This is a genomic window from Streptomyces sp. NPDC056883 (genome assembly GCF_042788835.1).
In the GTDB taxonomy this organism is placed as follows: domain Bacteria; phylum Actinomycetota; class Actinomycetes; order Streptomycetales; family Streptomycetaceae; genus Streptomyces; species Streptomyces stoeckheimensis.
In genome coordinates, this window is sequence record NZ_JBHUBS010000019.1 from 7,863 (window position 1) to 64,452 (window position 56,590).

At 70.9% G+C, this 56,590-nt stretch carries 51 protein-coding genes; 18 read left to right on the forward strand and 33 right to left on the reverse strand.

Features of this window, described 5'->3' with window-relative positions; translation table 11 throughout:
• Positions 1–181: 181 nt before the first annotated feature.
• Positions 182–1,054 carry a winged helix-turn-helix transcriptional regulator gene (locus ACFRU2_RS33510; RefSeq protein ID WP_382979561.1) on the forward strand — a complete coding sequence of 291 codons (873 nt, stop codon included), beginning with the start codon at positions 182–184 and terminating at the stop codon, positions 1,052–1,054.
• Positions 1,055–1,096: 42 nt separating this feature from the next.
• Here ACFRU2_RS33510 and ACFRU2_RS33515 read toward each other — a convergent pair whose 3' ends face one another.
• The gene (locus tag ACFRU2_RS33515) at positions 1,097–1,645 is read right to left on the reverse strand and encodes a TetR/AcrR family transcriptional regulator (RefSeq protein WP_382979562.1); all 549 of its coding nucleotides are present in this window, start codon (positions 1,643–1,645) and stop codon (positions 1,097–1,099) included.
• 212 nt (positions 1,646–1,857) lie between these two features.
• Between ACFRU2_RS33515 and ACFRU2_RS33520 the strand changes: the two genes are divergently transcribed.
• Complete coding sequence (locus ACFRU2_RS33520; protein WP_382979564.1) at positions 1,858–3,522, forward strand: hypothetical protein; 1,665 nt, start codon at positions 1,858–1,860, stop codon at positions 3,520–3,522.
• A 43-nt stretch (positions 3,523–3,565) separates the two neighbouring features.
• Here the strand turns inward: ACFRU2_RS33520 and ACFRU2_RS33525 are convergent, their stop codons facing one another.
• Positions 3,566–3,889, reverse strand: coding sequence for a DMT family transporter (locus ACFRU2_RS33525; protein ID WP_382979567.1), 324 nt, complete (start codon positions 3,887–3,889; stop codon positions 3,566–3,568).
• Positions 3,890–4,042: 153 nt separating this feature from the next.
• Here ACFRU2_RS33525 and ACFRU2_RS33530 point away from each other — a divergent pair, with 153 nt between their 5' ends.
• Positions 4,043–4,948, forward strand: coding sequence for a hypothetical protein (locus tag ACFRU2_RS33530; RefSeq protein WP_382979569.1), 906 nt, complete (start codon positions 4,043–4,045; stop codon positions 4,946–4,948).
• On the opposite strand, the gene ACFRU2_RS33535 is transcribed toward ACFRU2_RS33530, so the two are convergent.
• From ACFRU2_RS33535 to ACFRU2_RS33585, 11 genes are all read right to left on the reverse strand, one after another.
• A complete protein-coding gene (locus ACFRU2_RS33535; protein WP_382979571.1) occupies positions 4,935–6,314 on the reverse strand; it encodes a DUF3616 domain-containing protein in 1,380 nt (459 codons plus the stop codon). The genes ACFRU2_RS33530 and ACFRU2_RS33535 overlap by 14 nt on opposite strands.
• Entirely contained in the window at positions 6,311–7,696 is a 1,386-nt protein-coding gene (locus tag ACFRU2_RS33540) for a DUF3616 domain-containing protein (protein ID WP_382979573.1), read from the reverse strand. Before ACFRU2_RS33540 ends, ACFRU2_RS33535 begins: the two co-directional genes overlap by 4 nt.
• A gap of 201 nt (positions 7,697–7,897) precedes the next feature.
• Positions 7,898–8,242: a metal-sulfur cluster assembly factor gene (locus ACFRU2_RS33545; RefSeq protein WP_030009139.1), complete on the reverse strand. Its 345-nt coding sequence runs from the start codon at positions 8,240–8,242 to the stop codon at positions 7,898–7,900.
• Positions 8,239–8,700, reverse strand: a complete 462-nt coding sequence (gene sufU / locus ACFRU2_RS33550) for a Fe-S cluster assembly sulfur transfer protein SufU (protein WP_250742305.1) — start codon at positions 8,698–8,700, stop codon at positions 8,239–8,241. Before sufU ends, ACFRU2_RS33545 begins: the two co-directional genes overlap by 4 nt.
• Positions 8,701–8,729: 29 nt before the next feature.
• Complete coding sequence (locus tag ACFRU2_RS33555; RefSeq protein ID WP_382979575.1) at positions 8,730–9,986, reverse strand: cysteine desulfurase; 1,257 nt, start codon at positions 9,984–9,986, stop codon at positions 8,730–8,732.
• On the reverse strand, positions 9,983–10,750 hold the full coding sequence (sufC, locus tag ACFRU2_RS33560) for a Fe-S cluster assembly ATPase SufC (RefSeq protein ID WP_382979577.1): 768 nt from the start codon (positions 10,748–10,750) through the stop codon (positions 9,983–9,985). The genes ACFRU2_RS33555 and sufC overlap by 4 nt, the downstream gene beginning before the upstream one ends.
• Positions 10,751–10,757: 7 nt before the next feature.
• Positions 10,758–11,075, reverse strand: a complete 318-nt coding sequence (locus ACFRU2_RS33565; protein WP_250742308.1) for a bifunctional 3-phenylpropionate/cinnamic acid dioxygenase ferredoxin subunit — start codon at positions 11,073–11,075, stop codon at positions 10,758–10,760.
• On the reverse strand, positions 11,075–12,253 hold the full coding sequence (sufD, locus tag ACFRU2_RS33570) for a Fe-S cluster assembly protein SufD (protein ID WP_382741772.1): 1,179 nt from the start codon (positions 12,251–12,253) through the stop codon (positions 11,075–11,077). Before sufD ends, ACFRU2_RS33565 begins: the two co-directional genes overlap by 1 nt.
• Positions 12,254–12,312: 59 nt before the next feature.
• Positions 12,313–13,728 carry a Fe-S cluster assembly protein SufB gene (gene sufB / locus ACFRU2_RS33575; protein WP_382979579.1) on the reverse strand — a complete coding sequence of 472 codons (1,416 nt, stop codon included), beginning with the start codon at positions 13,726–13,728 and terminating at the stop codon, positions 12,313–12,315.
• The gene (locus ACFRU2_RS33580; RefSeq protein ID WP_375953899.1) at positions 13,725–14,504 is read right to left on the reverse strand and encodes a helix-turn-helix transcriptional regulator; all 780 of its coding nucleotides are present in this window, start codon (positions 14,502–14,504) and stop codon (positions 13,725–13,727) included. Before ACFRU2_RS33580 ends, sufB begins: the two co-directional genes overlap by 4 nt.
• Before the next feature lie 101 nt (positions 14,505–14,605).
• Positions 14,606–15,397, reverse strand: a complete 792-nt coding sequence (locus tag ACFRU2_RS33585) for a formate/nitrite transporter family protein (protein ID WP_382979582.1) — start codon at positions 15,395–15,397, stop codon at positions 14,606–14,608.
• Positions 15,398–15,530: 133 nt separating this feature from the next.
• On the opposite strand from ACFRU2_RS33585, the gene ACFRU2_RS33590 reads away from it, so the two are divergent.
• The 4 genes from ACFRU2_RS33590 to ACFRU2_RS33605 all read left to right on the forward strand — a co-directional run bounded on the left by ACFRU2_RS33590 (position 15,531) and on the right by ACFRU2_RS33605 (position 19,523).
• Complete coding sequence (locus ACFRU2_RS33590; protein WP_382979584.1) at positions 15,531–16,457, forward strand: ABC transporter ATP-binding protein; 927 nt, start codon at positions 15,531–15,533, stop codon at positions 16,455–16,457.
• Positions 16,458–16,545: 88 nt separating this feature from the next.
• Positions 16,546–17,313, forward strand: a complete 768-nt coding sequence (locus ACFRU2_RS33595; protein ID WP_382979586.1) for an ABC transporter permease — start codon at positions 16,546–16,548, stop codon at positions 17,311–17,313.
• Between the two features lie 79 nt (positions 17,314–17,392).
• The gene (locus ACFRU2_RS33600) at positions 17,393–18,529 is read left to right on the forward strand and encodes a hypothetical protein (protein WP_382979587.1); all 1,137 of its coding nucleotides are present in this window, start codon (positions 17,393–17,395) and stop codon (positions 18,527–18,529) included.
• Positions 18,530–18,554: 25 nt separating this feature from the next.
• Positions 18,555–19,523, forward strand: coding sequence for a heme A synthase (locus ACFRU2_RS33605; protein WP_382979770.1), 969 nt, complete (start codon positions 18,555–18,557; stop codon positions 19,521–19,523).
• 33 nt (positions 19,524–19,556) lie between these two features.
• Here ACFRU2_RS33605 and ACFRU2_RS33610 read toward each other — a convergent pair whose 3' ends face one another.
• From ACFRU2_RS33610 to ACFRU2_RS33620, 3 genes are all read right to left on the reverse strand, one after another.
• Positions 19,557–20,666 (reverse strand): amidohydrolase, encoded by a 1,110-nt coding sequence (locus ACFRU2_RS33610; RefSeq protein WP_382979589.1) that lies wholly within the window; start codon positions 20,664–20,666, stop codon positions 19,557–19,559.
• Between the two features lie 141 nt (positions 20,667–20,807).
• Positions 20,808–21,158, reverse strand: a complete 351-nt coding sequence (locus ACFRU2_RS33615; RefSeq protein ID WP_382979591.1) for a hypothetical protein — start codon at positions 21,156–21,158, stop codon at positions 20,808–20,810.
• Positions 21,159–21,249: 91 nt separating this feature from the next.
• Positions 21,250–22,197, reverse strand: coding sequence for a heme o synthase (locus tag ACFRU2_RS33620; protein ID WP_382979773.1), 948 nt, complete (start codon positions 22,195–22,197; stop codon positions 21,250–21,252).
• A 268-nt stretch (positions 22,198–22,465) separates the two neighbouring features.
• Between ACFRU2_RS33620 and tkt the strand changes: the two genes are divergently transcribed.
• From tkt to pgl, 5 genes are all read left to right on the forward strand, one after another.
• Entirely contained in the window at positions 22,466–24,553 is a 2,088-nt protein-coding gene (tkt, locus tag ACFRU2_RS33625) for a transketolase (RefSeq protein WP_382979593.1), read from the forward strand.
• A gap of 35 nt (positions 24,554–24,588) precedes the next feature.
• Complete coding sequence (gene tal, locus ACFRU2_RS33630; protein WP_382979596.1) at positions 24,589–25,707, forward strand: transaldolase; 1,119 nt, start codon at positions 24,589–24,591, stop codon at positions 25,705–25,707.
• A gap of 5 nt (positions 25,708–25,712) precedes the next feature.
• A complete protein-coding gene (gene zwf / locus ACFRU2_RS33635; protein ID WP_250742320.1) occupies positions 25,713–27,242 on the forward strand; it encodes a glucose-6-phosphate dehydrogenase in 1,530 nt (509 codons plus the stop codon).
• On the forward strand, positions 27,239–28,285 hold the full coding sequence (gene opcA / locus ACFRU2_RS33640; protein ID WP_382979599.1) for a glucose-6-phosphate dehydrogenase assembly protein OpcA: 1,047 nt from the start codon (positions 27,239–27,241) through the stop codon (positions 28,283–28,285). The genes zwf and opcA overlap by 4 nt, the downstream gene beginning before the upstream one ends.
• Positions 28,286–28,541: 256 nt before the next feature.
• Positions 28,542–29,324, forward strand: coding sequence for a 6-phosphogluconolactonase (gene pgl, locus ACFRU2_RS33645; RefSeq protein WP_382979776.1), 783 nt, complete (start codon positions 28,542–28,544; stop codon positions 29,322–29,324).
• A 79-nt stretch (positions 29,325–29,403) separates the two neighbouring features.
• Here the strand turns inward: pgl and pgi are convergent, their stop codons facing one another.
• The 13 genes from pgi to ACFRU2_RS33710 all read right to left on the reverse strand — a co-directional run bounded on the left by pgi (position 29,404) and on the right by ACFRU2_RS33710 (position 45,217).
• Entirely contained in the window at positions 29,404–31,056 is a 1,653-nt protein-coding gene (gene pgi, locus ACFRU2_RS33650) for a glucose-6-phosphate isomerase (protein WP_382979779.1), read from the reverse strand.
• A 164-nt stretch (positions 31,057–31,220) separates the two neighbouring features.
• Entirely contained in the window at positions 31,221–31,556 is a 336-nt protein-coding gene (locus ACFRU2_RS33655) for an RNA polymerase-binding protein RbpA (RefSeq protein WP_007263454.1), read from the reverse strand.
• Between the two features lie 178 nt (positions 31,557–31,734).
• Positions 31,735–31,965 carry a preprotein translocase subunit SecG gene (gene secG / locus ACFRU2_RS33660; protein ID WP_327309495.1) on the reverse strand — a complete coding sequence of 77 codons (231 nt, stop codon included), beginning with the start codon at positions 31,963–31,965 and terminating at the stop codon, positions 31,735–31,737.
• 149 nt (positions 31,966–32,114) lie between these two features.
• Complete coding sequence (tpiA, locus tag ACFRU2_RS33665) at positions 32,115–32,903, reverse strand: triose-phosphate isomerase (RefSeq protein ID WP_243338366.1); 789 nt, start codon at positions 32,901–32,903, stop codon at positions 32,115–32,117.
• Positions 32,904–32,909: 6 nt separating this feature from the next.
• On the reverse strand, positions 32,910–34,121 hold the full coding sequence (locus ACFRU2_RS33670) for a phosphoglycerate kinase (RefSeq protein ID WP_382979602.1): 1,212 nt from the start codon (positions 34,119–34,121) through the stop codon (positions 32,910–32,912).
• A gap of 140 nt (positions 34,122–34,261) precedes the next feature.
• The gene (gene gap, locus ACFRU2_RS33675) at positions 34,262–35,266 is read right to left on the reverse strand and encodes a type I glyceraldehyde-3-phosphate dehydrogenase (RefSeq protein ID WP_266876904.1); all 1,005 of its coding nucleotides are present in this window, start codon (positions 35,264–35,266) and stop codon (positions 34,262–34,264) included.
• A 208-nt stretch (positions 35,267–35,474) separates the two neighbouring features.
• A complete protein-coding gene (locus ACFRU2_RS33680) occupies positions 35,475–38,432 on the reverse strand; it encodes a M14 family zinc carboxypeptidase (RefSeq protein ID WP_382979604.1) in 2,958 nt (985 codons plus the stop codon).
• A gap of 140 nt (positions 38,433–38,572) precedes the next feature.
• A complete protein-coding gene (gene whiA, locus ACFRU2_RS33685) occupies positions 38,573–39,574 on the reverse strand; it encodes a DNA-binding protein WhiA (protein WP_112449750.1) in 1,002 nt (333 codons plus the stop codon).
• Positions 39,565–40,629, reverse strand: coding sequence for a uridine diphosphate-N-acetylglucosamine-binding protein YvcK (gene yvcK, locus ACFRU2_RS33690; RefSeq protein ID WP_382979606.1), 1,065 nt, complete (start codon positions 40,627–40,629; stop codon positions 39,565–39,567). The genes whiA and yvcK overlap by 10 nt, the downstream gene beginning before the upstream one ends.
• Positions 40,626–41,621 carry an RNase adapter RapZ gene (gene rapZ / locus ACFRU2_RS33695; protein ID WP_250742326.1) on the reverse strand — a complete coding sequence of 332 codons (996 nt, stop codon included), beginning with the start codon at positions 41,619–41,621 and terminating at the stop codon, positions 40,626–40,628. The genes yvcK and rapZ overlap by 4 nt, the downstream gene beginning before the upstream one ends.
• On the reverse strand, positions 41,618–43,669 hold the full coding sequence (uvrC, locus tag ACFRU2_RS33700; protein ID WP_382979609.1) for an excinuclease ABC subunit UvrC: 2,052 nt from the start codon (positions 43,667–43,669) through the stop codon (positions 41,618–41,620). The genes rapZ and uvrC overlap by 4 nt, the downstream gene beginning before the upstream one ends.
• Before the next feature lie 86 nt (positions 43,670–43,755).
• Complete coding sequence (locus ACFRU2_RS33705) at positions 43,756–44,568, reverse strand: hypothetical protein (RefSeq protein ID WP_382979611.1); 813 nt, start codon at positions 44,566–44,568, stop codon at positions 43,756–43,758.
• A gap of 4 nt (positions 44,569–44,572) precedes the next feature.
• Complete coding sequence (locus tag ACFRU2_RS33710; RefSeq protein WP_382979613.1) at positions 44,573–45,217, reverse strand: papain-like cysteine protease family protein; 645 nt, start codon at positions 45,215–45,217, stop codon at positions 44,573–44,575.
• Positions 45,218–45,456: 239 nt separating this feature from the next.
• Here ACFRU2_RS33710 and ACFRU2_RS33715 point away from each other — a divergent pair, with 239 nt between their 5' ends.
• A complete protein-coding gene (locus ACFRU2_RS33715) occupies positions 45,457–46,455 on the forward strand; it encodes a hypothetical protein (RefSeq protein ID WP_382979615.1) in 999 nt (332 codons plus the stop codon).
• A gap of 13 nt (positions 46,456–46,468) precedes the next feature.
• On the opposite strand, the gene ACFRU2_RS33720 is transcribed toward ACFRU2_RS33715, so the two are convergent.
• Positions 46,469–46,900 (reverse strand): Rieske (2Fe-2S) protein, encoded by a 432-nt coding sequence (locus ACFRU2_RS33720; RefSeq protein ID WP_351439099.1) that lies wholly within the window; start codon positions 46,898–46,900, stop codon positions 46,469–46,471.
• A gap of 75 nt (positions 46,901–46,975) precedes the next feature.
• Here ACFRU2_RS33720 and ACFRU2_RS33725 point away from each other — a divergent pair, with 75 nt between their 5' ends.
• The gene (locus ACFRU2_RS33725) at positions 46,976–47,875 is read left to right on the forward strand and encodes a carbohydrate kinase (protein WP_382979617.1); all 900 of its coding nucleotides are present in this window, start codon (positions 46,976–46,978) and stop codon (positions 47,873–47,875) included.
• Here the strand turns inward: ACFRU2_RS33725 and ACFRU2_RS33730 are convergent.
• Entirely contained in the window at positions 47,850–48,455 is a 606-nt protein-coding gene (locus ACFRU2_RS33730) for a TetR/AcrR family transcriptional regulator (RefSeq protein ID WP_382979619.1), read from the reverse strand. The two genes, ACFRU2_RS33725 and ACFRU2_RS33730, sit on opposite strands and share 26 nt — an antisense overlap.
• A gap of 111 nt (positions 48,456–48,566) precedes the next feature.
• Here ACFRU2_RS33730 and ACFRU2_RS33735 point away from each other — a divergent pair, with 111 nt between their 5' ends.
• Complete coding sequence (locus ACFRU2_RS33735; protein WP_382979621.1) at positions 48,567–49,217, forward strand: NAD(P)-dependent oxidoreductase; 651 nt, start codon at positions 48,567–48,569, stop codon at positions 49,215–49,217.
• Between the two features lie 75 nt (positions 49,218–49,292).
• Here ACFRU2_RS33735 and uvrA read toward each other — a convergent pair whose 3' ends face one another.
• Positions 49,293–52,280 (reverse strand): excinuclease ABC subunit UvrA, encoded by a 2,988-nt coding sequence (uvrA, locus tag ACFRU2_RS33740; RefSeq protein ID WP_382979623.1) that lies wholly within the window; start codon positions 52,278–52,280, stop codon positions 49,293–49,295.
• Between the two features lie 187 nt (positions 52,281–52,467).
• Here uvrA and ACFRU2_RS33745 point away from each other — a divergent pair, with 187 nt between their 5' ends.
• From ACFRU2_RS33745 to ACFRU2_RS33755, 3 genes are all read left to right on the forward strand, one after another.
• Positions 52,468–53,163, forward strand: a complete 696-nt coding sequence (locus tag ACFRU2_RS33745) for a maleylpyruvate isomerase family mycothiol-dependent enzyme (protein WP_382979625.1) — start codon at positions 52,468–52,470, stop codon at positions 53,161–53,163.
• A 9-nt stretch (positions 53,164–53,172) separates the two neighbouring features.
• Positions 53,173–53,829, forward strand: a complete 657-nt coding sequence (locus ACFRU2_RS33750) for an MBL fold metallo-hydrolase (RefSeq protein WP_382979627.1) — start codon at positions 53,173–53,175, stop codon at positions 53,827–53,829.
• 206 nt (positions 53,830–54,035) lie between these two features.
• Positions 54,036–55,352, forward strand: a complete 1,317-nt coding sequence (locus ACFRU2_RS33755; protein WP_382979782.1) for an MFS transporter — start codon at positions 54,036–54,038, stop codon at positions 55,350–55,352.
• 12 nt (positions 55,353–55,364) lie between these two features.
• On the opposite strand, the gene ACFRU2_RS33760 is transcribed toward ACFRU2_RS33755, so the two are convergent.
• On the reverse strand, positions 55,365–56,588 hold the full coding sequence (locus tag ACFRU2_RS33760; RefSeq protein ID WP_382979628.1) for a serine hydrolase domain-containing protein: 1,224 nt from the start codon (positions 56,586–56,588) through the stop codon (positions 55,365–55,367).
• Positions 56,589–56,590: the final 2 nt, after the last annotated feature.

Sequence of the window (56,590 nt, forward strand, 5' to 3'; positions counted from 1 at the left end):
CTTAGGTCCCCAAAAGAAAACGCCGAAGAGACCGGAAACTTCTCCCCCCCAACCTGTGCCGGCCAGACTCAGACCCCCGCCCCTGGCCCCAGCCGGAGCCGGTGGCGGCCTGAGTGAGTTCCCTTTAGGAACGGACTATGTCAGCATGACAACCTCGGGTCAACGGACATAAGGAGTGCCCATGGCCCAGCGCACGCACCTCGACGACGCGGACTGCTCCATCGCCCAGGCCCTCGACGTCGTGGGCGACTGGTGGACGCTGCTGATCGTGCGCGACGCGGCGCGCGGCGTGCACCGGTTCGACGAGTTCCAGCGCGAACTGGGCATGTCCCGGAAGGTCCTGACGGAACGGCTGAAGCTCCTCGTCGAGGCGGACGTGCTCACCCGCGAGCCGTACCAGGACCGCCCGGTGCGCTACGCATACCGGCTGACCCCGCGCGGGCGCGGGCTGCTGCCGGTGCTGGTCGCCCTCCAGGACTGGGGGGACACCTGGATCCTGGGAGAGGGAGAGATGACGGCGACGACGCACGAGACCTCGCGCGAGGCGGTACGGGTCCACGCCCTGCGGGGCACCCGGCTGCCCGAGCTGATGCTGCCGGACCGTTTCGGCGAGCTCCGCGACCCGGTGGCGGACACGCCGTTCACCGTCCTGTACTGCTTCCCGGGCGCGTTCGCCCGGTCCGAGTCCTACCCGCCGGGGTGGGCCGGGATCCCCGGGGCGCGGGGTTGCACCCTCGAATCGTGCACCTACCGGGACCAGCTCGCGGAGTTCACGGCGGCGGGTGCCACGGTGCACGGGGTGTCGACCCAGCGGCCGGACGAACAGCGGGAGTTCGCGGAGGCCGAGGGGCTCCGGTTCCCCCTCCTCTCCGACGCGGAGCTCGGACTCGTGACGGCGCTGCGGCTGCCGACGTTCCGGGCCGGGGGCATCAGCCGGCTGAAGCGCCTGACGCTGGTCGTGGACCGCGACCGGACCGTCCGCGAGGTCTTCTACCCGGTCCGGGACATCGAGGCGAGCGTGGCCGCCGCCCTCGCGGCGGTCCGCGGCGCGTAGCCCCGGGGCCGGCCGCGGCCGGGGCCGCCGGCGAGGCCTTCGTCAGGCCCGCAGCACCCGCCGCAGGATCTCGCAGGCGTACGCCTCGTCGTACTCCGCCCCCGTCAGCAGCACCTCCAGGCTGATCCCGTCCATCACGGCGACCAGCGCCCGGGCCGTCGCCGGGTCCACCCGGTCCGACAGCGCCGCGGAGACGGCCTCGCACCATTCGGCCGCCACGGGCCGCAGTGCGGGGCGGCGCAGGGCGGCCAGGTAGAGCTCGTACTCCAGCTCCGCCCGCGACCGGTCCGCACCGAGGAACTCGCCCAGCAGGACGGCCAGGGCGCCCGCCAGGTCGGCATCCGGATCGGCCAGCGCCGCGGAGTCCGCCACCGCCCGGGCGAAGCCCTCGCTGGCCTGGCGCAGCGCCGCGACCAGCAGGTCGTCCAGGGTCTTGAAGTGGTACGTCGTGGACCCGAGCGGTACGTCGGCCTCCGCGGCCACGCTGCGGTGACTGAGCCCCGCGATGCCGCGGGCGCCCACCACCCGGATCGCCGCGGCGATGATCCGCTCCCGCCGGTCCGGGTCGTAGCGGCGCACCGAGCCGGCCATCAGCGGACGGCTCCCGTCACGGCGGCGGCGGGCACGGGCACGGCGGCTGCGGGTGACGGACGAAGCATGCGTACGACAGTACACAGGCCCGCCGCACGCACCGCCGGACGCACGCGAGGCAACTCGTCCAAGTCCCCGTACAACCCTTTGCCCGGCCGGCGGGTCTCAACTCCGAATCCTGCTAGCCCAGTCGAGTTCCCGGAGGAAGACAAATGAGGAAGCGCAGCCTGGCGGCTCTGTGCACGGCCACGGCGCTCGGGGTCGTCCTCGCGATTCCCACGGCCGCCCTGGCGGCGGACCCGCACCCGTCCGGCTTCAAGGCCTGGACCGACAGCACGCGGATCTACCTGGACTTCGGCGGATCCAAGCTGCCGCAGCACCTCAAGGTGAACCTGCGCAAGGCCGGCAGCGCCACCCCGGTGGCGACGATCACCTCGTTCGAGCCCACGCCGGACGAGGACCCGTGCAGCCCGTCCTGCCAGGACGACACCGACCCCGAGACCGGCATCCGCTCCGCGCCCCTGCGGCTGGCGGACCTGGGCGTGTACAGCGTGGACGTCCTGTACGACGGCACCGAGGGCGAACCGGTCGTGCACAAGGACAAGGCCACCCTCGCGTACGGCCTGATCCCCCGGGTCACCGCCCTCCGGGTGGTCGGGACGCCCGACGTCGAGCACCGGACGGTCACCATCAAGGCCGACGCGGTGGGCCTCGACCCCCGCAACGACACCGAGCAGCCGCTTCCCAACGGCAAGCTGATGCTGGACACGGCGGCGGGCTCCACCCCGGTGCTCACCGACGCCGCGGGGCACGTCGAGACGCCGTTCACCTTCACCGGCTCCGAGGAGGACGACCCGGTGACGGGCGGGACGGGCGTCCAGGTGACCCTCCGGCCGGAGAAGGAGGGGGCGAACAGCCCGCTCGGCCAGACCCGCACGGTCCAGACCTCCCAGGGCCCGAGCTCCAGGATCACCCTGGACGCCGCCACGGTGAAGGCCCCGGACGGCTCCAAGGCCCCGGTGGGCGGCCGGCTCACCTTCAAGGGCGCCGACGGTACCTGGAAGCCGGCGCCCGCGGGCACCTGGGTCCAGTCCAGGGACGGGGGCTGGGCGAAGACCGGCGCGGACGGCCGGTTCGCCACACAGGTCCTGGTGGACGGCAGGATCTCCGGGCTGGTCACCCTCACCGGATCGGCCTGGCTGGCTCCCAGCTACGCGACCGTGGCCGTGGATCCCTCCACCAGCGCCGGTTTCCACGGGGGCCTGACCGCCACGCTCACCGCGGACCGGAAGGTCTCCCTCACCGGCAAGCTGTCCGCGTACGACCTCCCGGCGGCCTCCAAGCTGAAGGTCCTGGTCGAGTTCCAGCCCAACGGCTCGTCGGAGTGGATCACCAAGGCGACCCGGTACAGCGCCGCCCCGGCCGGTGACAGCACGCGCGCCGTCACGGCGGCGGGGCTGCCCTACCCGGGGCCCGGCGGCTGGCGGCTGCGGTACGTCGCCGCCTCCGGGATCCCCGCCGGGCCCGACGCCCGCAGGTTCCTGGCCCGGGTGAACACGGCGATCCCGGAGTTCAACGCCGCCCCGGAGCCGGTCAAGGCCGGAAAGCCGATCGGCATCACCGGCAAGCTCACCCACACCCGGTACTACAACGAGACCACCTGGAGCGGATACGGCGGCCAGCCCGTCCGCATCTACTTCCGCGCGACCGGCGCGACCGCGTGGACGCTGGCGGGCACCACCACGACGGCGGCCGACGGCACGTTCAAGACCTTCTTCACCGCCGCCAAGGACGGAGCCTGGCAGGCCCGTTACGACCAGGCCACGTACGACCACTTCAACGCCACGAGCCGCGAGGACCTCGTCGACGTGCAGTGAGCAACGGCACCCGCTGATGCCCCGCCGGTCTTCCGGCGGGGCATCAGTGCGTCGTCCCGCCGAGGTTCAGCAGCACGACCCCGGCGATCACCAGCGCGATTCCGCCGATCTTCGCGGCCGTCGCGGCCTCCCCCATGAAGATCATGCCGATCGCGGCGATCGCGGCCGTGCCGACACCGGCCCAGATCGCGTACGCCGTCCCGACCGACATCGACTTCAGCGTCTGCGCGAGCAGGGTGAAGGCGATGACGTACCCCACCAGCGTGATCAGCGAGGGCCACAGCTTGGTGAAGCCCTCGCTGAACTTCATGGCGGTGGTCCCGGCGACCTCGGCGACTATGGCGGCGGCAAGCAGGAGATAGGGCATACGTACGACCGTACACAACGATGCGTACACCCGTACATACACAAACCGCGGACACCCGTGCAGCGGGGTGCGGTCATTTCCGCGCGGCTACGGGACTTCCCGCGCGTCCGCGGTTACGGTGTGCGCCCTCGACCCGGACGGGAGGAGATCCACATGGACGGGCAGTGGACCCACTGGGGCGGCGGCTGGCTGGCGCCGCGGCCGCCCAGGCCGGGCGTGATATCCCTGCGGCCCCTGAGCTCCGGCGACATACTCGGCGGCGCCTGCGCCGCCCTCGCCCGGTACTGGGTGCCGCTGGTCGGCGCCATGCTCCTCGGTCAGCTCGCCGCGCTGCTGCTGCTCGCCGCGACCGCCCTGGCCGCCCTCGCGCTGCACGTCCGGCCCGTCGACGCCCTGGTTCCCGCCGCGGCCCTGGCGGCCCTGTTGACCTGCGCCCTGGCCTCCGCCCTGGCGGGCGCCGTCCTCCGCCCGGCGGTCCTCGGCCGCCCCGCCACCGCCCGTACGCTGCTGCGCGCCGCCCGCCCCCGCTTCGGGGCCGTCCTCGGCACCCAGCTCCTGGTGCTCGGCGCCGTGGCCGGACCGGGCGCCGCCGTCCTGGCCGCCGGGCTGCCCCCGCTGGTGGCGGCGGCCACCCTGCCGGCCGCATTCGGACTCGGGGTGCTGTGCGCGCTCGCGCCCACGGTCGCCGCCTGCGAGGGCCGCGGCCCGCTCGGCGCCCTGCGCCGCTCGGCCCGCCTGGTGCGGGGGGCCTGGTGGCGCACGCTCGGGCTCACCGGCCTCGCCGCCGGGCTCGCGCTCGCAGCGGCGTACGCCGTCCAGCTGCCCTTCGCCTTCGCCGGGGCGCTCAGCCTGATCCCGGCGGTGGACGGCGGCTTCGTGCACGCGATCCTCACGGCGCTCGGCGCGATGGTCGCCCAGACGCTGCTGCTCTGCTTCCCGCAGCTCACCGCCGGCCTGCTCTACACGGACCTGCGGATCCGCCGCGAGGATCTCGCGGCGGATCTCAGCAGGCAGCTCACCAGCCGCTCCGCGCAATCCGGGGAGTTCAGTTCAGCGTGAACCAGGCCGCGCGGGACTTCTTCCACTCCGGGTGGGTGAGGTCCTTGGCCTCGGTGCCGTCCCCGTACAGGTCGGCGGAGCCGCTGTCGGTGATCAGCTGCACCCGCGCGCCCGCGACCGACAGGTCGGGGACCGCCACGATGGCCTCCCAGCCGCCCGGGTCGGTGGTCGGCAGGTCGGCCCGCTTGACCGGGGCGTGGCCCGCGATCCCGTCCCACTGGTAGAGGGCGTACGGGTCGGAGTTGTCGTCCGCCGCCCAGGAGCCGGCCAGGATCAGGTACTGGTCGGCGGCGTTCTTGCGGATGTCGCGGATCGCCAGCCCGCCGAGGTCGAGCTCGATGCCCGCGCCGAAGGTGGCCTTGGTGCCGCTGGAGAGCACCTTGTCGAAGTTGGTCACCGGCACGACCAGCGCCTTGCCGCCGGGCACCGCCGGGGCCAGCGGGGCGCGGAAGCCCAGGTAGGCGGTGGTGGTGGAACCCGGGGCGAACTCCAGCCCCTCCACGTTGAACCCGTCGATCTGCTTCGGCGCCTCACCGGCGGCCGTACCGGCGGCGAAGCCGTAGCGGTTCCCGTTCGCCGTGTCCCAGGCCACCAGGTCGTCGCGGAGCTTCTTGTACGAACGCCCGTACGCGAGCTGCGCGGTGGATCCGGAGCCGGTCAGCGTGGTGGTGAACACCGTGTTGCGGGGCGCCTTGTACTCGCCGTCCTTGTTGTTGCCGAGCGAGCCCGTCCAGTAGATGGTGTTGCCGATCAGGGTCGCGCCCTCGATGTCCACCTCCTTGGTGACACCGAGCTGCGAGCTGAAGTCCCAGGTCCGGACCGGGGCCGCCGAGTTGGCGCGGTCGTACAGGCGCAGCACGTTGCTCTCGTCGTCGGCCACGACCGTGTAGCCGCCGCCGACGTCCACGGCGGCCGAGGAGTCGGAGGCACCGGTGAAGTAGCGCGCGTCGGCCGGGTTCTGCACCGCGGAGGAGGCCGCGTAGTACAGGGTCTTGGTGGCGGTTTTGCCGCCCAGCCCGGTCACCTTGACGGTGAGGTTGGTGTAGCCGCGGCCGCGGGCGGCGACCGCCAGCTTGCGGACCGCGCCCGCCCCGGTGACGTTCACGTCGCCGGTCCCGGCGACCGTGGCCTTGCTGGAGGCCGAGGCGCTGACGGTGAGCGCGGAGACGTCCGCGCCGCTCTGCGCCACGGTCACGTCCACCGTCGGGTCACCCGTCGCGCCGACGGCGCCGGACAGGTAGGAGGCGGACAGCGAGATGGTGGGCGTGCCGTACGTGACCGCCTGCGCGGGCATCGTCGTGGCGGCGAGGAGCAGCGCGGCGATGCCGGCGGCGCCGAGGTACGTCTTCTTCGTCTGCGTCTTCATCGAGTTCCCCCACGAATCGGGCCGAGCATGAACCATCCGGACCGGGACTTCTTCCACTCCGGGTGGTCGAGGTCCTTGGCCTCGGTGCCGTCGCCGTACAGGTCGGCGGAGCCGCTGTCGGTGATCAGCTGGACGCGGGCGCCGGGCACCCGCAGGTCGGGTACGGAGACCACGGCTTCCCAGCCGCCCGGGTCGGTGGTCGGCAGGTCCGCCCTCTTCACCGGGGCGTGGGCCGGGACTCCGTCCCACTGGTAGAGGGCGTACGGGTCGGAGTTGTCGTCCGCCGCCCAGGAGCCGGCCAGGATCAGGTACTGGTCGGCGGCGTTCTTGCGGATGTCGCGGATCGCGAGGCCTCCGAGGTCCATCTCGACCGGCTCGCCGAAGACCGGCTTGGCCGCGCCGGCCACGACCTGGTCGATGTTGGTGACGGGCACGACCAGCGCCTTGCCGCCGGGCACCGCCGGGGCGAGCGGGGCGCGGAAGCCCAGGTAGGCGGTGGTGGTGGAACCCGGGGCGAACTCCAGGCCCTCCACGTTGAACCCGTCGATGCTCTTCGGGATCTTGCCGGCCGCCGTGCCCGCCGCGAAGCCGAAGCGGTTCCCGTTGGCCGTGTCCCAGGCGATCAGGTCCTCGCGCAGGCCCTTGTAGGCGGAGCCGAAGACGACCTCGGTGTCGGCGCCCGTGCCGGTGAGCCGGGTGGTGAAGACGGTGTTGCGCTCGGCCTTGTACTTGCCGTCCTTGTTGTTGCCGAGCGAGCCCGTCCAGTAGACGGTGTCGCCGACGCGGGCGGCGGCCTCGATGTCGGCTTCCTTCTTGATGCCGAGCGCCGGGCCGAGGTCCCAGGTCTTCACGGGGGCGCCCGAGCGGGAACGGTCGTAGAGGCGCAGCACGTTGGTCTCGTCGTCGGCCACCAGCGCGTAGCCGCCGCCGACGTCCACGGCGGCCGAGGAATCGGCGGAGCCCGTGAGGTAGCGGGTGGAGAAGGCGCTGGTGCCCACCCGCGCCGAAGCGGCGTAGGAGAGGGTGGCCGTGGCCGTCTTGCCGCCGCGGCCGGTCACCCGGAGCGTCAGGTCGGTGTAGCCCTGGGCCCGCGGGCGGACGGTCAGCTCGCGGTCGCCGTGGCCGGTCCGTTCGATGCGGACGTCGCCGGGCCCGGCGACGTCCGGGTTGCTGGAGGAGAGGACGTCGACCTTGAGGAAGGCGGCGGGTATCCCCTGCTGCGCGATGTCCACGGTGACGCCCGGGTCGCCGATCGCGCCGACGGCACCGGAGAGGTGGCCGGCGGAGAGCGCGATGGTCGGTTCGGCGGCGGCTTCCTGCGCGGCGTGGGCGGGCGCGGCCAGTCCTGCGGCGAGCAGGGCGGCGGCCCCGGCGGCTCCCACGGCACCGAGGCGGTGTGCCGGTGAAGGGCGAACGGTCAACGGAGGTCCTCTCGTCTGCGCCGTCACGTTGTGACGGGCCGTCGAGAAGATTCGGCCACCGTGGCCAACTCCCGGTGCACGCCGACCGTCCTCCGGGAAAACAGACGACCCCCGGCACACCCGTGCCGGGGGTCGTTCGTTCACTCTGCTGTCGGACCTCGGTCAGACGTTGAACCCGAGCGCGCGCAGCTGCTCGCGGCCGTCGTCCGTGATCTTGTCCGGGCCCCACGGCGGCATCCAGACCCAGTTGATGCGCAGTTCGCTGACGATGCCGTCCGTGGCCGACTTCGCCTGGTCCTCGATGACGTCCGTCAGCGGGCAGGCCGCCGAGGTGAGGGTCATGTCGAGGGTCGCGATGTTCGCGTCGTCGATGTGGATGCCGTAGATCAGGCCCAGGTTGACGACGTCGATGCCCAGCTCGGGGTCGACCACGTCGTAGAGGGCCTCGCGGACCTCTTCCTCGGTGGCCGGCTTGATGGACGCCTCGGGCGTCGCGTTCTCGGTCATGCCGTCTTCCTCTCGGCGTCGCCCAGTGCCTGGGCGGTCGCGTCCTTCCACGCCATCCAGCTCAGCAGAGCACACTTCACCCGGGCCGGGTACTTGGAGACGCCGGCGAACGCGACCGCGTCCTCCAGCACCTCCTCCATGGCCTCGTCGGGCTCCAGCTTGCCCTTGGACTGCATCAGCTCCAGGAAGACTTCCTGGATCTTCCGCGCCTCGCCCAGCTCCTTGCCGACGAGCAGCTCGTTCAGTATCGACGCGCCGGCCTGGCTGATGGAGCAGCCCTGGCCCTCGTACGAGATGTCCGTGAGGGTCTCGCCGTCGTACTTCACGCGCAGGGTGATCTCGTCACCGCACGTCGGGTTGACGTGGTGCACCTCGGCGTCGCCGTCGCGCAGGCCTCGCCCGCGCGGGTGCTTGTAGTGGTCCAGGATCAGTTCCTGGTACATCGATTCCAGCTTCACTGCGCCCTCGTCGCCCTCGTCGCTTCGTCTTATCCGAAGAAGTTCCGTACGTGCTCCAGCCCGTCGATCAGTGCGTCGACGTCGGCCGGAGAGGAGTACAGATAGAAAGACGCTCGCGTCGTCGCCGGAATTCCGTACCGGAGGCAGACCGGGCGGGCGCAGTGGTGTCCCACGCGGACCGCGATGCCCTGCTCGTCCAGTACCTGGCCGACGTCGTGCGGGTGGATGTCACCGAGCACGAAGGAGATCGCTGCGCCGCGGTCCTCGGCCGTGGTCGGGCCGATGATGCGCAGGTCCGGGACCTCCGCGAGGCGCTTGATCGCGTACTCGGTGATCGCGTGCTCGTGCGCGGCGATCTTGTCCATGCCGATCGCGGTCAGGTAGTCCACGGCCGCGCCGAGGCCGACGGCCTGGGCGATCGGGGGCGTACCGGCCTCGAACTTGTGGGGCGCCGGGGCGTAGGTCGAGGAGTGCATCGAGACGGTTTCGATCATCTCGCCGCCGCCCAGGAAGGGCGGCAGGTCCTCGAGCAGCTCCTGGCGGCCCCAGAGGACGCCGATGCCGGTCGGAGCGCACATCTTGTGACCGGTGAAGGCCACGAAGTCGGCGCCGAGCGCCTGCACGTCGAGCGGCATGTGCGGTGCGGCCTGCGAGGCGTCGATCAGCACCAGCGCGCCGACCTCCTGCGCGCGCCGGACGATCGCCTCGGTCGGGTTGACCGTGCCCATGATGTTGGAGACCAGCGTGAAGGAGACGATCTTCGTCTTCTCCGTGATGACCTCTTCGATGTTGGACAGGTCGAGCCGGCCGTCGTCGGTGAGGCCAAACCACTTCAGCTTCGCACCGGTGCGCTGCGAGAGCAGCTGCCACGGCACGATGTTGGAGTGGTGCTCCATCTCCGTGATGGCGATCTCGGTGTCGCGGTCGACCCGGTAGGGCTCGTCCGCCCAGCCGAGCATGTTCGCGACCAGGTTGAGCGACTCCGAGGCGTTCTTGGTGAAGATCACCTCGTTGCGGCTCGGAGCGTTGATGAAGGCGGCGACCTTGTCGCGGGCGCCCTCGTACAGCGCCGTGGCCTCCTCGGCGAGCACGTGCACGCCGCGGTGGACGTTGGCGTTGTGCTGCTCGTAGTACTCGTTCAGCGCGTCGAGCACCTGGCGCGGCTTCTGCGAAGTCGCCGCGTTGTCCAGATAAACGATCTTCTTCCCGTCGTGGACCACACGATCCAGAAGGGGGAAGTCCTTGCGGATCGCCTCGATGTCGAGGAGGCCAGGCAACTGTGTCACGCGCTCGCGCCACCCTTCGTGCTGTACGACTCGTAGCCTTCGGCCTCCAGCTTGTCGGCGAGCTCGGCGCCACCGGACTCGACGATGCGGCCCTCGGAGAAGACGTGGACGAAGTCGGGCTTGATGTAGCGGAGGATCCGCGTGTAGTGCGTGATCAGCAGGGTGCCGACCTCGCCCGTGTCGCGGACGCGGTTGACGCCCTCGGAGACCTGGCGCAGGGCGTCCACGTCGAGGCCGGAGTCGGTCTCGTCGAGGATCGCGATCTTCGGCTTCAGGAGCTCCAGCTGGAGGATCTCGTGGCGCTTCTTCTCACCGCCGGAGAAGCCCTCGTTGACGTTGCGCTCGGCGAAGGCCGGGTCCATCTGGAGCTGCTCCATCGCGGACTTGACCTCCTTCACCCAGGTACGCAGCTTCGGCGCCTCGCCGCGGATGGCGGTGGCCGAGGTGCGCAGGAAGTTGGAGACCGAGACACCGGGGATCTCGACCGGGTACTGCATGGCGAGGAAGACGCCGGCGCGGGCGCGCTCGTCGACGGACATCTCCAGGACGTCTTCGCCGTCGAGGGTCACGGTGCCGCTGGTGATGGTGTACTTCGGGTGACCGGCGAGCGCGTACGCGAGGGTGGACTTGCCGGAGCCGTTCGGACCCATGATGGCGTGCGTCTCACCCTGCTTGATGGTGAGGTTGACGCCCTTGAGGATCTCGCGGGCGCCGTTCTCGGCCTCGACGGAGACGTGCAGGTCGTGGATTTCAAGCGTTGCCATGGATACCTCAGGACTCCTGGGTGAGGGAGACGAGCACGTCGTCCCCTTCGATCTTTACGGGGTATACGGGTACGGGGCGCGTCGCGGGCAGACCGGACGGCTTGCCGGTGCGCAGGTCGAAGGCAGAGCCGTGCAGCCAGCACTCGATCATGCAGTCTTCGACCTCGCCCTCCGAGAGGGAGACGTTCGCGTGCGAGCAGATGTCGTTGATCGCGAACACCTCCCCCTCGGCGCGGACGATGGACACCGGCGTGCCGTCGAGTTCGACCCGCTTGGGGGCGTTCTCCTCCAGCTCGCTCAGCGCACAGGCCTTGACGTAGGTCATCAGACGGACGCCTGCAGCTCGGTTTCGATCTTCGCGAGCAGCCGCTCCTCGATGTCGGGGACACCGATCTGCTGCACGAGCTCGCCGAAGAAGCCGCGCACGACCAGGCGGCGGGCCTCGTCGGCCGGGATGCCTCGGGCCTGGAGGTAGAAGAGCTGCTCGTCGTCGAAACGACCGGTGGCGGAGGCGTGGCCGGCGCCGACGATCTCGCCGGTCTCGATCTCCAGGTTCGGCACCGAGTCGACCCGCGCGCCGTCCGTGAGGACGAGGTTGCGGTTCATCTCGTAGGTGTCGGTGCCCTCGGCGGTCTTCTCGATGAGCACGTCACCGATCCAGACGGCGTGGGCGTCCTGGCCCTGGAGCGCGCCCTTGTAGACCACGTTCGACTTGCAGTGCGGGGCCTTGTGGTCGACCAGGAGGCGGTGCTCCTGGTGCTGACCGGCGTCCGTGAAGTACAGGCCGAAGAGCTCGGCCTCGCCGCCGGGACCGGCGTAGTTCACGCGCGGGTGCAGGCGTACGACGTCACCGCCGAAGGTGACCACGATCGACTTGAAGGTCGCGTCGCGGCCGACCAGGGCGTTGTGCTGGGAGCAGTGGACGGCGGTGTCGTCCCAGTCCTGCACGGAGACCACGGTGAGCTTGGCGCCGTCGCCGACGAGGAAGTCGACGTTGGCGGCGCGCACGCCGTCACCGGTGTGGTCGATGACGATGACGGCCTCGGCGAAGGCCTGCACGTCGAAGACGGTGTGACCGAAGGTGGTGCCACCCTCGCCGTGCAGCGTGACGCGCACGGGCTCGGTGAGGACCGCCTCCTTGGGCACGGTCACGACCGTGGCCTTGGCGAAGGACGAGAACGCCTGGGCGGCGATCCGGTCCACCGGGGTGCCGGCCTTGCCGATGCGCGCGTCGCCGCGCTCCACGGACTCGATCGTGACCACGTCGGGCGCGTCGATCTGGGCCTTCATGGTGCCGTTGGCGACCGCGGTGCCGTCGTGCAGGCCCTTGAGGCGGGCGAGCGGCGTGAAGCGCCACTCCTCCTCGCGCCCGTTGGGCACGGGGAAGTCCGCCACGTCGAAGGACGGGGGGGCACTCATCCGGGTGGCGACGGTGGACTCGGCGGCCACCGCGATCGCGCCGGCGGTGGTGGAACCCGCCGGAATGTTCTGAGCCTCAGCCATGGCTGTCGTGTTGCTCTCTTCCTTAAAGAATCTGCTGCGGGACGTCGGGCGGGCCGGGACTAACCGACCGAGCCTTCCATCTGCAGCTCGATCAGCCGGTTCAGCTCCAGCGCGTACTCCATCGGCAGCTCACGGGCGATCGGCTCGACGAAGCCGCGCACGATCATCGCCATGGCCTCGAACTCCGTCAGACCGCGGCTCATCAGGTAGAAGAGCTGGTCGTCGGAGACCTTGGAGACGGTCGCCTCGTGGCCCATCGACACGTCGTCCTCGCGGACGTCCACGTAGGGGTAGGTGTCCGAGCGGGAGATGGTGTCGACCAGGAGCGCGTCGCACAGCACGTTGGACTTGGAGCCGTGGGCGCCTTCGCCGATCTCGACCAGACCGCGGTACGAGGTGCGGCCGCCACCACGGGCCACCGACTTCGAGACGATGTTGGAGGAGGTGTTCGGCGCCATGTGGACCATCTTGGAGCCGGCGTCCTGGTGCTGACCCTCGCCCGCGAAGGCGATGGAGAGGGTCTCGCCCTTGGCGTGCTCGCCCATCAGGTAGACGGCCGGGTACTTCATGGTGACCTTGGAACCGATGTTGCCGTCGATCCACTCCATGGTCGCGCCCTCGTACGCCACGGCGCGCTTGGTGACCAGGTTGTAGACGTTGTTCGACCAGTTCTGGATCGTCGTGTAGCGGCAGCGGCCGCCCTTCTTCACGATGATCTCGACCACGGCGCTGTGCAGCGAGTCCGAGGAGTAGATCGGGGCGGTGCAGCCCTCGACGTAGTGGACGTAGGCGTCCTCGTCGACGATGATCAGCGTCCGCTCGAACTGGCCCATGTTCTCCGTGTTGATACGGAAGTAGGCCTGGAGCGGGATGTCGACCTTGACGCCCTTGGGGACGTAGATGAACGAGCCGCCCGACCACACGGCGGTGTTCAGCGAGGCGAACTTGTTGTCGCCGACCGGGATGACCGTGCCGAAGTACTCCTGGAAGAGCTCCGGGTGCTCCTTGAGCGCGGTGTCCGTGTCGAGGAAGATGACGCCCTGCTCCTCCAGGTCCTCACGGATCTGGTGGTAGACGACCTCGGACTCGTACTGGGCCGCGACACCGGCGACGAGGCGCTGCTTCTCCGCCTCCGGGATGCCGAGCTTGTCGTACGTGTTCTTGATGTCCTCCGGCAGGTCCTCCCAGGAAGCGGCCTGCTTCTCGGTGGAACGCACGAAGTACTTGATGTTGTCGAAGTCGATGCCCGAGAGGTCGGAACCCCAGTTGGGCATGGGCTTCTTGCCGAACAGCTTGAGGCCCTTGAGGCGGAGGTTCAGCATCCACTCCGGCTCGGACTTCTTCGCCGAGATGTCGCGGACGACCTCTTCGGACAGGCCCCGCTTGGCGACCGCACCGGCCGCGTCGGAGTCGGCCCATCCGTATTCGTAGGTGCCCAGGCCATCGAGCTCAGGGTGAGCAGTCTCCGTGGTCATGCGGGGTTCCTCCCGGCCGTACTTGCAGATACTGATGTGTCGGTCTGTGTGGCGTCTGTGGCACCGACGCCGTTCCCACTGCGTGGAATGAACGTCGTGCACACCCCGTCGCCGTGGGCGATCGTGGCGAGACGCTGCACATGCGTCCCGAGCAATCGGGAGAAGACCTCGGTCTCCGCCTCGCAAAGCTGCGGGAACTGCTCGGCGACGTGTGCGACCGGGCAGTGGTGCTGGCAGAGCTGTTCACCGCTGTGCGGACCGGGAGCGCTCTTCGCCGTAGCAGCGTACCCGTCTCCGGTCAACGCCCTGGCAAGGGCCTCGGTGCGCTCCGCCGGGTCGGCCGCTTCCACGGCTTCGCGGTAGGTCTCGGCCTGCGCCGTGAGCCTGGCCTTCGCGAAGGCGGCCACGGCCGCCTCGCCCTGCTCCCCGCCCCCGGCGACCTGCGCGATCCAGCGCATGGCGTCGGCGGCGAGCGAGTCGTAGGACTGGTCGAAGGCGTCACGACCGCAGTCGGTCAGCGCGAAGACCTTGGCGGGCCGGCCTCGGGTCCGCGCACCGTACACGCGCTGCTCACGGGGTTCGACCACGTCGTCGGCGACGAGCGTGTCGAGGTGGCGGCGAACGGCGGCCTGGGTGAGGCCGAGGCGCTGGGCGAGGTCGGCGACGGTGGAGGGACCGTGGTCCAGGATCGACCGCGCGACCCGGTTGCGGGTTGACCGCTCCCCGGTCGCGAGTTCGCCCTGGGGGGCCTCGCTCATCCGTTCGCCGTATTTCACAACGCCATTGTTGCGTAATTAGTCGCGCCCCGACAAGCCGTGATGGAGGCCACCTCTGGTGGCCTCCATCACTAAGGGTTACCTTATTTATCCACGGAGCGTTATACGGAAGTCGACGCTCCGCTCTCGCGCAGGGCCCCGCCGGTGAACCAATAAACGGCCCCCACCAGCAATCCCCCGCCCACGACGTTCCCCGGCACGGTGAACATCAGATTCCGGAAAAGATCACCGAATCCGGCTGAGCCATCCAGGATCGCGAGGCTGAAAACAGCCATGTTCGCTACACAGTGTTCGAATCCGACGGCGACGAAAACGGCCACCGGCAGCCACAGGACGAAAATCTTGGCGGCATCGCCGCGGGCCCGGGTGAACATCCAGATGGCCAGGCAGACCAGCATGTTGCAGAGCACCGCGCGCCAGAACAGCTGTCCGCCGCTCAGCGCCATCTTCCCGTGCACCATCTCGGTGAGCATGGACCGCGCCGAGGGCGAGGAAGCCACCCCCGAGGCGTGCACCATGGCCCCGAAGGTGAAGGCTCCGACCAGGTTCCCGGCCAGCGAGAGCGTCCAGGACAGGATCAGGTCCCTGGGACCGGTCCGCCCGGACAGCGCGCCGACCAGCATGACCATCACATTGCTGGTGAAGAGCTGGGCGCCGGCGAACATCACGATGGTCAGGGCGATCGGGAAGACCGCACCCTCCAGCAGTTTCACGGCCGGCGAACCCTTGGCCACGAACGGCGAGATCGCGACCAGGAGCAGCACCTCGCCGACGGCGATGTAGGCGCCGGCGAGCATCGCCGAGACGAAGTAGCGCGGCGGATGCCCGAGGTCATGGGCCTTGTGCTCGGCCTGCCCCGAGGTGGCTTCGACGTTCTGAGCGATGCTGTTCACCATTCGACGTTAGGCTCCGGCCCCGCTCCCGAACGGACGAAAAAGTCACGAATGCGCAGGTCCGTGACCCCTCGGGGGCGGGACCTACGACCCCGCCCCGGGCACCTCCCACGGCTCCGTAGACTCATTCCCCATGAGCAACGACCCCGCCGTGGAAATCCGCGGACTGGTGAAGCGGTACGGCCCCAAAACCGCGGTGGACGGCCTGGACCTCACCGTCCGGAGGGCCTCGGTCACCGCAGTCCTTGGTCCCAACGGCGCGGGCAAAACGACCACTGTGGAAACCTGCGAGGGCTACCGCCGCCCCGACGCCGGCTCCGTCCGCGTCCTCGGCCTCGACCCCGTCGCACAGGCCGAGTCCCTGCGCCCGCGCATCGGCGTGATGCTGCAGTCCGGCGGCGTCTACTCCGGCGCCCGGGCCGTCGAGATGCTGCGCCACATGGCCAAGCTCTACGCCGACCCCCTGGACGTCCCCACCCTGGTGGAACGCCTCGGCCTCGGCGGCTGCGGCCGCACCGCCTACCGCCGGCTCTCCGGCGGCCAGCAGCAGCGCCTGGCCCTCGCCATGGCCGTCGTCGGCCGCCCCGAGCTGGTCTTCCTGGACGAGCCGACCGCCGGCCTCGACCCGCAGGCCCGCCGCGCGACCTGGGACCTCGTACGGGAACTGCGCGCCGACGGGGTCTCGGTCGTGCTCACCACCCACCACATGGACGAGGCCGAGCAGCTCGCGGACGAGGTCGCCATCGTCGACGCCGGCAAGGTCATCGCCCACGGCACCCCCGAGGCACTGTGCCGCGGCGGCGCCGAGAACACCCTGCGCTTCACCGGCCGCCCCTCCCTCGATCTCGCCTCGCTGCTCAAGGCCCTGCCCGACGGCACCCAGGCCGCCGAGCTCCTCCCCGGCGTCTACCGGGTCACCGGCGACGTCGACCCCCAGCTGCTGGCCACCGTCACCTCCTGGTGCGCCCAGCACGGGGTGATGCCCGACAGCCTCTCGGTGGAGCGGCACACCCTCGAAGACGTATTTCTGGAGCTCACCGGTAAGGAGCTGCGTTCATGACGCCGATCGACACCGACCCTCGCCGGGGGTCCGGGGGTCGTCCCCCGGGAAGGCACAGCCTGGAGCTCACCGGTAAGGAGCTGCGCGCATGAGCGCCGGTACGTTCACCCCCCGCCCGGGGGCCGCGCCCGTGTCCCGCATGATCCTGGCGCAGACCGCGCTGGAGACCCGGATGCTGCTGCGCAACGGGGAGCAGCTCCTGCTGACCGTGATCATCCCGGCGCTGCTGCTCGTACTGTTCTCGGCGGTCGACATCATCGATGTCGGTTCGGGCGAGTCCGTGGACTTCCTCGCCCCCGGGATCCTGGCGCTGGCCGTGATGTCCACCGCCTTCACCGGCCAGGCCATCGCCACCGGCTTCGACCGGCGCTACGGGGTCCTCAAGCGGCTCGGGGCCTCCCCGCTGCCGCGCTGGGCGCTGATGGCCGCGAAGACGCTGTCCGTACTGGTCACCGAGGTGCTGCAGATCGCCCTGCTGACGGTGATCGCCTTCGCCCTGGGCTGGTCCCCGCGGGGCAACCCGCTGTCCGTCGCCGCGCTGATCCTGCTCGGCACCGCAGCCTTCTCCGGGCTCGGCCTGCTGATGGCCGGCACCCTCAGGGCGGAGGCCACCCTGGCCGCCGCCAACCTCGTCTTCCTGCTGCTCCTGGTCGGCGGCGGGGTGGTCGTGCCGATGGACAAGTTCCCCGGCGCGGTCCAGTCCGTCCTCGGCCTGCTCCCCATCTCCGCCCTCTCCGACGGGCTGCGCGAGGTACTCCAGCACGGGGCCGCGCTGCCCTGGGGCGACGCGGCCATCCTGGCCGTCTGGGCGGTACTCGGTCTGGGGGCCGCGGCGCGCTGGTTCCGCTGGGAGTGAATCCCTTCCCCCGAGCGTTGCCCCGGCAGGAGGATGGTCGCCTCCACAGGGGAGCGCACCACAGACGCCGGGGGGCGGCATGGCGCAGCGGGAGGCCGTTCTGCGGCTGGACGAACAGTGGGCACGGATCCGGTCGGGCGCGGCGCACGCGGAGCCCGCGGAGGCCGATGCCCTGCTGGCCGAGCTGATCGGAGCCCTGCGCGAGCCGGCCCGCACCGACGCCGAGTGCGCGGCCCGGCTGGGTCTGCGCCTCGGTGACCTGGCGGCCCGGCGGTTCGCCGACGGGGACCGGGCCGGGGCCCTGGCCGCCATCGAGGAGGGGCTGCGGTTCTCGCAGCAGGCGGCCGGGCACGCAGCCGAGTACGCCCGCTGGTACGCCCGGGGCCTGATCAACCAGGGGGTCTGGCTGTCCTGGCCCCTCAGCGACGGGGAGCGGCTGCCGAAGCACCCCCTGGGCGCCGGCTCCGAGAGCGGCCCGAGCGCCATGGAGCGGGCCGCCGGCGAGCGGGCCCGGGACCTGACGCTCGGCGCGGTGGAGGTCTGGGCGGCCCTGGACCAGGAGGATCCGGTCAATCAGCGGGGCCTCGCGCAGGCGAAGGTGTTCCTCGGCGACCGGCTCGCGGAGCTGGGCCTGGCCGAGGAGTCCGTGGCCTGGGCCGTCGACGCGGAGGGCTCCTTCCGGCGGCTGCTGCTGGCCGATCCCGGCTCCGACGAGTCGCAGGAGGCCGAGGAGGCCCTGGACCACATCGGCCGCCAGCTCGAACTGCGGCTGCGCTTCCTGTCCTTCGCTTCCCTGTCCGGCCTGCGCACGCGCGGGCTGCTGCCCGAACGGCTGCTGCCCCAGGCCGTGGTGGCCGCCCGCATCCAGGGCGTGCCCGAGGCGGAGATCGCCGCCCGGCTGGGCCTGGAGGCCGACCAGGTCCACACGATGCTGGAGGTGACCCCCTGGGTCGCGGTGTGGCGCGTCGAGGTCCGCGGCTCCGACGGACTGTGGAACGTACGGTCACATCCCTGGCACAGCGGGGCGGAAGTGAGGAACAGGACGGCCGAGGAGGTAGGGGCCGAATTGGTACGCGGCTTCGCGGCTTCGGCCGACTACCCGGGCGAGGGCGCGCATTGGCGGGTCCGCGTGTGGTGGCATGCGGAGGGCGACCCCGCCGGGGCCCGGTTCCGCCTGGTCTTCGGCCCCGACGGAGTGGTCGCCACCCCCTCGTGAAACTTTGCACAAGTGTCCGCGTACGATAAACGCCGTGTTGACCCCCCTCGCATATCTCGCCCGCCGCTGGACGCCGTCACCCCGGACCGTCCAGCGGGCCGCGCTCGCAGCGGTGCTCATGAGCGTCGTCATCGTCGTCACCGGCGGTGCGGTGCGGCTGACCGGATCCGGTCTCGGCTGCGACACCTGGCCCAAGTGCACCGACGACAGCCTGATCGTGACCCAGGAGCAGGGCTTCCACGGCGCCATCGAGTTCGGCAACCGCATGCTGACGTACGTGCTCTGCGCGGCCGTTGGCTGGGCGATCACCGCAGCCCGCTGCGCCACGCCGTGGCGGCGCTCGCTGACCCGGCTCGGCTGGCTCCAGTTCGCCATCGTGATGGGCAACGCGGTCCTCGGCGGCATCACCGTCCTGACGGGCCTCAACCCCTACAGCGTGGCCGGGCACTTCATGCTCGCCACCTCGCTGATCACCGTGACGACGATCACCTGGCAGCGCACCCGCGAGGGTGACGGCCCGGCCCGGCCGCGCGTGCCCGCTCCGGTGCGCAAGCTCTCCTGGGCGCTGCTCGCGGCCACCGTGGTGCTGATCGCGGCGGGCACGGTGGTCACCGGTTCCGGACCGCACGCCGGCGACAGCAGCGAGATCAGGCGGATGCCGTTCGACTGGTCGGCCACCGCCCACGTCCACGCGGTCTCCGCCTGGGTGGTGTGCGCGCTCGCCGTGGCGATGTGGCTGGTGCTGCGCGTGGTCGACGCCCCCGTGGACACCCGGGCGCGCGCCCGGGACCTGCTGATCGTGCTGCTCGCCCAGGGCGCCATCGGCTACGTCCAGTACTTCACCGACGTGCCCGAGGCCCTCGTGGCGGCCCACATGCTCGGCTCCTGCCTGGTGTGGATCTCGGTGGTCCGGGTGGCGCTGAGCCTGCGCGAGCGTCCGTCCGAGCAGTCCGGGATCCCGGCGCAGAACGACGCCCGGCTCGCCGCGGTCTGACCCGGTGGGCGTCCTCCGGGCGCCCTCCGGGGGTCAGCCCCGCTCGTCCAGCCGGTAGACCCGCCGGGCGTTGCCCGCCGCGACCATCGCCGCCACCCGCTCCGCGTCCCGCCAGGACCAGGAGCCGTCGGCGACCCAGCCGCCGAGCACCCGGCCGAGCGATTCACGGAAGACCAGCGCGCCCACCGCGTGCAGTTCGGGCAGTTGCCGTCCGCCGCCGGAGAACATCAGCTTTCCGAAGGGCGCGGTCTCCAGGCATTCCGCCAGCACGGCGGCCGCCCGCGCCCCCGTGGACCCCAGCGCCGCGCCGAGGTCGGCGTGGACGTGCGGGAACGCCGCGGCCAGCCGCGCGGCCTGCCGGTGGTGGGGGTAGCCGCCGATCAGGACCAGCCGCGCCCCCAGGCCCTCGGTCGCCCGTACGAACCCGGTCAGCCGCTCCGGCGACCCCGGCTCCCCGCCCGGGTGCAGCTGGAGCGGCAGCCCCGAGGACACCGCGCTCCACGCCAGGTGCCGCAGGAGTACGGGGTCCCGTACGGCCCCGCCCTTGGCGCGCCCGGCCAGCCAGCGCCCGGCCGCGCCCCGCACTTCGCCCGGACCGGGCGGCTCGGGCGCTGCTTCGAGTGCCGCCGTCCAGGCGCGGCCCCCCTCCCCGGCTCCGCAGGTGAAGGCCACGGCCCCGGCGGCGGCGTGGTGGACCGCACCCGCGAGGTTGGCCAGGAAGGCGGCCACGGTCCCGGAGGTGTCCGCCGCCTGCTCGGCCAGCAGCTCCGGCCGCACCAGCTCGAAGGCCTCGCCGCCGCCCGCCAGGGCCAGTTCCTTGGGCCCGGTGAGGTCCCCGGGCAGCCCGGTGTCGACGAGCCGGGCGCCGACCCCGCAGCCGCGCAGCAGTCGGCGGGCCGACTCGGCGGCGCCCAGCTCGCGCCGCCGGGCGAGGTAGCGGACCGGGGCGCAGTGCGGTTCGAGGCCGAGCAGCGGCGGACACCAGCGGCGCACGGCGAAGCCGGTCTGGGTGTCGAAGAAGGTGGTGCCGGCGGCGGGCGGGCCGACGGAGGGGATCAGCTGGGCCTCGAAGGTGGCGAGGCCGAGCTCCGTGCGGAGCACTCCCTGGCAGTACTGGTCCACCAGGGGCGGCGTTTCGATCATCCGGGCATCCCGTTGCGGACGTGAGGAAGGGGCTTCCACACGTCCTAACGGGTGAGCGGGGTGTGAGGTGTTGCTCGCGCTGTTGACCGAGCGGGTGACGCGGAAACGATCAAGCCAATGATCAAGCCAAGATCGACCGGGTCAGGCCGCGGGATTCGCGGTTCCGCCGAGCTGCATGCCGGCCATCCGGGACCACTCGTACGGCCCCGTCCGCACCCGCGCGGCGAACTCTCCGTCGAACTCCTCGTGGAGGGTCAGCCCGGCCTTCTCGGTCGCGAGCCGCGCGGTGTCGTACGCCGGGGCGACCAGGTCGCCCCACTCGCCGTCGGTGCCCACGAGGACGATCCGGGTGCCCGCCTGGCCGATGTGCGCGAGGTGGCCCTCGGCGCCGCCGTGCTGCTTGGCGAACGCGCCGATCTGCTTGGCCAGCTTCGCGGCGGTACGGTCCTGCTTCTTGTCCGCCGTGGCGGCGGTCTCCTCGGTGTCTGCCATGAAGGGCATGCTACCGGCCGGTAACGGGCGGAGGAAGGTTCACCGGCGAAGGATCACCGTGCGGGATCGGCGGTGAGGGGTCGGTGAGCGGTCAGCGGAGGAAGGGATCCACCGCGACGGCGACGAACAGCAGCGACACGTAGGTGATCGACCAGTGGAACAGTCGCATCTCCTTGAGCTTCGCGCCCGTCACGCCCGACTTGGCGCGCGCGTTGAGCCCGTGCGCCTCCCACAGCCACCAGCCGCCGGCCACCAGGGCGACCGAGGTGTAGAACCAGCCGGTGTACCCCAGCGGGGTCAGCAGCAGCGAGACCGCCACCATCACCCAGCTGTAGAGGACGATCTGCTTGGCCACGACCTTGTTGCCCGCCACGACCGGCAGCATCGGCACGCCGACCCGCGCGTAGTCGTCCTTCACCTTCATCGACAGCGGCCAGTAGTGCGGCGGCGTCCAGAAGAAGATGACGAGGAAGAGGATGACGGCGGCCCAGGAGACCTCGTTCTTCACGGCCGACCAGCCGATGAGCACCGGCATGCAGCCGGCGATGCCGCCCCAGACGATGTTCTGCGAGGTGCGCCGCTTCAACAGCATCGTGTAGACGACGACATAGAAGAGGAGTGCGCCGAGCGCGAGCGCGGCCGACAGCCAGTTGATCAGCAGCCCGAAGAACAGGGTGGACCCGATCCCGAGGGTGATGCCGAAGACCAGGCACTCCCGGGGGCTGACCATGCCGGTCACCAGCGGGCGTCCCGAGGTCCGGTCCATCAGCGCGTCGATGTCGCGGTCGATGTACATGTTCAGCGCGTTGGCGCCGCCCGCGGACAGGTAACCGCCGAAGCAGGTGGCGAGGACCAGCCACAGCGAAGGCACGCCCTGCTCGGCGAGGAACATCACCGGCACGGTCGTGATGAGCAGAAGCTCGATGATCCGCGGCTTGGTCAGTGCCACGAAAGCCATGGCCCGGGCCCCGAACGGCCGGTGGTTGGGGCTCGTCCCGAGCACCCCCGCTGGACGGGATTCGACGGCCGTCACGCACACCCCTGACAGAGAATCCAGCAAGCTCCGACGTGAACCTTTTAAACATGAAGGTCCCGTAAAGGCTTGCGCGTACCACGCCACTCTAGACGTAGCCATTGGCTCGTCCCGCGCGGGGGTCGCCCCGTGTTGGTCCGATCGGCGCTGAGACGTCACGCGTGGACCGCGGGTACTCGAATAGCTGCACGCTGTGGCGGGGGTAGGCTCGGAATCGCGCCGGTGCACCGTTCGTCACCGGGACTAGACATGTGGAGAGGAGCCCTGACCCACGGTGAGCACCAAGCCGACGACCACAGAGCTCGACTGGACCGAACTGGACCAGCGTGCTGTCGACACCGCCCGGATCCTGGCCGCCGACGCGGTACAGAAGGTCGGTAACGGCCACCCCGGTACGGCGATGAGCCTGGCCCCCGCCGCGTACACCCTCTTCCAGAAGGTGATGCGGCACGACCCGGCGGACCCGGAGTGGGTCGGCCGCGACCGTTTCGTGCTCTCCGCGGGTCACTCCTCGCTGACCCTCTACACCCAGCTGTACCTCGGCGGGTTCGGGCTCGAGCTGGACGACCTGAAGGCCTTCCGCACCTGGGGTTCGAAGACCCCGGGCCACCCGGAGTACGGCCACACCGCGGGCGTCGAGACCACCACCGGCCCGCTGGGCCAGGGCATCGCCAACGCGGTGGGCATGGCCATGGCCGCCCGCTACGAGCGCGGCCTGTTCGACCCCGAGGCCCCCACGGGCGCCTCCCCGTTCGACCACATGGTCTACGCGATCGCGGGCGACGGCTGCCTCCAGGAGGGCATCTCCCACGAGGCGTCCGCGCTGGCCGGCCACCAGAAGCTCGGCAACCTGGTGCTGCTGTGGGACGACAACCACATCTCCATCGAGGGCGACACGGAGACGGCCGTCTCCGAGGACACCCTGAAGCGCTACGAGGCGTACGGCTGGCACGTCCAGCGCGTCGCGCAGCAGGAGAACGGCGACCTCGACCCGAAGGCGCTGTTCGCCGCCCTGCAGGCCGCCAAGGCCGAGACGGAGCGCCCCTCCTTCATCGCGGCCCGCTCGATCATCGCCTGGCCGGCCCCGCACGCCCAGGGCACCGAGGCCTCGCACGGCTCGGCCCTCGGCAACGACGAGGTCGCCGCCACCAAGCGCGTGCTCGGCTTCGACCCGGAGCAGACCTTCGAGGTCTCCGACGAGGTCATCGCGCACACCCGCGCCCTCGGCGACCGCGGCCGCGAGGCCCGCGCCGCGTGGGAGAAGGAGTTCTCCGCCTGGCGCACCGCCAACCCGGAGCGCGCCGCCGAGTTCGACCGCATCAACGCCAACGAGCTGCCCGCGGGCTGGGAGGACAAGCTCCCCGTCTTCGAGGCCGGCAAGGGCGTCGCCACCCGCGCCGCCTCCGGCAAGGTGCTCGAGGCGCTCGGCGCGGTCATCCCGGAGCTGTGGGGCGGCTCGGCCGACCTGGCCGGCTCCAACAACACCACCATCGACAAGAACTCCTCGTTCCTGCCGGTGGGCAACCCGCTGCCGGAGGCCGACCCGTACGGCCGCACCATCCACTTCGGCATCCGCGAGCACGCCATGGCCGCGGCCATGAACGGCATCGCCCTGCACGGCCACACCCGCATCTACGGCGGCACCTTCCTGGTGTTCTCCGACTACATGCGCAACGCCGTGCGCCTGTCCGCGCTGATGCACGTGCCCGTCACCTACGTGTGGACTCACGACTCCATCGGCCTCGGCGAGGACGGCCCGACCCACCAGCCGGTCGAGCACGTCGCCTCGCTGCGCGCCATCCCGGGCCTGAACGTGGTCCGCCCGGCCGACGCGAACGAGACCGCCGTCGCCTGGCGCGAGATCCTCAAGCGCCACACCAAGGTCTTCGGCAAGGGCGCCCCGCACGGTCTGGCGCTGACCCGCCAGGGCGTGCCGACCTACGAGCGCAACGAGGACGCCGCCAAGGGCGGGTACGTGCTGTTCGAGGCCGAGGGTGGCGACGCACAGGTCGTCCTCATCGGCACCGGCTCCGAGGTCCAGCTCGCCGTCGCCGCGCGCGAGGCGCTGCAGGCCGAGGGCGTCCCGGCCCGGGTCGTCTCGATGCCCTCCGTCGAGTGGTTCGAGGAGCAGTCCCAGGAGTACAAGGACAGCGTCCTGCCGCCTTCGGTCAAGGCGCGTGTCGCGGTCGAGGCCGGCATCGGCCTGACCTGGCACCGCTACGTCGGAGACGCGGGCCGGATCGTCTCGCTGGAGCACTTCGGTGCCTCGGCCGACGGCGCCGTCCTGTACCGCGAGTTCGGTCTCACCGCCGAAGCCGTGACCGCCGCCGCACGCGAGTCGCTCGCCGCCGCCGCGCGCTGACTCCCGCACCCAGACCAGTAGGAGATGCAATTCCCATGACAGACGCACTGAAGCGCCTTTCCGACGAGGGCGTGGCGATCTGGCTGGACGACCTGTCCCGCAAGCGGATCACGTCCGGCAACCTGGCCGAGCTCATCGACCAGCAGCACGTGGTCGGTGTCACCACCAACCCGGCGATCTTCCAGAAGGCGATCAGCGGCGGCGAGGGGTACGGGCAGCAGCTCGCCGACCTGGCCGCCCGCAAGGTCACCGTCGAAGAGGCGATCCGCATGATCACCACGGCGGACGTCCGCGACGCCGCCGACATCCTGCGCCCGGTCTACGACGCCACCGAGGGCCAGGACGGCCGGGTCTCGATCGAGGTCGACCCCCGTCTGGCCCACAACACCCCGGCGACCATCGCCGAGGCCAAGCAGCTCGCGTGGCTGGTGGACCGTCCGAACACGCTCATCAAGATCCCGGCGACCAAGGCCGGCCTGCCGGCGATCACCGAGGTCATCGGCAAGGGCATCAGCGTCAACGTCACGCTGATCTTCTCGCTGGAGCGCTACCGCGAGGTCATGGACGCGTACCTGGCGGGCCTGGAGAAGGCGAAGGCCGCGGGCCTGGACCTCTCCAAGATCCACTCGGTCGCCTCCTTCTTCGTGTCCCGCGTGGACTCCGAGATCGACAAGCGCCTGGACTCCGTCGGCACCGACGAGGCCAAGGCCCTCAAGGGCAAGGCGGCGCTCGCGAACGCCCGTCTGGCCTACGAGGCCTTCGAAGAGGTCTTCTCCACCGAGCGCTGGGCCGCCCTGGACAAGGCGCACGCCAACAAGCAGCGTCCGCTCTGGGCCTCGACCGGCGTCAAGGACCCGGCGTACAAGGACACCCTGTACGTGGTGGACCTGGTCGCCCCCGGCACCGTGAACACCATGCCCGAGGGCACCCTCGAGGCCACCGCCGACCACGGCGTGGTCGAGGGCGACACGATCTCCGGCACGTACGAGCAGTCGCGCGCCGAGCTCGCCGCGGTCGCGAAGCTGGGCATTTCGTACGACGATGTGGTGCAGCTGCTCGAAGAAGAGGGCGTCGAGAAGTTCGCGGTGTCCTGGAACGACCTGCTGAAGTCGACCGAGGCGGAGCTTGAGCGCCTCGCCCCCACGGAGGCCTGAACACTTTGTCTGTAAACGGAGCGAACCCGCTTCGTGACGCACAGGACCGGCGGCTCCCGCGCATCGCGGGGCCGTCCGGCCTGGTCATTTTCGGCGTTACGGGTGACCTGTCGCGCAAGAAGCTGATGCCTGCCGTCTACGACCTCGCCAACCGCGGGCTGCTCCCGCCGGGCTTCTCCCTGATCGGCTTCGCCCGACGTGAGTGGCAGGACGAGGACTTCGCGCAGGAGGTTCACGACGCGGTCAAGCAGCACGCGCGCACCCCCTTCCGCGAAGAGGTCTGGCAGCAGCTGGTGCAGGGCTGCCGCTTCGTCCAGGGCGACTTCGACGACGACCAGGCGTTCGAGACGCTGAAGTCGACGATCGAGGAGCTGGACAAGGCGCAGGGCACCGGCGGCAACTTCGCCTTCTACCTGTCCGTCCCGCCGAAGTTCTTCCCCAAGGTCGTCGCCCAGCTCAAGAAGCACGGGCTGGCGGACCAGAAGGAGGGCTCCTGGCGGCGCGCGGTCATCGAGAAGCCGTTCGGGCACGACCTGACCAGTGCACAGGAGCTCAACCAGCTCGTGCACGACGTCTTCCCGCCCAACGAGGTCTTCCGGATCGACCACTACCTGGGCAAGGAGACCGTCCAGAACATCCTGGCGCTCCGCTTCGCCAACACGATGTTCGAGCCGATCTGGAACCGGTCGTACGTGGACCACGTGCAGATCACCATGGCCGAGGACATCGGCATCGGCGGCCGGGCCGGCTACTACGACGGCATCGGCGCGGCCCGCGACGTCATCCAGAACCACCTGCTCCAGCTCCTGGCGCTGACCGCGATGGAGGAGCCCGGCTCCTTCCACCCCAAGGCGCTGGTGGCCGAGAAGCTCAAGGTGCTGACCGCCGTGGAGCTGCCCGAGGACCTGGGCAAGCACACCGTGCGCGGCCAGTACTCGGCGGCGTGGCAGGGCGGCGAGAAGGTCGTCGGGTACCTCGAAGAGGACGGCATCGACCCCAAGTCGAAGACCGACACCTACGCGGCCATCCGCCTGGAGATCAACAACCGCCGCTGGGCGGGCGTCCCGTTCTACCTGCGGACGGGCAAGCGCCTGGGCCGCCGGGTGACCGAGATCGCGGTCGTCTTCAAGCGGGCCCCGTACCTTCCGTTCGAGTCGGGCGCTACCGAGGAGCTGGGGCAGAACGCCCTGGTCATCCGGGTCCAGCCGGACGAGGGCGTCACGGTGCGCTTCGGTTCCAAGGTTCCGGGCACCTCCATGGAGGTCCGGGACGTGACGATGGACTTCGCCTACGGCGAGTCCTTCACGGAGTCGAGCCCCGAGGCCTACGAGCGGCTGATCCTCGACGTGCTGCTGGGTGACGCGAACCTGTTCCCGCGCCACCAGGAGGTCGAGCTGTCCTGGAACATCCTCGACCCGATCGAGCGGTACTGGGACACGCACGGCAAGCCCGCGCAGTACCCGTCGGGCACCTGGGGGCCGGTCGAGGCGGACGAGATGCTCGCACGAGACGGACGGAGCTGGCGCCGGCCATGAAGATCGATCTCACGGAGACCAACTCCAGCAAGATCAACGCCTCGTTGGTGCAGGCGCGCCGGGACATCGGCACGCCTGCCATCGGGATGGTGCTCACGCTGGTGATCGTGACCGACGAGGAGAACGCGTACGACGCGCTCAAGTCGGCGAACGACGCGTCCCGCGAACACCCTTCGCGGATCGTCGTCGTCATCAAGCGGGTCAGCCGCTCGCCGCGCAGCCGCCAGGGCGCCCGTCTCGACGCGGAAGTCCGCGTCGGGACGGACTCGGGCAGCGGTGAAACGGTTGTGCTGCGCCTGCACGGCGAACTGGTCGACCACGCCCAGTCGGTGGTTCTCCCGCTCCTCCTCCCGGACGCGCCCGTCGTCGTCTGGTGGCCGGAGGGTGCTCCGCAGGACCTGGCGGGGGACCCCCTGGGGGCCCTCGGTCAGCGCCGGATCACGGACACCTACTCTTGCGAGCACCCGATCGAGGCGCTCGGCAGCCGGGCGGCCGCGTACGCGCCCGGGGACACGGACCTGTCCTGGACCCGGATCACCCCGTGGCGCTCCATGCTGGCGGCGGCGCTCGACCAGCAGGTCCACTCGGTGTCCTCGGCCACGGTCGAGGGCGAGGACGACAACCCGAGCTGCGAGCTGCTGGCGATGTGGCTCGCGGACCGGCTCCAGGTCCCCGTCAAGCGCACCTCCTCGGCGGGCCCCGGGCTCACCGCGGTGCGTCTGGAAACCAAGGACGGCGAGATCGTCCTGGACCGGGCGGACGGGGCACTGGCCACGCTGTGCATGCCGGGGCAGCCCGACCGTGCGGTGGCGCTGAAGCGCCGCGACACGTCCGAGCTGCTGGCGGAGGAACTCCGCCGCCTGGACCCGGACAACACCTACGAGGCCTCGCTGAAGTTCGGCGTGGCCCGCCTGGCCCCGGTGTCCGCACCCGCCCCGGCGAAGCCGGCTTCCGCCAAGGCGGAGACCCCGGCCAAGGCGGAGGCCCCGGCCTCCAAGCCGACTCCGGCCAAGGCCCAGGCGAAGAAGGCCGCAGCGAAGTAACGGCCCCGCTGCGCGGAGCAGTCCCCTACCCGCCCTTCGCCCGTTCCCCGGGGCTCCGCCCCGGACCCCGCGCCTCAAACGCCGGCGAGGCTGGATGATGCCGCGCCGCGGCAATTCCAGCCCGTCCGGCGTTTGAGGACCGGGTCCGGGCAGCGCCCGGTTTCGGGAAGGGGCGGGGTGGGGGAAGCCCCGCGCAGCGGCGTCCGCACCCGCACCACACGACTCCGAACTACCGACAAGGCGGCAGCACATGGGTATGACGACTCCCCAGGTCGTCGTCCACCGGGACAAGGAGCTGATGGCCCAGGCCGCGGCCGCCCGGCTGATCACGAAGATCGTGGACGCACAGGCGGCCCGCGGCACCGCGTCCGTGGTCCTCACCGGCGGCCGCAACGGCAACGGCCTCCTCGCCGCGCTGGCCACGGCCCCGGCCCGCGACGCCATCGACTGGTCTCGGATCGACCTGTGGTGGGGGGACGAGCGCTACGTGCCCGCCGACGACCCCGAACGCAACCACGTACAGGCCCGTGAGGCCCTGCTGGACGCCGTCCCGGTGGACCCCGCCCGGGTCCATGCCATGCCCGCCTCCGACGGCCCCTACGGGGACGACGTGGACGCGGCGGCCGCCTCCTACGCGGAGGAGCTCCGCAAGGCCTCCCGCCCCGAGGACCACGGCCCGGTCCCCCGCTTCGACGTCCTGATGCTGGGCGTGGGCCCGGACACGCACGTGGCCTCGCTCTTCCCCGAGCACCCGGCGTCCCGCGAGAGCGAGCGCACCGTCGTCGGCGTCCACGGCGCGCCCAAGCCGCCGCCGACCCGCGTCTCGCTCACCCTCCCGGCGATCCGGGCGGCCCGCGAGGTCTGGCTGCTGGCGGCCGGCGAGGACAAGGCCGGAGCGGTGGCGATCGCGCTGGGCGGAGCGGGCGAGGTCCAGGCGCCGGCAGCCGCCGCGTACGGCCGCTCCCGCACCCTGTGGCTCCTCGACCGCGCGGCGGCCGCGAAGCTCCCGCCGGCGATGTACCCGCCGGCCTCGGCCTGATCCCGTAGAACCCCCAGAACACGACAGGGCCCGCCCTCCACGAGGAGAGCGGGCCCTGTCTGCGTGTGACGGCTTACCGTCAGCGGCCCCGCAGCGAGCGGTACTCGGACACCAGTGCGCGCGTCGACGCGTCCAGGCCCGGTACCTCCGTGCCGTCGGTGAGCGCCGGCTCGATCCGCTTGGCCAGCACCTTCCCGAGCTCCACGCCCCACTGGTCGAAGGAGTCGATGTTCCACACCGCGCCCTGGACGAACACCTTGTGCTCGTAGAGCGCGATCAGCTGGCCCAGGACCGCCGGAGTGAGCTCGGTCGCCAGGATCGTCGTCGTCGGGTGGTTGCCCGCGAAGGTCTTGTGCGGGACCAGCGGTTCGGCGACGCCCTCCGCCCGGACCTCGTCCGCCGTCTTGCCGAAGGCCAGCGCCTGCGTCTGCGCGAAGAAGTTCGCCATCAGCAGGTCGTGCTGGGCCGCCAGCGCCGGCGCCAGTTCGCCCACCGGCCGCGCGAAGCCGATGAAGTCCGCCGGGATCACCTTGGTGCCCTGGTGGATCAACTGGTAGTAGGCGTGCTGGCCGTTGGTGCCGGGCGTGCCCCACACCACCGGCCCGGTCTGCCAGTCCACCGGGTTGCCCTGGCGGTCCACCGACTTGCCGTTGGACTCCATGTCCAGCTGCTGCAAGTACGCGGTGAACCGGGAGAGGTAGTGGCTGTACGGGAGCACCGCGTGCGACTGCGCGTCGAAGAAGGCCCCGTACCAGATCCCCAACAGGCCCAGCAGCAGCGGGGCGTTCTCCTCGGCGGGCGCCGTGCGGAAGTGCTCGTCCATGGCGTGGAATCCGCCGAGCAGGTCCCGGAACGCGTCCGGACCGATCGCGATCATCAGGGACAGCCCGATCGCGGAGTCGAAGGAGTAGCGCCCGCCGACCCAGTCCCAGAACTCGAACATGTTGGCCGTGTCGATGCCGAACGCGGCGACCTTCTCCTCGTTGGTGGAGAGCGCCACGAAGTGCCGTGCCACGGCCGCCTCGTCGCCGCCGACACCCGCGAGCAGCCATTCCCGCGCCGAGGTGGCGTTGGTGATGGTCTCGATCGTCGTGAAGGTCTTCGACGCGATGATGAACAGCGTCTCGGCCGGATCCAGGTCCCGTACGGCCTCGTGCAGGTCGGCGCCGTCCACGTTGGAGACGAAACGGACCGTCAGGCCGCGGTCCGAGAAGGCGCGCAGCGCCTCGTACGCCATCGCCGGACCGAGGTCGGAGCCGCCGATGCCCACGTTGACGACGTTCTTGATGCGCTTGCCGGTGGAGCCGGTCCACTCCCCCGACCGGACCCGGTCGGCGAAGGCCGCCATCTTGTCGAGGACCGCGTGGACGCCGGGAACCACGTTCTCCCCGTCCACCTCGACGACCGCGTCGGCCGGTGCGCGCAGCGCGGTGTGCAGCACCGCCCGGTCCTCGGTCGTGTTGATCTTCTCGCCGCGGAACATGGCCTCGCGCAGCTCGGCCACGCCGGTCGCCGCGGCCAGTTCGCGCAGCAGTGTCAGCGTCTCGTCGTTCACGAGGTGCTTCGAGTAGTCGATGTGCAGGTCTCCGACCCGCAAGGTGTAGCCGGTGCCCCGGCCCGGATCCGCCGCGAACAGCTCCCGCAGATGCGTCTGCCCCAGCTCGTCCCGGTGCTTGCCGAGTGCGGCCCACTCAGGCATCCGGTTGAGCTTCATACGGCTGTCTGCGTTCATCTCGGACATCAACCCACTTCCTGTCCTGTCGTGCCCCGCCGGTTCCAACCTAAGGGATGGGAAGGGGCACAACCGACACAAAGCGGCCCGGCCCGCAGGAGAGAAGACTCCTGCGGGCCGGGCCGGATGCCGTGTTGTTCGGTCTGTCGTTCGGTGGGAACGCGTCAGATCTCGCCGCGCAGTTTGGCGAGCGCCTCGGCGAGGATCGCCTCGCCGTCCGCGTCGGTCCGTCGCTCCCGTACGTACGCCAGGTGCGTCTTGTACGGCTCGGTGCGCGGCGGTGCGGGAGGGTTGTCCCGGTCCTGGCCGGCCGGGAACCCGCAGCGCGGGCAGTCCCAGGTGTCCGGCACCTGCGCGTCGCTGGCGAAGCTCGGCTGCGTCTCGTGCCCGTTCGAGCACCAGAAGGAGATGCGCAGGCGGGGCGCGGACTCGCCGCGCTCGGCCTCACCCATCGGCCCCGCTCCGACCCGACTACCACGGATCGCGTTGCCACTTGCCACGGTCGTAACTCCCTGCGTGATGGTGCCGCGAAACGTGAGTGGATTCCGTCGCGGGCGCCCAAGTCTACGTAAGGCCCAACGCCCGTCCAGGAGTGGAGTTACCCATTCCAGACAAGAACGCCGGACCTCATGATAGGCCGGGGAGAGCCGACCGGACCGGCGGAATGGCCAGAACGGTTCAGCTGCTCGTCTTCATGAGCAGACCGAGTGCGACGATGCACGCGAACCAGAGCAGACCGATCACCACGGTGATGCGGTCGAGGTTGCGCTCCGCGACCGAGGAGCCGCCGACCGACGACTGCATACCGCCGCCGAACATGTCGGAAAGACCGCCGCCCTTGCCCTTGTGCATCAGCACGAGCAGCATCAGCAGGGCGCTGAAGACGACCAAGGCGATCTCGAACCCCATAATCACGGCTGATTCCTACTTTCTGGACTTACTGGCTTTCCGGCTTTCCCGCAGTGCCGATGACGAGCGCGGGGGCCGGCAGCTGCTTCAGCTGGCCGGCCCCCGCAAGGGTACGACGGATCCGCCCTACCGCATACTCACGATGAGCGTCACTGGTCGCGGAAACGGACGATCTTGACGAACTCGTCCGCGTCCAGCGCCGCGCCGCCGATCAGGGCGCCGTCGACGTCGGGCTGGGCCATGATCGCGGCGATGTTGCCGGACTTGACCGAGCCGCCGTACTGGATGCGGACCTTGTCGGCCAGCTCCTGCGAGTACAGCTCCGCGAGACGGCCGCGGATGGCACCGCAGACCTCCTGCGCGTCCTCGGGGGTGGCGACTTCGCCGGTCCCGATGGCCCAGACGGGCTCGTACGCGATCACGATGGACTCGACCTGCTCGGCCGGGATGTCCTTGAGGCCGCCGTCGAGCTGGTTCAGCGTGTACTGCACCTGCTGGCCGGCCTTGCGGATGTCCAGGCCCTCGCCGACGCACAGGATCGGCGTGATGCCGTGCTTGTAGGCGGCCTTGACCTTGGCGTTGCAGATCTCGTCGCTCTCGCCGTGGTACTGGCGGCGCTCGCTGTGGCCGACGGCCACGAACGTGCACTTCAGCTTCGAGAGCATCGGGCCGGAGATCTCGCCGGTGTAGGCGCCCGAGTCGTGGGCCGAGATGTCCTGGGCGCCGTACTTGATCTTCAGCTTGTCGCCGTCGACCAGGGTCTGGACCGAACGGAGGTCGACGAAGGGCGGCAGGACCGCGACCTCGACGAAGTCGTAGTCCTTGTCGGCCAGGGCGAAGGCGAGCTTCTGGACGTGGGCGATGGCCTCGAGGTGGTTGAGGTTCATCTTCCAGTTGCCCGCCATCAGCGGGGTACGGCCGGCGGTGTTCTCAGTCATCAGGGTTCAGACCTCCAGTGCGGCGAGGCCGGGGAGCGTCTTGCCCTCGAGGTACTCGAGGGAGGCGCCGCCACCGGTCGAAATGTGGCCGAAAGCGTTCTCGTCGAAGCCGAGCGTGCGCACGGCGGCGGCCGAGTCGCCACCGCCGACGACGGTGAAGGCGCTGCTGTCGACGAGGGCCTGCGCGATGGCGCGGGTGCCGCCGGCGTAGTCGGGGTGCTCGAAGACGCCCACGGGACCGTTCCAGAACACGGTCTCCGCGTCGGCGATCTTCGAGGCGTACAGCTCGCGGGTCTTGGGACCGATGTCCAGACCCTCCTGGTCGGCGGGGATCTTGTCCGCGTCCACGGTGATGAAGTCGGCCGGGGCCTTGGTCTTCAGGTCCGGGAAGTCCTTGGAGGCGAGGATGTCGACCGGGAGGACCAGCTCGACACCGTTCTTCTCGGCGCGCGCCATGTACTCCTTGACGACCTCCACCTGGTCCTTCTGGAGCAGGGAGATGCCGACCTCGTAGCCCTTGGCGTAGAGGAAGGTGTACGCCATGCCGCCGCCGATGAGGAGGCGGTCGGCCTTGCCGAGCAGCTCGTCGATGACGGCGAGCTTGTCGGAGACCTTGGCGCCGCCGAGGATGACCACGTACGGGCGCTTGACCTCGGCGGTCAGCTTCTTCAGGACGCCGACCTCGGTGGCGATGAGGCCGCCGGCCGCGTGCGGGAGGCGCGCGGGGAGGTCGAAGACCGAGGCGTGCTTGCGGTGGACAGCGCCGAAGCCGTCGCCGACGTAGACGTCGGCCAGCTCGGCGAGCTGGTCCGCGAAGGCGCCGCGCTCGGCGTCGTCCTTCGCGGTCTCACCGGCGTTGAAGCGCAGGTTCTCGATGACGGCGACCTGGCCGTCGGCGAGGGCGGCGACGGTCTCCTTGGCGGAGGCGCCGACGGTGTCGGTGGCGAACGCGACGTCCGCGCCGAGCAGCTCGCCGAGGCGGGCGGCGGCGGGCGCCAGCGAGAAGGCCGGGTCCGGGGCGCCCTTGGGGCGGCCCAGGTGCGAGGCCACGATCACGCGGGCGCCGGCTTCGGCGAGCTTCGCGATGGTCGGCTGCACGGCGCGGATGCGGCCGTCGTCGGTGATCTCACCGTTCGAGAGGGGGACGTTCAGGTCGGCGCGTACGAAGACACGCTTGCCGGAAACGCCCTCGGCGAGAAGTTCGTCGATCGTCTTCATGCTGATTTCTACTCCTTTTCCCAGCCCAGGACTCTACCCGTGCGGGACGAGAGGGGTACGAGGCAAGCAACAGGGCCCGTACAGCGCTTCATCGCGCTGCCCGAGCCCCGGTGCTCACATCGTGGTGCCTGCTGTGGTGCTTAGAGCTGACCGCCGACGAACACGGTCAGGTCGACGAGGCGGTTGGAGTAGCCCCACTCGTTGTCGTACCACCCGATGACCTTGACGCTCTTGCCCTGGACCATCGTCAGGGAGGAGTCGAAGGTGCAGGAGTACGGCCAGTTCACGATGTCGGAAGAGACGATCGCGTCCTCGGTGTAGTCCAGGATGCCCTTGAGCTGGCCCTGAGAAGCCTTCTGGAAGGCCGAGTTGACCTCGTCCTTGGTGACCTCGCGCTCGAGCTCGATGACCAGGTCGGTCACGGAACCCGTGGGGACCGGCACGCGCATCGCGATGCCGTCGAGCTTGCCCGCCAGCTCCGGGATGACCAGCGCGGTGGCCTTGGCGGCACCGGTGGTGGTCGGGATGATGTTCTCGGCCGCAGCGCGCGCCCGGCGCAGGTCCGAGTGCGGGAAGTCCAGGATGCGCTGGTCGTTCGTGTACGCGTGGACCGTCGTCATCATGCCCTTGACGATGCCGAAGTTCTCGAGGAGGACCTTGGCCATCGGCGCCACGCAGTTGGTGGTGCAGGAGGCGTTGGAAATGACGTGGTGGTTGGCCGCGTCGTACTTCTCCTGGTTGACGCCCATCACGATCGTGATGTCCTCGTCCTTGGCCGGAGCCGAGATGAGGACCTTCTTCGCGCCGGCCGCGATGTGCTTGGCGGCGTCGGCCTTCTTCGTGAAGATGCCGGTCGACTCGATGACGATGTCGGCGCCCAGCTCGCCCCAGGGAAGGTTCGCGGGGTCGCGCTCGGCAAAGGTCTTGAAGGTGTTGCCACCGACGGTGATGGTGTCGGCCGTGTGGCTGACCTCGGCCTCGAGACGGCCCAGGATCGTGTCGTACTTGAGGAGGTGAACCAAGGTTGCGTTGTCAGTCAGGTCGTTGACACCGACGATCTCGATGTCCGCTCCCTGCTTCAGAAGCGCCCGGAAGTAGTTGCGGCCAATTCGGCCAAAACCATTGATGCCTACGCGGATCGTCACGAACCGATCTCCTCGTTGGTGCGCCGGCCTGTCCGCCAGCGAGCTGTATGGGATGTCCCCGACCGCTTACGACACTACCTCTCCGTGAGCTTTTGAGTGACATCGACGGTCCCCTGACACGCCCCGAAGCCCCGCACTCTCGGACGAGTACGGGACCTCGGGGACCTTGGGCCCGGTCACTCACGGTGAGGGCGGTCGGGGCCTCTGATCAGTGGTTCAGCGAGCGGAGCGCCTTACCGACGAGTACGGCGCGGTCGGCCGCGGCCGGCAGGTGCTCCAGACCGAAGCCCAGGAGCACCGTGTCACGCGTAGTGACGGAGGCGTAGGACTTGAACAGCTCGCCCGACCGGGACCAATCGCCCGGAACATCAGGGCTTCCGGCAGGTGCGCCCTGGGCGGTCCAGACGCCGAGCGAGGACTCGAAGCCCTCGACCGCCTGGTCGGTGCCGCCGATCGACACGCGGGCCTCGTCCGCGAAGACTCCGCGGCCGCCCGAGCCCGGGTCGGTGATGTAGGCGAGGGAGACCTCGACGGTCTTGCCCGCGTACATGCTCAGGTCGAAGGAGACCTGCTTCCAGCCGCCCGAGGCACCGGTGAAGGAGTTCCACTGGCCGCTGGTGCCCGCGGGGGTGCAGCCGCCGGCGTCGAGGGTGAGGTAGCGGCGCAGGAACGGGTGACCGTTGATGAAGAACCCGGCCCCGCACTCCTCGGGCACGGTGGTGGTGGTCAGGCCGCTCGCCTCGGGCAGCGTGGTCCAGTCGTCGCCGCCCGCGGTACGGGACTCCAGGACCGCGTGGTCGTAGCCCTCCTCGGTGTTCCAGTTCAGCGCCATCTTGAGCTTCGGCTGGTCGGCCGCGGTGACCCCGGTGAGGTCGATGGTGCGGGTGAGGCGCTTCCAGTCGTCGTCCGCGTGCGTGGCCGAGGCCATCGAGGCGCCGGCGTACGGGGCGTACGGGTTCACGACTCCGGCGTACTGGCCCGACTGCGCGCTCTTGAACTGCGGGAACTGCGCCGCGGGCAGGGTGTCGGAGGTGACCGTGTAGGAGCCCGGGCGGTCGAGCGGGTTGCCCGTGGCGTTCCCGAGGGCGCCGCCCGCCCCGGTCAGGGAGCCGGCGCCGGTGAAGCCGGTGGGGCCGGTGACCCCCGCGCGGCCGTAGGCACCGAGGAAGTACTGGCTGAAGTCGTTGGTCACGGCGCGGCCGACCTGGGCGTTGCCGCCCGCCAGCTCGCCGGCCTCGATCAGCTTGCCGCCCTCGTTGAGGTAGTCGCGCACCGCCAGCTGGGTGTCACCGCCCGGGGACTTGGCCCCGGTGTAGTGGACGGCCGTACGGAAGTGGGAGAGGGCTCCGAGGTGGTGCGGGGCGCCCTGGACGGCCACGTCCCAGACCGCCGCGCTCTTGCCGTTGGCGCGCAGGGCGTCGACGTAGGCCTGTGCGTGCTGCGCCGGGGCGCCCTCCTCGGCGATCACCAGCACGTCGGCGCGCGGCCGCTCGGCCACCGTGTACGTGAAGTGCTCGCTGGAGACCTGCTTGCCGCGGTCGCGGCCGGTGAACCAGACCTCCACCTTGTCGCCGGGCTTGGCGCCCTCGACCTCGGCCCGGTACTCGTCGAACCAGTTGTTGTCGTCGCCGCCGTAGACCTCGCCGCCCTTCCAGGCCTCGAGGTCCTCGTCGTGGGTGCGGCCCCCGTTGATGCGGTAGTTCAGCTCCTTGTCCTTCAGCGCCTTGCGGGCCGTGACGGCGACCTCCTGGTCTTCGCCGCGGGCCGCGTAGGAGGTGGTGAAGGGGTCGAGGGTGAAGTCCGCGGCGGTCAGTCCCAGCGAGGACTTCGGCCGGTCCGGGTGTTCGGCGCTCTCGGCGACGGACAGCGCGAAGGGGATGTTCTTGGCGAACTCCGCCTGGATGAGCTTCTCGTCGTCCGGGAAGTTGAAGCCGGAGGCGCAGTCCTCGGGCTTCCACTGGTCGTTCGGGTCGATCGCGGAGGCCGTCTGGCAGGTGGTCATCTCCGGCGTGAACATCATGATGCCGTTGGCGTTGGCCGCCTGGCTGTCCGCTTCGCCGTTGGTGGTGTAGAGCTCGGAGGAGACCTGCGGGTAGTAGCCGGGGACGGCCGGGTTCTCCGGCGTGCCGGCGAGCGCCTTGTAGGCGACGTCGTCGGGGGTGGGGGTGGCCACCTGCCAGCCCACGCCGTACAGGATCAGCTCGGCGGCGGAGTGGTAGTTGACGGCGTAGTCGAAGCCGATGCGCTTCTGGAACGTGTCCAGGGCGACGGTCTCGGGCTCCGAGGCGGCCTTGGTGCCGCGGTAGGTCTCGCTCGACTCGTTGGGCGAGGAGCCCTCGTTGTCGTAGCCCCACTTGTAGGCGAAGTTGCGGTTGAGGTCCACGCCGTCGCCCGCGGTGATCTTGCCGTCGGCGTTGTTGTCGCGCAGGTTCTTGCGCCACAGCCGCTGGCCGTCGGCGGCGAAGGTGTAGTCGTAGCCGTCGGGGTTGGCGGAGAGCAGGAACCACAGCTCGGTGGAGTCCACCAGCTTGGTGATCCGCGGGTCCTTGCCGTAGTTGTCGAGGGTGTGGTGCATCAGCCGCCGGGTCATCTCGGGGGTGATCCACTCACGGGCGTGCTGGTTCGACATGAACAGCGTGGAGGGCTTGCCGCCGTCCCTGCTCTTCTTGGCGTTCTTGGTGACCTTCAGGGCGAGGATGTCCTTGCCCTGAACGGTCTTGCCGATGGAGACGACCTTGGTGAGGCCCGGGTTCTCCTGGGCGGTGCGCAGGATCTCCTCCTGGAGCCCGCCCTTGCCGCTGTAGGGGCGGAAGACCCCGTCGCCGGCCGCCAGCGAGCGCGCCGCGGCCTTGGCCGGGACCTTGCGTTCGGCGAGCGTGATCCCCTGAGCCGCCAGTTCCTTGGCCTGACCACCGGTGAGGAAGAGCTCGACCTTGGCGGTCCCGGTCTCCGGGGCGCGTTCGGAGAGCTCGTGCGCGTCCTGGCCGGCCGCCAGGACCAGCGGGACCTGCTCCTTGGTGATGTCGGCGTCGTAGACCCGTACCTCGTCGGCGGCGGACCGGTCCGCCGCACCGGGCTGGGCCTGGGCCGCTGCGGGTAGTGCGGCCAGTGTGGTGCCGAAGACGAATGCGCTTGCGGCGAGGATCGATCTCGCGCGGTGCCTCATGTGCCCCCCTGGGCGTCGTCTGCCACGAAAGCTTCGGACGACAGGCTCACGATCAGCCCATGCTCATGTCAATGGGGCCTACCGAAAAGGGGCCCGCACGAGTGATCGTGGGGGCCCCTTCCGGCTCTGGCGCCGCGGTCTCAGCCGGCCATGTTGTCGGCCAGCTCCTCGCTGTCGCTGAGGTCGAGGTTCGACTCGGTGCCCGGGATCCCGAGGTCCTGGGCCCGCTTGTCGGCCATCGCCAGCAGGCGGCGGATCCGGCCCGCGACCGCGTCCTTGGTCAGCGGCGGGTCGGCGAGGGCGCCCAGCTCCTCCAGGGAGGCCTGCTTGTGCTCCATGCGCAGCCGGCCGGCGGCGGCGAGGTGCTCGGGGACCTCCTCGGCGAGGATCTCCAGGGCGCGCTGGACCCGCGCTCCGGCGGCCACCGCGGCCCGCGCCGAGCGGCGCAGGTTGGCGTCGTCGAAGTTGGCCAGGCGGTTGGCGGTGGCGCGCACCTCGCGCCGCATCCGCCGCTCCTCCCAGGCCAGCACCGAGTCGTGGGCGCCGAGCCGGGTCAGCAGGGCGCCGATGGCGTCCCCGTCCCGTACGACGACCCGGTCCACGCCGCGGACCTCGCGGGCCTTCGCGGCGATGGAGAGCCGGCGGGCGGCACCGACCAGGGCCAGGGCGGCCTCCGGACCGGGGCAGGTGACCTCCAGGGAGGAGGAGCGCCCCGGCTCGGTCAGGGAGCCGTGGGCCAGGAAGGCCCCGCGCCAGGCCGCCTCGGCGTCGCAGGTGGCCCCGGAGACCACCTGCGGGGGGAGACCCCGGATCGGACGGCCGCGGCCGTCCACGAGGCCGGTCTGGCGGGCCAGCTGGTCGCCGCCGGCGACCACGCGGACCACGTACCGGTTGCCCCGGCGCAGACCGCCCGGAGCCATGATCACCAGATCCGAGGAGTGCCCGAAGATCTCCAGAATGTCCTTGCGCAGGCGGCGGGCCGCGATCCCCGCGTCCAGTTCCGCCTCGATGACGATCCGGCCGCTCACCAGGTGCAACCCGCCCGCGAACCGAAGGATCGCCGAGACCTCCGCCTTCCTGCAGCAGGTGCGGGTGACAGGCAGGCGGGCGATCTCATCCTTCACCGCGGGCGTCATCGCCATGGGCCGATCCTTCCATGCATCCGAAAAATACGGTCGTACGCGGCGGCGAGCAGCTCCGGATCATGCTTCGGAGAGCCGTCCTGCCTGGCAACCGGCGCCAGCTCGACCGCGGCGCCGAACCGTTTTGCGGCATCGGCGAGGGACTCGCGATCGGGCACGGCAGCCTGATCGGCCAGCACCACGTCCAGGGCGAGTTTAGGGGCGTGTCGGGCCAAAACCTCCAAATGACGCTGCGGAGAGAAGCCCTCTGTTTCGCCGGGTTGTGGCGCGAGGTTCAGCGAGAGCACCCTGCGGGCCTTCGTCTCGATCAGCGCGTCGAGCAGTTCGGGCACCAGCAGGTGCGGAATCACCGAGGAGAACCAGGACCCCGGACCGAGCACGACCCAGTCCGCGTCGAGCACCGCCGCGACCGCTTCCGGCACCGCCGGCGGGTCGCTCGGCACCACCTGCACGGAGAGCACCTCGCCGGGGGTCAGCGCCACGGTGGCCTGTCCCCGTACGGTGTCCACGTCCTCGGGGCGGGCCGGATCGTGCCCCTTGACCAGGGCCTGGAGCTCCAGCGGGACCGCCGACATCGGCAGCACCCGGCCCTGGGCGCCGAGCAGCTTGCCGACGAGGTCCAGGGCCTGGACGGGGTCGCCGAGCTGTTCCCACAGGGCCACGATCAGCAGATTGCCGACGGCGTGCTCGTGCAGGTCGCCCTGGGACTGGAAGCGGTGCTGGATGACCCGCGACCAGGTCTGGCCCCAGTCGTCGTCACCGCACAGCGCGGCCAGCGCCTTGCGCAGGTCCCCGGGCGGCAGGACGCCGAGCTCCTCGCGCAGCCTGCCGCTGGAGCCGCCGTCGTCGGCGACGGTGACGACGGCGGTCAGCTCGCCCGTGATCCGGCGCAGGGCGGTCAGCGAGGCCGAGAGGCCCATGCCGCCGCCGAGCGCCACGACCTTGGGTGCGGCATGGGCCTCGCCCCGGCGCAGGCCCGTACGGCCCGTGCCGCCCTCGACCTGGCCGGTGGTGAGCCGGCGCAGGCGGCGGAGCCGCATGGTACGTCCGGTCACTCGCGCCCCATGTCCCTGTGGACGACGACGGTCTCGACCCCTTCGGAGGCGAGGCGTGCGGCGAGCTTCTCCGACATGGCGACACTGCGGTGCTTGCCGCCGGTGCAGCCGACCGCGATGGTCACGTACCGCTTGCCCTCGCGGCGGTAGCCGGTGGCGATCAGCTGGAGCAGCTCCGTGTAGCGGTCCAGGAACTCCTTGGCGCCGGGCTGGCTGAAGACGTAGCCCGACACCTCCTCGTTCAGGCCGGTGAAGGGGCGCAGCTCCGGGACCCAGTGCGGGTTGGGGATGAAGCGGCAGTCGACGACGAGGTCGGCGTCGACGGGGAGGCCGTACTTGAAACCGAAGGACATGACGGTGGCCCGCAGCTCGGGCTCCTCGTCGCCGGCGAACCGGGCGTCCATCTTGGCGCGCAGCTCGTGCACGTTCAGGCTGGAGGTGTCGATGACCAGGTCGGCGTCGCCGCGCAGCTCGCGCAGCAGGTCGCGCTCGGCGGCGATGCCGTCGACGATGCGGCCGTCGCCCTGGAGCGGGTGGGGGCGGCGGACCCCCTCGAAGCGGCGGACGAGGGCTTCGTCCGAGGACTCCAGGAAGACGATCCGCCGGGTGACCCCGCGGGTCTCCAGGTCGGCGAGGGATTCGCGCAGCGCGTCGAAGAACTGGCGGCCCCTGACGTCGACGACGACGGCGATGCGCGCCACGTTGCCCTGCGAGCGGGCGCCGAGTTCCACCATGGTGGTGATCAGCGCGGGCGGGAGGTTGTCGACGACGAACCAGCCGAGGTCCTCCAGGCACTTGGCCGCCGTACTGCGGCCGGCCCCGGACATTCCGGAGATGATCACCAGCTCGGGGATGGCCGCCTCGGCGGTATCTCCGGGCTCCACTGTCGTGCCCGTACTCACCTGTGCTCCGTCTCGGTCGTACTCGGATGCGATGTCGTGCCCGGAATCCTGCTCGGATCCTCGGTCGTGCCGGGTTTCGCGCTCGGTCATTGCTCGGTCCCCCGATCGGATGCTGCTCCCGCGGACGCGGGGGTCTCATCCTCAATGATCTCCCCGGTCGCCGTATTGACGGCGGGACCGGCGGGAACCGCCTGGGCGAGGGCCGCGACCACGGTCTCGGCCGTCTTGCGGCCTATGCCCGGGACCTCGCAGATCTGATCGATTGTCGCCTGTCTGAGCTTTTTCACCGAACCGAAGTGTTTGATCAAGGCCAGCCTGCGGCTCTCGCCGAGCCCGGGGACCTCGTCGAGGGGCCCGGCCTTCAGGCGTTTGCCCCGCTTGTTGCGCTGGTACTGGATGGCGAACCGGTGGGCTTCGTCACGGACCCGCTGGAGCAGGTACAGGCCCTCGCTGCTGCGGGGCAGCACCACCGGGTCGTCCTCCCCGGGCAGCCAGACCTCTTCCAGCCGCTTGGCGAGGCCGCACACGGCGACGTCGTCGATCCCCAGCTCCTCCAGGGCCCGCTTGGCGGCGGCCACCTGGGGCTGCCCGCCGTCGACCACGACGAGCTGCGGCGGGTAGGCGAAGCGCTTGGGGCGCCCGTCGTCCTCGGCCGCGTCCTGTTCGACTTCGCCGCCCACGACACCCGGGGCGCCCGCGGCGACCGCGTCCTCGTCGGGTGACCACTCCCCCGTCTTCAGCTTCTCCTGGAGGTAGCGGCGGAAGCGCCGGGAGACCACCTCGTGCATGGAGCGGACGTCGTCCTGCCCCTCGAAGGATTTGATCTGGAAGCGCCGGTACTCGCCCTTGCGCGCCAGTCCGTCCTCGAAGACGACCATCGAGGCCACGACGTCGTCGCCCTGGAGGTGGGAGATGTCGAAGCACTCGATGCGCAGCGGCGCGCCGTCCAGCTCCAGCGCCTCGGCGATCTCCTCCAGGGCCCGCGAGCGGGTGGTGAGGTCGGCGGCCCGCTTGGTCTTGTGCAGGGCGAGGGACTGCTGCGCGTTGCGGTGGACGGTCTCCATCAGCGCCTTCTTGTCCCCGCGCTGCGGGATGCGCAGGCTCACCTGCGAACCGCGCCGCTCGGCGAGCCACTGGCTCAGGGCCGGGGTGTCCTCGGGGAGCGCCGGGACCAGCACCTCCTTGGGGACGGACTCGCCCTTCTCCTCCCCGTACAGCTGCTGGAGGGCGTGCTCGACGAGCCCGGCGGTGTCGACGGCCTCCACCTTGTCGGTGACCCAGCCGCGCTGGCCCCTGACCCGGCCGCCGCGGACGTGGAAGATCTGCACGGCCGCTTCGAGCTCGTCCTCGGCGACCGCGAACAGGTCGGCGTCGGTGGCGTCGGCGAGCACGACCGCGTTCTTCTCCATCGCCCGGCGCAGGGCCCCTATGTCGTCGCGCAGCCTGGCGGCCTTCTCGTACTCCATCTCCTCCGCGGCCTCGTGCATCTGCTGTTCGAGGCGGGTGAGGTAGGTGCCGGTGCGGCCGGCCATGAAGTCGCAGAAGTCCTCGGCGAGTTCGCGGTGCTCCTCCGGGGTGACCCGGCCGACGCAGGGCGCGGAGCACTTGCCGATGTAACCGAGCAGACAGGGGCGGCCGATCTGGGCGGACCGCTTGAACACCCCGGCGGAGCAGGTGCGGACGGGGAAGACCCGGAGCATCAGGTCGACGGTCTCGCGGATGGCCCAGGCGTGCCCGTACGGGCCGAAGTAGCGCACGCCCTTCTTCTTGGGCCCGCGCATGACCTGGACCCGCGGGTAGTCCTCGTTCATGGTGACGGCGAGGGAGGGGTAGCTCTTGTCGTCCCGGTACTTGACGTTGAACCGGGGGTCGAACTCCTTGATCCAGGAGTACTCGAGCTGGAGCGCCTCGACCTCGGTGGAGACCACGGTCCACTCGACGGAGGCGGCCGTGGTCACCATCGTGGCGGTACGGGGGTGCAGCCCGGCGAGGTCCTGGAAGTAACTGGCCAGCCGTTGGCGCAGGCTCTTGGCCTTCCCGACGTAGATCACCCGGCGGTGCTCGTCGCGGAACTTGTAGACCCCCGGGGAGTCGGGGATCTGTCCCGGCTCGGGGCGGTAACTGGAAGGGTCGGCCATGCCAACCACCCTACTGTCGCCCGCCGACAACCGGGCCTCAGGCCCGCAGGGTCCGGCCGCCGGCAGGCGGCCGGACCCCTGGGTGGCTACGCCCGCACCACCCGCTGCCGCCGGGCGCGCCGGGCGGCCACCGCGCCGGCCGCGCCCAGCGCCAGAGCCACGGCTCCGGCGGTCATCGGGAGTCCGGCGGGAGCGGAGGCGGAGGCTTCCTCGGCCGTGGCTTCCGTGGGGGCGAAGCCACCGGCCTTGCCGGACTTGCCGTAGGCGGATCCCGGCAGCTTGTCCCCGTAGGCCTTCACGACCCGCGTCCGGTAGGCGGCCAGGCTCGTGCCCTGCGCGCCGACGGCCGTCGCCGCGTCCTCGTCCAGGGGCAGGACCCGGTCGCCGCCGGCCACGTACCAGGCGTCGATCTGCGGTTCGCGGAACACGGTCCCGCCGGGGAGTTTCGCCGCGCCGATCCGTGCGTAGCGGAACTCGTCGTCGCCGGTGGCGATGTTCACCACCTGCCAGCCCGCCGCGGTCTGCGCGGTCCACAGGGCGGCCTGCTGTCCGTCCGAGGAGACGGCCTTGCTGGCGAGGAACTCCAGCCGGGCCACGTCGGCGCCCGCCTTCCCCGCGACGAACTCCGGGGAGAGGTAGTGCACGGGGACCGTCTCGCCCTCGATGCGGGGCTGCGCGGCGGCGAGCGAGACCTTGCCCTCGCGGGCGAAGAAGCGGGACAGGGTGGCGAGGGTGTCGGGGGCCGCCGCCGTCCGCCCTGCGGCGGCCAGGTTCTCGGCGGTGGCGGTCTGGGGCTGCGGAACGGGCGCCGCGGACGCCTGGGTGGGGGCCAGGGCCAGTACGGCGGTCGCGGCGACGGCCGCGGCGGCGAGGCGGCCGTTCATGAGGCGGAGAGCCATGGGGTCACGCCCCGATCCGGTAGAGCGAGTGGGTCCAGGAGAAGGTGCTGTTGTCCACGTACCAGGCGTGGGAGGCCCAGTTGTAGCGGTCGCTGGAGGGCCACGGGTCTCCCCAGTACACCCAGCTGTTCGCGGTGTCGTAGCCGTAGATCACGTGCATGTGGCCGCCGCCGTTGGACCACTGGATGCGGGTCTCGATCGGGCGGTTGGCGTTGATCTCGGTCTGGACGGTGGAGTACTGGAGCCAGCCGTTCACGTAGGAGCCGGAGTTGATGCCGGCCCAGCGCAGGGCGGTCTGCACGTTGGCCAGGTTGGCCTGGTTGTTGGGGCAGTCGTAGCCCTGCTGGCGGTTGAAGGCCGCGTTGCAGAACTGGTTCTGGCTGTAGCTGCGGCCGAACCAGGTGGCGATGGTGTTGCCCGAGGCGGCCCAGCACCAGTTGGTCTTCTGCTGGGCCTGCATGGTGATGTTCAGCCGCTTGGACGCCAGGGCCGAAGTCTCGGCGGGTGCGGCGGCAGCGGAGGAGGAGGTGGCGGTCGTGGTGCCCGTACCGGCGGCGGCATCGGCGGCGGTGGCGGCAGCGGTCGGCAGGGTGAGGAGCAGGGCGGTGACGAAGGCGGCGAGGGTGAGCCGCCGGTTTCTGTTGCGCATCGCGTTCCTCCCGAGGTGGGGAGTGGGGGTGGAGGAGCGCGTCCGGACGCTGTGGAGGAGCATCAGGGTGTTGTCGGGAACAGGTCAACACGCTTCAATACGGCGTGACATCGCGGTGTGAACGGTGGGGCCAGAGTGTGAACGTCCGCCGTCACCCCACCTGGACCCACCGGGACCACGGGCGCCACCCGCCGGACCGCCCGCACCCCGTCGCGTGAACGTTCACAGGAGGAGCCGCCATGCGGTCGAGCGCGAACGGCACCTTCTCGGACAGCGCCCCCGCGGACGGCACCCCCTCGGACAGCGCCCGCGCCGACGGCGCCCGGGACCTGCCGCACCTGCTGCGCGCGGGCCCCTTCCACCTCGCGCTCCGCGCCGCACTCGCCGCCCGCGGCCTGCCCCTGCACCGGGTGCAGCACCGGCTCGCCGCCCGCGGCATCAAGCTCGGGGTGACCAGCCTCAGTTACTGGCAGCAGGGTGCCCGGCGGCCGGGCCGCCCCGAGTCCCTGAAGGCCGTACGGGCCCTGGAGCAGATCCTGGAACTGCCCGAGGGCGCCCTGCTGCGGCTGCTGGCCGCGCCGGATCCCGCCGCCCCCGGGACGGCCCGGCCGCCCGCGCGCTCGTACCGGGCGCTGTTCAGCGCGGGCGCGGCCGCGGAGGCGCTGCTCGCCGGCATGGAGCTGCCCGCCGACGGCGGCCTGCACACCGTCGGCCACCACGAGCGGGTGCGGATCGGGCCCGCCGGGGAGCTGCTCGGCCGCGAATCGCAGCACGTCGTACGGGCCCACCGGGACGGGGTCGACCGGTACGTCGCGGTCCACCAGGGCGACCCGGGCTGCGATCCGGAGCGGATCCGGGTACGGGCCGTCGAGAACTGCCGGACCGGGCGGATCCGCCGCCACCCCGAAGCGGAGCTGGTCGTCGCCGAGCTGCTCTTCGACGCCCGGCTGCGCGCCGGGGACACCCACGTCTTCGGCTACGGCTTCGAGGACGGCACCGCCGGCCGCAGCAGCGAGTACGTGCGCGGCTTCAGCTATACGGGCGGGCAGTACGTGCTCCAGGTCCGCTTCGACGAGGCGGCGCTGCCGGTGCGCTGCCGCCGCTTCACGCGCAGCGGGCCGGACGCGCCGCGCGGGCGACTCGCCGACCTCAACCCGAGCGGCCCGCACCGGGCCGTGCACCTGGTGGAGCAGGGGGTGCGGCGGGGGATCCTGGGGATCGGGTGGGACTGGGAGTGACCCCGGGCGCCGGTCAGCCCGCGATGAGCTTGCCGCCCTCGGCCCGGACCGGGACCTCCGGCAGCGGGTCGGTCGCCGGGCCCTGCAGGACCTTGCCCGTGGTCACGTCGAAGCGGCTGCCGTGGCAGGGGCAGTTCCCCTCACCCTTGACGATCTTGTCCAGGACGCAGCCGGCGTGGGTGCACTGGGCGCTGAAGGCCTTGTACTGTCCCGCCTCCTGGCAGCTGACGATCAGCTTCTTCTCCCGGTACAGCTTCGCGCCCCCCACCGGGACCTCGGCCGCCGCGCCCAGCTCCACGGGCTCGGCGGGCACCGCGGGGCTGCCGTTGCCGCTGTTGCCCTCGGTGGAGCAGGCCGTGAGCGCCGCTCCGGCACCCACGGCCCCGGCGAGCGCGGCCGCGCCCTTGAGGACGGTACGGCGGGCGGCGGACTGCGACGCGGACATGCGATTCTCCAAGAGGTGCTGGCTGGGCCGGGTCCACCCGACGATACCGAAGCCCGATGGGGTACCTTCCCCCGCGTGATCGTCGTCGGTGGAGAAGCCCTGATCGACCTGGTGCCCGTCGAACGGCCGCCGGGCGCCCTGCTGCCGCGGCCGGGCGGCGGACCGTACAACACCGCGCTCGCGCTGGCCCGGCTCGGCGCACCCGTCGCCTTCTGCTCCCGGATCTCGACGGACGGCTTCGGCGCCTCGCTGCTCGACGGGCTGCGCACGGCCGGGGTGGACCTCTCCCTGGTCCAGCGCGGACCGGAGCCGACCACGCTGGCGGTGCCCTCGCTGGCCCCGGACGGCTCGGCGGCGTACGGGTTCTACGTCGAGGGCACGGCCGACCGGCTGTTCCGGCTGCCGCCCGCGCTCCCCGAGGGCGTACGGGCCCTCGCGCTCGGCACCTGTTCGCTGGTGCTGGAGCCGGGGGCGAGCGCCTACGAGACCCTGCTGCGCCGGGAAGCCGGACGCGGGCTGCCGACCTTGCTCGACCCCAACATCCGCCCGGCGCTGATCGCCGACCCGGCGGCCTACCGGGCCCGCTTCCTGTCCTGGCTGCCGCACGTCGGCGTGCTGAAGCTGTCGGAGGAGGACGCGGCGTGGCTGGGCGGCCGCCCGGCCGACTGGCTGGCGGCGGGGCCCTCGGCGGTGGTGCTCACCCGGGGGGCCGGTGGCCTGACCGTGTGGACGCGGGAGGGGGCGGAGCACTCGGTGCCCGCGCGCCGGGTCGCGGTGGTGGACACCATCGGCGCGGGCGACACCGTGAACGCGGCCCTGCTGCACCGGCTCACGGCCGGCGCGGGGGGCCCGGGCCCGGTCGACTGGCCCGAGGTGCTGTCCTACGCCGCCGCGGCGGCCGCGCTGACCTGCACCCGGGCGGGCGCGGAGCCTCCGTACGTCTCCGAGCTCAGCGGAGGGCGGCCCACACCGTAGCGGCCACGGCGGGGGCGAACTCCTCGACCGGCCCGACGGTGTCGGGACCGGAGAAGTGCAGGAAGAAGGCGCGCTGGAAGCAGGCGCCGAGCAGCAGCGCGGCAGCGGCCGCCGGGTCGGCGTCGGGGCGCAGCCGGCCGCGTTCGAGCTCGCGGACCAGATGGCCGGTGAGGACCTCCAGGACCACGTGCGGACCCGCGCCGATGCTCCGTACGCCCTCGCGGTGGCGGGTGAGCAGGACGGGATCGGCGAAGAGCGAGCCGAACATGGGCATGGCGTCGGCGTAGAAGAGCGAGGCGTACCGGGCGATCTCGGTCAGCCGGTCCTCGACCGGCTGGTCCCCCGGATCGGTGGTCATGGCCGCCATCATCGCGCCGGCGTTGGGGCGGCGCTCCATCAGCACGCGCACGAACAGCTCTTCCTTGTTCGCGAAGTATTTGTAGAGCGCGGCTTCCGAGCAGCCCGCCTCACGGGCGATGGCCTTCGTGGTCGCGCTGGCCAGGCCGGTCGTGCGCATCAGGTTCTCGGCCGCATCGAGCAGGCGCTCCGGAGTGGACCGGCTTGACTTTGGGGTGAGCATTCACTCACCCTAGCGGAAGCGGGGGTGAGTGAATACTCACCCACCCCTGGCGCGTCACGCCTTACATGCCATGCCTCACACGACATGCGTCACATGAATGCGGGAGCCAGGATGAAACTCACGGTGTTCGGAGCCACGGGCGGGATCGGCCACGAAGCGGTCCGGCAGGCACTGGAAGCGGGCCACGAGGTGACGGCGGTCGTCCGCGACCCGGCGCGACTCGACGTACCGGCGCACGAGCGGCTGCGGGTGACGGTGGTACGGGACCTGTCCGACGAGGATGCGCTCGTGCGGGTGCTGGAAGGGCAGGAGGCGGTGGTCTCCGCGCTCGGCCCGACGAGCAACAAGCAGGCCAGGCTCAGCCCGATCGCGGGTCCGGCCCTGCGGTCGATCGTCTCCGCGATGGACCGGGCCGGGGTGAGCCGCCTGTCGGCGGTCAGCGCGGCGCCGCTGGGTCCGGAATCTCCGGAGGACGGAGCGCTCACCCGGGTGCTGGTCTACCCGTTGCTGCGCAGGGCGCTGCGGGACGTGTACGCGGACCTCGCGGTCATGGAGGCGGCGATCGCCGCCAGCCGTACCCAATGGACGGTGATCCGGCCGCCGCGGCTGCTGGACCGGCCGTTCACGGGGACCTACCGGCGGGCCGTCGACGCCAACGTCCCGGGAGGCAAGGTGATCGCCCGGGCGGACGTCGCCGACGCCCTCCTGACCACCCTGTCCGACCCGTCGACCTCGGGCCACGCCATCGGCGTCGCCGCCTGAGCTCCCGCAACGGGGGCGGGAGGCGGTCCCGGGGGTGGCGGCGCACCCTGGAACGGGTCGCCGCCACCTGGAGGGCTAGGCCTTGCGGGCTCGGGCGGTCTTCTTCGCAGCAGCCGGGGCCGCCGCCTTCTTGGCCGCCGCCGGGGCCGCCGCCTTCTTGCGCGCGGCCGTCTTCTTCGCCGGCTTCGCCGGAGCCGCCGGGGCGGCGCCCTCCAGGACCCGGTCCGCGCCCAGGATGTCGCGCAGGAACTTGCCCGTGTGGCTCGCGCCCACCGAAGCGACCTGCTCCGGCGTGCCCTCGGCGACGACGAGGCCGCCTCCGTACCCGCCCTCGGGGCCCATGTCCACGACCCAGTCCGCGGTCTTGACGACATCGAGGTTGTGCTCGATGACGATCACCGTGTTGCCCTTGTCGACCAGCCCCGACAGCACCTTGATCAGCTTCGAGATGTCCTCGAAGTGCAGACCCGTCGTCGGCTCGTCCAGGACGTACACCGTCCGCCCAGTCGACCGCTTCTGGAGCTCCGAGGCCAGCTTCACGCGCTGCGCCTCGCCGCCCGACAGGGTCGGCGCCGACTGGCCGAGGCGGACGTACCCGAGCCCCACCTCGTTCAGCGTCTTCAGGTGCCGCGAGATCGTGGGGACGGCCTCGAAGAAGCCCGCGGCCTCCTCGATCGGCATGTTCAGGACCTCGGCGATGGACTTGCCCTTGTAGTGGACCTCCAGCGTCTCCCGGTTGTACCGGTCGCCGTGGCAGACCTCGCACGGGACGTACACGTCCGGCAGGAAGTTCATCTCGATCTTGATCGTGCCGTCGCCGGAGCAGTTCTCGCACCGGCCGCCCTTCACGTTGAAGGAGAAGCGGCCCGGCAGGTAGCCGCGCACCTTCGCCTCCATCGTCTCCGCGAAGAGCTTGCGGACGTGGTCGAAGACACCGGTGTACGTGGCCGGGTTGGACCGGGGGGTCCGGCCGATCGGCGACTGGTCCACGTGCACGACCTTGTCGACGAGCTCGTCGCCGTCCACCCGCGTGTGCCGTCCCGGCACCGAACGCGCGCCGTTGAGCTCGCGGGCGAGGTGCGTGTACAGGATGTCGTTGACCAGCGTCGACTTGCCCGAGCCCGATACGCCCGTCACCGCCGTGAGGACGCCCAGCGGGAAGGACACGTCGATGTCCCGCAGGTTGTTCTCCTTGGCGCCGTGGACCGTGAGCTTGCGCGACGGGTCCACGGGACGGCGCACGTCCGGGAGCGGGATGGACCGCTTGCCGGACAGGTACTGGCCGGTGATCGACTCGGGGTTCCTCAGCAGCTCCTTCAGCGAACCGCTGTGCACGACCTTGCCGCCGTGCTCGCCGGCGCCGGGGCCGATGTCCACGACCCAGTCGGCCACCTTGATGGTGTCCTCGTCGTGCTCGACGACGATGAGGGTGTTGCCCATGTCCCGCAGCCGGACGAGGGTCTCGATCAGACGGTGGTTGTCCCGCTGGTGGAGGCCGATGGAGGGCTCGTCCAGCACGTACAGCACGCCCACCAGGCCGGAGCCGATCTGGGTGGCGAGGCGGATGCGCTGGGCCTCGCCGCCCGAGAGGGTGCCGGCGGCGCGGTTGAGGGAGAGGTAGTCCAGGCCGACGTCGACGAGGAAGCGCAGGCGCTCGTTGACCTCCTTGAGGACCCGCTCGGCGATCTTCTTGTCGCGGGCGTCGAGCTTGAGGAGACCGAGGAAGTCCGCGCACTCGCTGATCGACATCGCGGCGACGTCGGCGATCGAGCGGTCCATCACCGTCACCGCGAGCACGATCGGCTTGAGCCGGGTGCCCTGGCAGGTGGGACAGGGCACCTCGCGCATGTAGCCCTCGAAGCGCTCGCGGCTGGTGTCGCTCTCGGACTCCGCGTGGCGGCGCTTGACGAACGGCACCGCGCCCTCGAAGGCCGTGGTGTAGGCCCGCTCGCGCCCGTACCGGTTGCGGTAGCGGACCTCGATCTGGGTCTTGTGGCCGTAGAGCAGGGCCTTCTTCGCCCGCAGCGGCAGTCCGGCCCACGCGATGTCGGTGCGGAAGCCGAGCTCCCCGGCGAGCGCGCCGATCAGCCGCTGGAAGTAGTCCTTGGTGTGGCCGAGCGCCCACGGCGAGACCGCGCCCTCGTCCAGGGACTTGTCCTCGTCCGGAACGATCAGCTCCGGGTCCACCTCCATGCGCGTACCGATGCCGGTGCACTCGGGGCAGGCGCCGAAGGGCGAGTTGAAGGAGAAGGAGCGCGGCTCCAGCTCCTCGAAGGAGAGGTCGTCGTACGGGCAGTAGAGGTGCTCGGAGTACATCCGCTCACGCTCGGGGTCGTCCTCCGCGAGGTCGACGAAGTCCAGGATCACCATGCCGCCCGACAGCCCGAGGGCGGTCTCCACGGAGTCCGTCAGCCGGCGCTTGGCGCTGTCCTTGACGGTGAGGCGGTCGATGACCACCTCGATGGTGTGCTTCTCCTGCTTCTTCAGCGTGGGCGGCTCGGAGAGCTGGATCGTCTCCCCGTCCACCCGGGCGCGGCTGTAGCCCTTGGTCTGGAGGTCGGCGAAGAGGTCGACGAACTCGCCCTTGCGCTCGCGCACCAGCGGCGAGAGCACCTGGAAGCGGCTGCCCTCGGGCAGTGCGAGCACCTTGTCGACGATCGCCTGCGGCGACTGCCGCGAGATCGGACGGCTGCACTCGGGGCAGTGGGGCTTGCCGATGCGCGCGAAGAGCAGGCGGAGGTAGTCGTAGACCTCGGTGATGGTGCCGACGGTGGAGCGCGGGTTGCGCGAGGTGGACTTCTGGTCGATGGAGACGGCCGGGGAGAGGCCCTCGATGAAGTCGACGTCGGGCTTGTCCATCTGCCCGAGGAACTGGCGGGCGTACGAGGAGAGCGACTCGACGTAGCGGCGCTGGCCCTCGGCGAAGATCGTGTCGAAGGCCAGGGAGGACTTGCCCGACCCGGAGAGTCCGGTGAAGACGATGAGCGAGTCGCGCGGCAGGTCAAGAGAAACGTTCTTGAGGTTGTGCTCGCGAGCGCCACGAACGATGAGACGGTCGGTCACGCCGGTCCGCACCTTTCTTGAGAGAGCGGGGGCACTGGCCCCCGTCCCAGGGTATTGGGGGGCGCCTCTGCGGTGGAGTGGGAGACTGGACTCCGAGCGTATAGCACGTGCATTCGATTTCCGGCACTCTCCGGCCCTCTTCACCCGATCGTGTATCGAGGGCCCTGCGACCACTAGGCTCGGCCGCATGACTGATCATGCGCACGACCTGCGATCCGTTCATGAGGCCACCGATCGACTGCTGACCGCGGTCGCGAAGCTGGACAACGCGAAGCTGGCCGAAGAGTCACATCTCCCCGGCTGGACCCGCGGCCACGTCCTGGCACACCTGGCCCGGAACGCGGACGCCCTGGTCGAGGTCTTCGAAGGCCGCCCGATGTACGAGAGCGCCACCTCCCGGGAGTCCGACATCGAGCGCGACGCGGGGCGTCCTCTGCTGGAACAGCTCGAAGACGTCCGGAATTCCGCGGACCGCTGGTTCGCCGTCGCCGAGCGCCCGCAGGACTGGACCCGCACCGTGGAACTGCGCAACGGGGTCACCGACGTCGCCGCCCGCGTCCCCTTCCGCCGCCTGATCGAGGTCGAGCTGCACCACGTCGACCTGAACATCGGCTACGAGCTCGCAGACCTCCCGGAGGAGTTCACCGCGCGCGAGATCGAGTTCCTCGCGGACCGCTGGTCCGGGCGTCCGGAGGTACCTCCGGTGACCCTGAAGACCTACCACGGCGACCACGTCTGGCACACCGGCGGCTCCGAGGGCACCCCGGTCACCCTCGTCGGCACGCCCGGCGAACTGCTCGGCTGGCTGGCCGGGCGCGACCTCCGGGGCGCCCACCTGACCGTCGAGGCGGGCGACGGCCTCCCCGAGCTCCCCCCGCTCTAGGATCAAGGCATGACGTACACCGGAGAGGTCAAAGTCGGCGGTCCGGCCGACGTGCACGAGCTCGCGGACCTGATGATTTCCAAGGTCGCGGTGGGCTCGATGAACAACAACGCCTACCTGCTGCGCTGCCGGGCCACCGATGAGCAGCTGCTCATCGACGCGGCCGCCGAGGCGGGCACCCTGCTGAGCCTGATCGGGGACGACGGCATCGCGTCCGTCGTCACCACCCACCGGCACGGCGACCACTGGGGCGCGCTCGCCGAGGTCGTCGCGGCGACCGGCGCGCGGACGTACGCGGGCGCCCACGACGCGGAGGGCATTCCGGTCGCCACCGACGTGCTCGTCGCGGACGGGGACACGATCACGATCGGCCGGGTCACGCTGACGGCCCGCCACCTGGTCGGCCACACCCCCGGCTCGATCGCGCTGGTCTACGACGACCCGCACGGTCACGCGCACGTGTTCACCGGCGACTGCCTCTTCCCGGGCGGCGTCGGCAACACCTCGGGCGACCAGAAGGCCTTCACGAGCCTGCTCGACGACGTGGAGACCAAGCTGTTCGGCGAGCTGTCGGACGAGACCTGGGTCTACCCCGGCCACGGCAACGACACCACGCTCGGCGCCGAGCGTCCCCACCTGGCCGAATGGCGCGAGCGCGGCTGGTAGCGGGCGGCGGAGGGAACGCCGGCACGTCAACCTCGCGCCGGACCGCACTCCCTTCCGGTCATTGATGGCCGAACGCACGTCCTGAGGGGGCGGGGCGGGGTAATTGCTGCACCATGCAACAGGACCCCTCCCCCGCTCCCCTTCCCCAGGCCGTCCCGGCCGACGCACCGCCCACCTCCCCCACCGTCCCCTCCTCGTCCCCCTCGATGTTCCGGATCGCCGCGGCCTCCCTCGTCGGCACCGCCATCGAGTTCTACGACTTCTTCGTCTACGGCACCGCCGCCGCCCTGGTGCTCGGCCCGCTCTTCTTCCCCTCCTTCTCCCCGCTCGCCGGGACCCTCGCCGCCTTCGGCACCTTCGGCGTCGGCTTCCTCGCCCGGCCCCTCGGCTCCGCCGTGTTCGGTCACATCGGCGACCGGTACGGCCGCCGCCCGGTGCTGCTCGCCTCCCTGCTGCTCACCGGCCTGGCCACGGTGGCGGTGGGCTGCGTGCCCTCGTACGCCTCCATCGGGATGGCCGCGCCGGTCCTGCTGGTCCTGCTGCGCTTCCTCCAGGGCCTCGGCCTCGGCGGGGAGTGGGGCGGCGCGGTGCTGCTGACCTCGGAGCACGCCCCCGAGGGGCGGCGCGGACTGTGGTCGAGCTTCCCGCAGATGGGTCCGGCGGTGGGGTTCCTACTGGCCAACGGCCTGATGCTGACCCTGTCGAGCACCCTGTCCGACGGGCAGTTCGCCGCCTGGGGCTGGCGGGTGCCGTTCTGGGTGGCGGGGCTGCTCGCCCTGACCGGGCTGTGGCTGCGCCGCTCGGTGGAGGAGACCCCGCAGTTCCGTGCGCTGGCCGAGACCGGCCACCGGGCCGACGCCCCGCTGCCCGAGGTCCTACGGGGCCACTGGCGCCTGCTCCTGCTGACCGGCGGGGCACTGGCCGTGGGCTACGCCGTCTTCTACGCGGTCACCACCTGGTCCCTCGCGTACGCCACCGAGCACCTCGGCGTGCACCGCTCCGTGATGCTGGCCTGCATCATGGTCGCCGTCGCCCTCAAGGGGGCGGCGACCCCGGTCGTCGCGGTGCTCGGCGACCGCTACGGCCGGCGCCCGCTGTGCCTGGCCGGCTGCACGGCGTCCGCGCTGTGGATGTTCCCGTTCGTGGCCCTGCTGCGCACCGCGGACCCGCTGCTGATGACCCTGGGTCTGTTCGGCGCCCTGCTCGGCATGGTGACGATGTTCGCGGTGGTGGGCGCGTACCTGCCCGAGCTGTACGCCCCGCGGATCCGCTGCACGGGCGCGGCCGTCGGCTACAACCTCGGCGGGGTGCTGGGCGGTGCGCTGACCCCGATCGTGGCGACGGCGCTGGCGGACGGCTCCGGCCCGCCGTGGGCCGTCGCCGTGTACCTGACGGCGATCGCCCTGGTCTCGCTGGCCTGCTTCGCGCTGCTGCCGGAGACCAACCCGGTGGTCGTCCGGCAGCGGACGGGTGCGTACGCAGACGCGGAGAAGGGGGCGGCCGAGACGACCGCCCCCGTCTAGCCGCCCCGCCGCTCAGCTGCTCTTGTCCACGGTCGGCTTGTGTCCCGGGTACAGGTGGCTGGGGGTCACGATGCCGGTGACGGCCTCGCCGAAGAGGGTGCTGGGCTCCTGGCCCTTGTACAGGTCGTCGGTGTTCAGAACGATGACCATGGTGGCCTGCTCCTCGGGCAGGTAGACGGTCAGCGTCTCGTACCCGGGCAACGAGCCGTTGTGGCCGATCCAGCCCTGGACGTTGAAGATGCCGAGCCCGTAGCCCGCGCCGGGGATGATGCCGATCGGCTGGGTCTTCAGCCGCTCGGCCTGGGTCGCGGGGGTCAGAAGGGTGCCGGTGGCGAGGGTCTTCGCCCAGCTGCGCAGGTCCTCCAGCGTCGAGACCATCGCTCCGGCGGACCAGGCCCAGGACGGGTCGAAGTCCGTCGCGTCCACGATCTTCCCGCCGGGCAGGTCGTTGGTGTAGCCGTGCGCGTGCGGCTCGGGGAACTCCCTGCCGACGGGGAAGAGCGTGCGGCTGCTCAGCCCGGCGGGCTTCACCACGTCCTGCCCGATGACCTCCTGGATCGGCCGGCCGGTGATCTTCTCCACCAGCAGGCCGAGCAGGATCAGGTTGGTGTTGGAGTACTCGAACTGCGCACCCGGCGCGAAGTTCACCGGGTGCTTGAAGGAGATGTCGAGCAGCTGCTGCGGCGTGAAGGTGGAGGTGATCCGGGCGTCGAAGCCCGGGTCCTCGCTGTAGTTGTAGAGCCCGCTGCGCATGCCCGCCAGTTCGCGCAAGGTGATGCGGTCCCCGTTCGGGACGCCGCTGATGTACTTGCCGATCGGGTCGTCCAGGGAGAGCTTGCCCTGGTCGACGAGCTGGAGGAGGGCGGTGACCGTGAACGTCTTGGTCTCGCTGCCGATGCGGACCCCGAGATCGGGTGTCATCGGAGCGCCGGTGGACTTGTCGGCCACCCCGAAGGACTTCACGTAGCTGCCCTTGCCGGGGGCCCACAGGCCCACGGTCACGCCCGGCACCTTCGCCAGGTCCATCACCTCACGCACGGCCGCGTCCAGTCGGGCCGCGACGGCCGGCGTGAGTTGCGGGAATTCCGTGTCGCCGTCCGGTGACGGAGCGGCGGACACGGAAGGCGCCGGGGCGGTGACCCCGTGCGCGGAGCCCGCGGCGACCGGGGCGAGAAGGACTCCTGCGGCCGTGGCGGCCACGCAGGCCCTGCGCATACGCGTGCGGGTCGACCTCATGG

Excerpts from the sequence above, each read along its gene's own strand:
- ACFRU2_RS33510 (WP_382979561.1), top strand. The coding sequence starts at position 182 with ATGGCCCAGCGCACGCACCTCGACGACGCGGACTGCTCCATCGCCCAG.
- ACFRU2_RS33515 (WP_382979562.1), bottom strand. The coding sequence starts at position 1,645 with ATGGCCGGCTCGGTGCGCCGCTACGACCCGGACCGGCGGGAGCGGATC.
- ACFRU2_RS33520 (WP_382979564.1), top strand. The coding sequence starts at position 1,858 with ATGAGGAAGCGCAGCCTGGCGGCTCTGTGCACGGCCACGGCGCTCGGG.
- ACFRU2_RS33525 (WP_382979567.1), bottom strand. The coding sequence starts at position 3,889 with ATGCCCTATCTCCTGCTTGCCGCCGCCATAGTCGCCGAGGTCGCCGGG.
- ACFRU2_RS33530 (WP_382979569.1), top strand. The coding sequence starts at position 4,043 with ATGGACGGGCAGTGGACCCACTGGGGCGGCGGCTGGCTGGCGCCGCGG.
- ACFRU2_RS33535 (WP_382979571.1), bottom strand. The coding sequence starts at position 6,314 with ATGAAGACGCAGACGAAGAAGACGTACCTCGGCGCCGCCGGCATCGCC.
- ACFRU2_RS33545 (WP_030009139.1), bottom strand. The coding sequence starts at position 8,242 with ATGACCGAGAACGCGACGCCCGAGGCGTCCATCAAGCCGGCCACCGAG.
- sufC (WP_382979577.1), bottom strand. The coding sequence starts at position 10,750 with ATGGCAACGCTTGAAATCCACGACCTGCACGTCTCCGTCGAGGCCGAG.
- ACFRU2_RS33565 (WP_250742308.1), bottom strand. The coding sequence starts at position 11,075 with ATGACCTACGTCAAGGCCTGTGCGCTGAGCGAGCTGGAGGAGAACGCC.
- sufD (WP_382741772.1), bottom strand. The coding sequence starts at position 12,253 with ATGGCTGAGGCTCAGAACATTCCGGCGGGTTCCACCACCGCCGGCGCG.
- sufB (WP_382979579.1), bottom strand. The coding sequence starts at position 13,728 with ATGACCACGGAGACTGCTCACCCTGAGCTCGATGGCCTGGGCACCTAC.
- ACFRU2_RS33590 (WP_382979584.1), top strand. The coding sequence starts at position 15,531 with ATGAGCAACGACCCCGCCGTGGAAATCCGCGGACTGGTGAAGCGGTAC.
- ACFRU2_RS33595 (WP_382979586.1), top strand. The coding sequence starts at position 16,546 with ATGAGCGCCGGTACGTTCACCCCCCGCCCGGGGGCCGCGCCCGTGTCC.
- ACFRU2_RS33600 (WP_382979587.1), top strand. The coding sequence starts at position 17,393 with ATGGCGCAGCGGGAGGCCGTTCTGCGGCTGGACGAACAGTGGGCACGG.
- ACFRU2_RS33610 (WP_382979589.1), bottom strand. The coding sequence starts at position 20,666 with ATGATCGAAACGCCGCCCCTGGTGGACCAGTACTGCCAGGGAGTGCTC.
- ACFRU2_RS33615 (WP_382979591.1), bottom strand. The coding sequence starts at position 21,158 with ATGGCAGACACCGAGGAGACCGCCGCCACGGCGGACAAGAAGCAGGAC.
- tal (WP_382979596.1), top strand. The coding sequence starts at position 24,589 with ATGACAGACGCACTGAAGCGCCTTTCCGACGAGGGCGTGGCGATCTGG.
- opcA (WP_382979599.1), top strand. The coding sequence starts at position 27,239 with ATGAAGATCGATCTCACGGAGACCAACTCCAGCAAGATCAACGCCTCG.
- pgl (WP_382979776.1), top strand. The coding sequence starts at position 28,542 with ATGACGACTCCCCAGGTCGTCGTCCACCGGGACAAGGAGCTGATGGCC.
- pgi (WP_382979779.1), bottom strand. The coding sequence starts at position 31,056 with ATGAACGCAGACAGCCGTATGAAGCTCAACCGGATGCCTGAGTGGGCC.
- secG (WP_327309495.1), bottom strand. The coding sequence starts at position 31,965 with ATGGGGTTCGAGATCGCCTTGGTCGTCTTCAGCGCCCTGCTGATGCTG.
- tpiA (WP_243338366.1), bottom strand. The coding sequence starts at position 32,903 with ATGACTGAGAACACCGCCGGCCGTACCCCGCTGATGGCGGGCAACTGG.
- ACFRU2_RS33670 (WP_382979602.1), bottom strand. The coding sequence starts at position 34,121 with ATGAAGACGATCGACGAACTTCTCGCCGAGGGCGTTTCCGGCAAGCGT.
- ACFRU2_RS33680 (WP_382979604.1), bottom strand. The coding sequence starts at position 38,432 with ATGAGGCACCGCGCGAGATCGATCCTCGCCGCAAGCGCATTCGTCTTC.
- whiA (WP_112449750.1), bottom strand. The coding sequence starts at position 39,574 with ATGGCGATGACGCCCGCGGTGAAGGATGAGATCGCCCGCCTGCCTGTC.
- rapZ (WP_250742326.1), bottom strand. The coding sequence starts at position 41,621 with ATGACCGAGCGCGAAACCCGGCACGACCGAGGATCCGAGCAGGATTCC.
- uvrC (WP_382979609.1), bottom strand. The coding sequence starts at position 43,669 with ATGGCCGACCCTTCCAGTTACCGCCCCGAGCCGGGACAGATCCCCGAC.
- ACFRU2_RS33705 (WP_382979611.1), bottom strand. The coding sequence starts at position 44,568 with ATGGCTCTCCGCCTCATGAACGGCCGCCTCGCCGCCGCGGCCGTCGCC.
- ACFRU2_RS33710 (WP_382979613.1), bottom strand. The coding sequence starts at position 45,217 with ATGCGCAACAGAAACCGGCGGCTCACCCTCGCCGCCTTCGTCACCGCC.
- ACFRU2_RS33715 (WP_382979615.1), top strand. The coding sequence starts at position 45,457 with ATGCGGTCGAGCGCGAACGGCACCTTCTCGGACAGCGCCCCCGCGGAC.
- ACFRU2_RS33720 (WP_351439099.1), bottom strand. The coding sequence starts at position 46,900 with ATGTCCGCGTCGCAGTCCGCCGCCCGCCGTACCGTCCTCAAGGGCGCG.
- ACFRU2_RS33730 (WP_382979619.1), bottom strand. The coding sequence starts at position 48,455 with ATGCTCACCCCAAAGTCAAGCCGGTCCACTCCGGAGCGCCTGCTCGAT.
- ACFRU2_RS33735 (WP_382979621.1), top strand. The coding sequence starts at position 48,567 with ATGAAACTCACGGTGTTCGGAGCCACGGGCGGGATCGGCCACGAAGCG.
- ACFRU2_RS33745 (WP_382979625.1), top strand. The coding sequence starts at position 52,468 with ATGACTGATCATGCGCACGACCTGCGATCCGTTCATGAGGCCACCGAT.
- ACFRU2_RS33750 (WP_382979627.1), top strand. The coding sequence starts at position 53,173 with ATGACGTACACCGGAGAGGTCAAAGTCGGCGGTCCGGCCGACGTGCAC.
- ACFRU2_RS33755 (WP_382979782.1), top strand. The coding sequence starts at position 54,036 with ATGTTCCGGATCGCCGCGGCCTCCCTCGTCGGCACCGCCATCGAGTTC.
- ACFRU2_RS33760 (WP_382979628.1), bottom strand. The coding sequence starts at position 56,588 with ATGAGGTCGACCCGCACGCGTATGCGCAGGGCCTGCGTGGCCGCCACG.